We start from the raw sequence: 57,671 nt of genomic DNA, 5'->3' as shown, positions 1-57,671 counted from the left end.
CCGGCGGTCTCCGACCAGATCGCTCCCTCACACAGCAGTCCATATGTCTGCCTGACCTCTGCGGGAGTCAGCCATCTCACACCCAGCTGATGCTTCTCCCGAATCTCAAACTCATCCTTCAGCCAACCTGCAGCCTTCTTGCTATGGGCAAGAAAGAGGCTGCTTTTCATCTCAAACCCACAGTCGATCTGAAGCGCTTCAACCAGATCCTTCAACTCATGGATCGCATCGATACCAGCGCGATAGCATTGCACGGCAGCCTCCTCACCGATCATTTCAGTCAATTGAACTAAGGGCACATCGATCTCATATTGTAGCATACTCGTCGTAGCAGCGGTACTTCCCTGCCCGATATCCCGTCTGTCGATCAGCATCACTTCGTAGCCTGCGTCCATCAGCGCGTGGCTGATCAGAGCGCCGGTGATCCCCCCGCCCATCACGAGGACTTGCGTCTTCATATTATGCTGCAACGAAGGATAGCTATACAGCAAGCCGTTTTTTACCAGCCAAAAGGATTCGAATGTTCTCAGTCTCATTTGATTTTTTTCTGTTAGTAAGGTATTGATTGGTAAACGACGAGTTACGGACAAGCAGGGAAGTAAAGGTTTGAGATTGGGCTCGAGAGCTTTAAAAACACCCAGCAACTTGAAAACTGGCTAAATTCCAAATCCTTTGAAGGGCTGCAACGTCCACTGTTTTGAAGCTGCTTCAAACGCCGGAAAATCTCAATCGAGGAAACAAAAAAACCTCCAGACAGCTCATTATCTCCGGAGGTTATACACCGGATCCTTATATCAAGTTCCGGTATTAGGGGCAAAACTCTGAGAAAACCAAACCCTTAAGAGAAAAGCAAGATTTTCCCAAATAATCAAAGAGTCACATCCCCTGTAATTGTGCAGCAATTGTCACACGGAATAAAAGGTATTCCTACTATTCCAAGGTGCAACGACAAAGAATGATCGTGCCTAAAACCAACTCCTTTCAGCAACACTATCCTCAGCTTTGGCCTCAGTGACTCTCTCTAAAAAGTCTTTCAGGTGTTGATTGAAGATGTCAGGTTGCTCCAGATTGGAGACATGACCAGCCTTCTCAATCACTCTAAAGAACGACCCGTCGGTGGCACGATGCATGTATTCTGATTGGTCCAAGGGAGTCACCTTATCTTCCCTACCGCAAATAATCAGCATCGGCACGCGAATCTCCGAAAGCGTCGTGCAGGTCTCCGCGCGGGATGAAAGTGCCCGCAATCCTTCGGCGATGATATGAGTGGAATTGGCGTCAACAACCCGCTTCAAGTCCGAAACCAAATCCTTTTTGGTCATTAGAGATTCCTCAGAAAAAACCTTTTTAACGAACTTGTCATTGAACTTTGCTGGCCCAAATTCCTCGATTTCCTGAATCTCTTTCAGTCGGCCTTGCTTAACTTCGTTTGCATCACTGATGCATTGAGTGTCGCAGAGGATTAGTGCCTCTACGAGTTCCGGATATTTTTTTTGAAAGTTGAGTGCTATATAGCCACCCATAGAGAGGCCGCATATGATGGCCTTTTTGACACCTATTCCATTCATAAATCGCGCGAGATCCATAGAAAACAGGTCGATGCTGAAGGAAGTGACTTCATCTATCGATTTGCCAAACCCTCGGATATCACAAGCGATCACTCGGTAGTTCGGAGCTAAAGCCTCGAGCTGTGCGCTCCACATCGACTTGTCAAACGGAAAGCCATGCAAGAAAATAACGGGAACTTCACCCTCCCCCAAGTCATCATAGGACAAGTTGAAGTAGTTGATCGGGATGGACAAATCATGTCCTTTGGCTATAGTTTTCATGGTAATTTGGTTTTTGTAATTGTTAAAAAGATATGTAAGTGGCAGGGTGCACGTTCGCATAGCGCGTGCAATTCCTAAGTCTAAAGCCAAACCCTAACTCAACTTGACTTCCGTAAAGTGATCAATGGTCGTTTGCGCTCGTTGCTGTCCCAATTTCGGCATCACGCCTTCAGATTTCTTAGCTTCGAACGTGCAGGAGCAATCAGTATTTGGGGCTAGTTTCAGAATAGATTTGAAAGTAAAAATTTGCATTTTCCAAGTCATTGAGTTGCGAAACAGATTAAATCGGCAGCGTGCCAAAATGGTGTCTAAATTCCAAGGCCCGCTTTCGTCGGTTTTGCAGAAAGTAGGCCAATGCGCGTCAAGTCTTAACCTTTCAGTCAAAATGCACTCTTGCTTTTGCCAGAAAATCTATTCAGAAGATTGTCTGTGATTTGAGAGGAGAGTGTACGTCGTTTGGAAAAAATGCCCTATGGAGAATTGTGCCGCTATTTCTTACTGTTTTTCTTGGTCTTTAATACGTCAAAGCTCTTGGTTTTTGGCAAAGCAACCGGGATCCCAATCTCGATTAAATTCTCTCCTTACACGACATCAAAGTGCAGAACGCAGTGTCCAGTCGGCTTCTATTTTGTAGAAAAATCTACCCAATTTGACTTAGAGTTTCCTGGCAATGCCCCGCTAAAGGACTTTTAGTCTCAGCAGGTTCAGACACCGAGTCGACTTAGCTTCTCTTGCTGAAAAAGTGTGCGTCAGCATACCCAAAAGCTGACATGAAGATCAAGCAGTTCAGTTCAAAATCTTCATCAGAAAAATCTACCGTCAAACCCAACATCAAGCTCTCAATATCGTCTTTAAAATAATTACCGGCAGAATTTAAAGCCTTTATTTGCTCCGAAACAAAATCTTTTTGAAATTCCTCATCTAACCCCACTAATAAACTATGAAAAAATTATCCTTACTCCCAGTAGCTGCGATAGTTGGCCTCCTCTTCTTTCAGGGAACAACAAAACCTGAAGTAGAAAACTATCCTATTCACCCTGTAGCCGGTCCAGATATGCCAGCGGACGTCAAAGCGATCGTGGAGCAGAAATGCTACGGTTGCCACAATGCCGAGTCAAAAAATGACAAAGGCAAGGAGAAGCTGGACTGGGATGCTTTCGAAGCTTCCAAAAAGTCGAAGCAGATGGCCACTAAAGGCAAGATCTCAGAGGTATTGGCGGAAGGCGAAATGCCACCGGAAAAATTCCTCGCGCAGAAACCTGAAGGCAAATTGACGGAAGCGGAATTGGCAACCTTAGTTGAATGGAGTGCCGGCAAAAAGAAAGGTGAGAATTGATGCAACGTCGGTATTGGCTTTTGGGCGGGTCAGCCCTGCTATTTTTAGCCATTCAGTTTGTACCCAACGAGTTACCTCCCGTGGTGATGAACAACCCCGATGATCTCATTCAAAGTGGTATTGTCAGGGAGGAAATCTCTTCTTTGTTGAAGGTTTCCTGCTACAATTGCCACAGCAATGAAACCGAATATCCTTGGTATTCCTATGTCGCCCCTTCTTCTTGGCTTGTGGCCAAGGATGTAAGAGAAGCGCGGGAGGAACTGAATTTTTCCAATTGGCAGACCTATGACATGATGGAAAAGTTGGAAAAACTGGACGATATCTCCATTGAAGTCGATGCAGAAAAGATGCCTTTAGGGATCTATACCTTGATTCACACTTGGGCAAAACTCGACGAAACTCAGCGCCAACTTATCGTAGACTGGGCTGAAGAAACCATGGATGTGGTGGTCGAGGAAGGAGAGGAAGACGTCGGAGAAAACGAATAAGCTATTTTACAACAAAAAATTAACTGAGGAAGTAGCGATTGCTACTTCCTCTTTTTGTTCCTTACAACGCCTAAAAATCGACCAACCCCTATCTAACCTATCGTATAAAAAGCAAACCAAAGTAAGCTGAACCATATTCAAATCTCCTAATTCAACATGATCCAGCTGAAATTTTAAAAAAGCCCAAACTGCTCGACTAGCCCAAATTCCTTATTTAAACAGTACTTATTTAAACAAACTTTCAATCTATGAAACTCAGAATTCTTTTAGTTCTTGTACTTTTCGCAAGTCTCGAATCAACTTTTGCCCAGAAAAAAAGTAAAGCACCCAAAAACATCATCTTCATGGTCGGCGACGGCATGGGAGTCGCACAGATCTATGCTGGCATGACTGGCAATCACGGCCACCTCAACCTGGAACAATTTCCTGTGGTAGGGTTTCACAAAAATCAGGCAAGCAACGCCTTCGTAACGGATTCGGCCGCTGGGGCCACGGCGTTTTCCTGCGGAGTGAAGACCTACAATGGCGCCATCGGTGTGGATGCGGATGGCAATCCGGTTCCGACCATCTTGGAAATCGCCGAGGAAAAAGGCCTTGCCACCGGAATGGTCGCCACCTGCTCCATCACCCACGCCACTCCAGCTAGCTTTATCTCCCACCAGGCTTCTCGTTCTCTCGATGAGAATATCGCCATGGACTTCCTCGCCACCGATATCGATGTCTTCATCGGGGGGGGTAGAAAATTCTTCGCCAACCGTTCAGATAGCGTCAATCTGGTTGATTCGCTAAAAAGCAGAAGCTATCAAATCGCCAATTCTATTGAAGAAGTACAACAGATTAAAAGCGGAAAACTGGCGGCGTTCCTGGCGGATGAACAGCAGTCAAGATTTTCGGAAGGCCGAGGAGACGAGCTGGTGAAATCAACTGAAGTGGCTTTAGATCTTTTGAAGACCAACAAAAAAGGTATGTTCTTGATGGTTGAAGGTTCGCAGATCGACTGGGGAGGTCATGCAAACAACACCCAGTACATCATCGAAGAAATGATCGATTTTGACCATGCCATCGGAAAAGTCCTGGAATTTGCCAAAGCAGATGGAAACACCCTAGTCATCGTCACTGCCGATCACGAGACTGGCGGATTCACAATCAATAAAGGCAGCACGGAGACCGGAATGGTTGAAGGCAAGTTTACCACCGGAAGCCACACAGGAGTAATGATCCCGGTTTTTGCTTACGGTCCAGGTTCGGAAGCATTCGCTGGAATCTATGAAAACAACGAGATCTTCCACAAGATGCTGAAGGCGTATAACTTCAAGTAAGGGTAATTCTGAAGGCTGAGGCCTTCTAAACCCATAAGGGTGAAATCGACGATTTCACCCTTTTTGTTTGTCTCATCTCTCCGAAAGTTTCAATTCTCCTTGGAGAGCTATGTCATCGAATGAATCGTCAAATACCCTTGAAGGTTGTTTTTTGGACTATCCTTCGGAAGCCTGGATCCTAATTTCTGCTAGTCCTTTATTTCAAAAACCAAAAAGTGCTGAATATTCATAAACTGCCCATTTTGCGACAGCTTGAAGCCATTTGCTGAAAGCTCACTCTCAATTTGACCCACAGTCATTTTGTGAAGTGCGCGGATTTGAACTTTGGGATCCTCCCCCCTGTACTCGATCAGGAGGAGCTTTCCACCCGGTTTTAGAGATTTTTTGATCGCTGCAAGCATCTCCACGGGATATTCCAGCTCATGGTAGACATCTACCATGATGACCAGATCAATTGAATTCGACGGTAAATTGGGCGTTTGGGCGCTTCCCTTGACAGTTGTGACGTTCTTATACCCTAAATCCGTTGCTCGGTCCTGAAGGTACCGGATCGCGTCATCCTGAATCTCCACCGCATAGACTTTCCCATCGGGAACTTTTGGCGCGATACGGAAGGTGTAGTACCCCGAACCCGCGCCGATATCGGCCACCACGCTTTCGGAACTGACCGGTAGGTTTTCTATCGCCAGCACTGTGTTTTCTTCCTGTGGACGGCTTTGACGTTCCAGCCAGTCCTTTCCTCGAAAGTCCATTACACCTGCAATCTCACGCCCCTGATAGACCTTTCCGATGCCTCCGGAGCTTGGTGATCGGTAGCTATAAACCGAGTCATTTTTGATGGAAGAGGACTGTGAAAAGCAGATTCCACAAAGGCCAAATCCGGCTAAAATAAAGAACAAAATCTTGGCATATTTCATAACATTTCAGCTTAGGTTGAGTCAATCCTGATGAGAATAAAATGGATCTTTTCCGGTGCGTTCACCGTCCTAATTTCGACAAATAACTCCAGACGCCCATGGCTCCAGTTTCCAGCAATACCGGAGTGGTGAGTCAGGCCAATTGGCACTTTAACAATCTGCGTTTTCTCGCCTTGAGAGATCAAAATCCAAAGCAAAATCCCAAGTCAAAAAAGTCCTTAAGCACAAAAAAAAATCAGCATCTAGGTCGCGAAAAATGGAACTCAACCTCACCAAAAATCCTCGCACTGATCAGCAAAAAAATAAAGAATTTTATCTTCGACCAGCTTCCAAATATGTAAAAATACCGTTCGATATTTTGGGAGATTTAGGACGAAAAACTGAACCGAAGCTATCCTCATCTTTCTTCCAGAGCCGAAGCTACTCCCCTTGTATGACGACCTTTATCCACTGAAAAAAACTCGCATAGTAATCGTTTTTGCAACAAGCCAAACTCAAGCTTAAGCTCAAAAAAATCATCGCAAAAAAACACTCGGTCCGCTACGTATCTCCGCTCTCTTTCCAAAACCCGACAGAACGATTCGCTTGCTCCTCCTTGAGCAAACCGCCGTCACCGACTGGGATTGCATACAATACCTCCCCTAAGATTACTTGCCGTAAAAGCTGAGTGACTCACAGCATCACGGGATTTAATTCGAAACAAACTCAAGGTTTCCTGGGACTCTGAACCCAAAAAATCAGGCAAGTTTGCTGCGGCAAAATTGAAGAAAATTTACAAAAATAACATTACATAAGTATCTGATTTTATGACAATTTAAAATACTGATATCAATTTCAACTTTTATGTAAATTCATAATTTTCAAACTCGAAATATTATTTGGAATATGATATTTCACCTTGAACTCGCCCCGCTTTACAAGCCAAAATCTCGATTCCAGCTGATCTCTTTATCCCCCTAAAAACAATAGGCAACGTATCATTTTTAGGCTAGCCTAAAAATAAAGAACCGAACCAAAAGACGAAAAAAGCAAAAATCGAAACCTCTTGAAGAATACTTAGTATTGTTGAAAAAAAACTAAGTATCATCTTTTCTCCTCACTCCCCGCCCAAGAACAAACCAACCTTAGGTGCGGTCAGAAATTTTGGCTAGCTTCATCGGCTGAACTCCACTTTCTATGCTTAATTTTTTTCGCAGTTTTTCGCTCTCCCTACCCGAGTCCACCGAGGAACCCCACTTCGAAAAGACATCCTTTCGAGTCCGCAAAAAGATCTTCGCCACCTACGATCCGAAGACCCAATTAGCGAGCCTGAAGCTTTCCGAAACCGACCAAGATCTCTTCTCACTTTTCGACCCTAACCTTATATTTCCCGTCCCAAATAAATGGGGAAAGCAAGGCTGGACTTTGGCTAAAATAGAAGCTCTGAATAGAGAAGTAATTAAAGATTTACTCCTCGCTGCATTCAACCAAGTTGCTCCCGAAAAACTCAAAATATCTCCCGACAACCCCTCCCCTACTTCCCCTTGAAAATCAAATTTACCTCCACCTTCAAGTCACCCGCTGACGACCATGCCTGGTTTCAAAAATGGGTCGAGAAACTCGAACAAGCCAACGCCCGAACTTATGAAAAAATCGAGGTGGAAACCGGCCTCGGAAAGACGATGGTTTACGGGCTGCAAACCTCCGAACTTTCCCTGGAGCCTATGGTGATTTTCCCCGGTGCACGAACGACGGCATTGATCTGGGATTTTGATCGAAACCTCGATCAGCTACTCTACCGATTCCGAATTTATCTCGTCGAAACCAACGGTCTGCCCAACCTCAGCGACGGAGGCACGCCGGACATCAAGTCCAAGGACTATGGACTTTGGGCGGGGGAAGTGATGGACAAACTGGGACTCCAATCGAGCTATGTGGCCGGCGCTTCCTTTGGCGGATTGATCTGTATGAAACTTGCGATTGCCCACTCCGAAAAGATCAAGGCTGCATTCCTATTCAACCCTGGCTGTTTGCAGCCCTTTTCCTTAACGCTGAGCAATCTTTACTACAATCTGCTACCCATCCTTAGCCCGAAGCGAAAAAACGTCGAAAAGTTCCTTAAAAAAGCCATTTTCCTCCAGCCCACACATTGGATTTCGCCTACGGCCTGGAATCTACTGGTGGACTACGAGATTTTTGCACTGACACGATATCAAGACAAGACTCAAAAGCCCTATTTCATGAAAAAAGAATTGACTCAAGTTCAGTCTTCGGTTTATCTGGCTTTGGGTGATCAAGACCTGCTTTTTCCTGCGAGAAAATCCCTTACAAACGCGAAACACCTACTCCCAAATCTTGGAGGCCACCAGATCTTTCCCGCAGGTCATGGCATAGAGACGCTTTCGGCCGCTATGCTTTTTCTGAAAGAAGAAATCGAAAAACTCGAATCCTGAAACTAAGCGAATTCTGGTAAATTACCTCAAATTTCAACTATGAGCTGGATTCTATTGATTATCGCGGGTTTGTTTGAAGTCGGTTTTGCTGCTTGCTTGGGAAAGGCAAAAGAAACCAGCGGTGCAACATCCATGTATTGGTATGCCGGGTTCATAGTTTGCCTCACGATCAGCATGCTGCTGCTGGTGCGGGCGACGCGGGAGCTGCCTATCGGGACAGCCTATGCGGTGTGGACGGGCATCGGAGCAGTGGGTACCGTGTTGGTCGGTATTTTTGTATTCGAAGAGCCCGCTGACTTTTGGAGGGTGTTTTTCATCACAACTCTGATCGCCTCGATTGTCGGTCTGAAAGTAGTCTCCCATTAGGCCGGATTAGCCAACTTCTGGCTTCTCATTCAGTCGAAAATTCTTCTTTTGTCCTTCTGCGCACAAATTTGTTCGGACAAAACAGTCTGACTATCTACGAAACCGTTGCTTTGAAGCAATTTAAGGGGTTTTCAATGGCACAAAAACTGCGGTTGACTTTTGGCATCCAATCACATACTTATGAGCTACATCGCTATACCCATCCCTCGAGGTGCCGGCAAGCAGGACATTCAGATCGAAGTCACTGTCAACAACGAGAAGCAGGCCCTACACTACAAGGTCGAACTCTTCTACTGGGACGACTGCAAAAATCCCCAAGGTCATCGTGCCGACTGCATTGCGGAATTGTTGGCCAAGCACGACCCTAATTGGACCGTCTACTACATCGGAGCTCCAACGGACGATTTTGTGCCTATCACTTTCGTGGAAAAGAGACTCAAAAGCAATTTGACTGAGAGTCATTAATTCTGGTCTGCTTCCAACTCTTCAAAAAATCCCGGCTTTAGCTTCTTCTCCCGGTCAAATAGCAGCGGATAATTCCTCCTTCCTCTCACCGGCCAATTGTTCAGCCAGCTTTTGCCATCGTGTAGCCCCCAGAAAGTCACTCGACTGATCTTGTCTGAATGCTTACTGAAAAGCCGGAAAAGCGAAGCATAGCGTGCCACCAATTGACGCTCGACCGCAGGAGGAAGGCTTGCAGGGTAAGGATTCCATTCAGCTGACTGGGCATAGTTGACGTTGAGATCAGCACCCTGAGCACTTCCGGGCCGAGGCAACACATCTACATCCAATTCGGTAATCATCACCTGAAGCCCAGCAGCGTGGATCTCCAAGATTGCTTGCTCTATTTGGCCAAGACTTGGCGAGTCAACCCGATAGTGTCCCTGCATGCCGATACCATCTATGCGTATCCCTTCCTCTCGCAGCTCTTCCTCCATCGCGAGAATTGCTTTACGCTTGGCAGGGATCCAGACATTGTAGTCGTTGTAATACAGTTCCGCCCCTGGATCAATTTTATTGGCCTTGCGAAAGGCTGCTTTGATGAACTCCTTTCCGGTAGTGTTGTACCAATGGGTTTTTCGCCAAGCTCCATCGTCCTCAAATGCCTCGTTGACCACATCCCAACCGTCTATCCTGCCCTTGTATCGCCCAACTACTATTGCGATGTGTTCTTCCATTCGCTGTATCAGTTTTTCCTGCGAAAGGGCTTGCCCCTTCTCATCTTGGAAAACCCATTCCGGCGTCTGCTGATGCCAGACCAGCGTGTGCCCGACGGTAAAGGCATTCATTTTTTCGCCCAGCTTTACATAAGCATCTCCAAACTCAAACCTATACTCATCTGGTTTAGGGTGTACCGGACCCCACTTTAGCCCATTTTCGGGACTGATCGAATTGAAGTGTAAGGACAAAAGTGAATTCACTCCATCCTCAGCGCCATTGACCTGACCCGAGTTCAAGGCCGCGCCTATGTAAAAATCAGCCTGAAAATGATCTTTCAGACTGGGATCATCGGATTTTGAAAGCGGCATTACCACCAAAGCTGCGATGAGAAAAAGGGATAAATAATTCATATCGGTGAATTTAAACTTGGGTCAAGTTGGAATTCGAGGTGAAACAGGAGAAATAAAATACTGCTTGTGGAAAACTAGGACAGCTTTTAATTCAGATTCAGTCTTTACCACTTCCCTTAAACTGATCTTCCTTGTAGGCAAAGAGCACATTGAAAGTAGTCAATGAGCCATAGCAGCGTGTGATGTATTGTTGCAGGTTGACGCGATCCTCGTCGTCCAACTTAGGGTGGTTGTTGATGTTTTGTTCCAAAACCCGCAGCTTTTCACGGACCATCACGATCTTGCGAAAGAAGGTCTCCACGGGAATTTCCTTGGCTTGGAGACTTTTGTCAGACGGTTCGATGATCAGATTTCCTCCCATCCATTTGCCTCCCAAGGGTACCAGAGGTTCACGTTCTGAAGTCGCCAATAGCGCTTCCCGGATAGCTCGCTCGACATCACGTCTAGTCAATGTCGGAAAATCCGGAACTTTCGCTTCTTGGACCGTATAGCCCTCGTAGTCCCTTGCGAGCACTTTGACTTCGTCTAAAGCTGAAAAGTAGATTTTATAGAAGTCGGGATCTACCGATACGATGATTCCCGATCCAAATTTTGGGTGGCCGATCCGGCTTCCAACTCCAAGTTCACTTGCAGACATAAGACACTGATTTTTGATGGAATGATTCACGATGAATCCGAAAATACAAAAGACGAATCAACAATCACGGCGCATTGTCCTGATTTTAGTCGGTATAACGTCTTTTACTTCTTCCAATCCTTACCCCGTCAATTCCCCGGTTTTGCGATTGTGAAATAGAACGTGGTGCCTTCACCATAGACCGATTCCAGCCAAATCTTACCTCCGAGACTTTCGATGATTTTCTTCACAATTGCGAGGCCCAGGCCGGTACCGGTAAATTCGTCCTTGGAGTGTAGGCGTTGAAAAATGAAGAAAATCTTATCGTAATATTCCGGCTTCACTCCTATCCCATTGTCTTTGACGGCGATCAGCCATTGGTTTTTTTCTTCCTTGCAGGAAATAGAAATCACCGGAGGCACATTGTTTCTACTGTACTTGAGCGCATTTCCGATGAGATTTTGAAAAATCTGCAGGATAGGTGACTTGAAGCCGGTGATCTTAGGTTTACCTTCGAAGCGAATCTTCGCCTTTTTCTCCTCAATCAGCTGAGACTGTAGTCGGGTAATCTCAAAAATCACCTCCTCCAGATTGATTTGCTCCAGCACTTTCTCCTCCTTGCCTACTCTGGAATACTCCAGCAGATCGAGGATAATCTGCCTCATGCGGATCGCACCATCCACGGCGAAATGGATGTACTGCTGAGCCTTTTCGTCAAGTTGGTGCCGGTACTTCCGGTCGAGCAGTGACAGAAAGCTGGACACCATCCGGAGTGGCTCCTGGAGATCGTGCGAGGCTACGTAGGCGAACTGCTCCAGCCCGGAGTTGGATATTGCGAGTTCATTCGCCTGGCGTTTTAGCTTTCCATTGAGTTTTTTCAGCGAGTTTTCGAAATCCTTCCGCTCTGTGATGTCCGCCATAGCGCCAATAATTCTGACCGGATTTCCGCTAGCATCTCTGGTAAAGATCGCCCGATCCATGACATAGGCGTAGGTCCCATCGGCCTTTCGGAAACGGTACTCCTCATTCCAGCTTATCGCCTCAGGATTAACATTGGTTTTTTTCATGCTGCCCAAGATCCGTTCGCGGTCCTTAGGGTGAATCCTATCGATAAAAAAAGAAAAAGTCGGTCGAAATTTTTCCGTATCGTATCCAAAAAGTGTTTCAAATCCCTTTCCCCAATATAATTTGTCCTCAGTGAGCTGAGCGTCCCAAATGGCATCATTGGTAGCCTCCGAAACCCTCTCAAAACGATCATTTGATTGGCGGATTTCTTCCTGGGCATTTTTGTTTTCGGTGACATCCTTGAAGTAAACCGTCAGCCCCGAGCTTGAAGGAAATGCAGAGACAGAAAACCAGATCTTTAATTCCTCAAAATAGTCCTCGAAGTAAACTGCCTTTCCTGTATAAAGCGCTTGCACATAATTATCGAAAAACAACCTCGATTTCTGTACAGAAAAGATGTCCCAAAGGTTTTTTCCAACAATTCGCTCACGCGGTATCCCAAGTAGGCTTTCCGCTTGCTTGTTCCAATAGGTTACGGTAAAGTCCCGGTTGACCGCAAAAAAGCCATCTCCGATACTTTCCAATATGGTGTTTCGCTCGAGCAACAGACTTTTGAGATTCAGTTCGGATACCTTGCGATCATGGATATCTTGAATAGTGCCATAAGCGTGGAGGGTTTTGCCTTTCACCCACTCTGCCTGTCCTATGCATCGGATCCACTTGTGCTCAAATAGGTCTGAGGCTATTTCCAATTCGACGTCAAATCCCTCTCCATTTTGAATCAGATTTTCGAAACTCTGCCTGGCAATCGCGCCGGATTCTCCCACAAATATCCGATAGATGTCGTCGAGCGCTCCACTGGAGCCGGAATTCAGCCCCAGTATTGTCCGCGTAGTAGAAGACCAGCTGAGCTGAAACGGGACCTCGGATAGGGCGAGTTCCCAGCTTCCAATCTTCGCCATCCGAGCAGATTGCTCCAGGAGGTTTTCCATATTCTTGCGATCGGTGACATCCATGATCAGGGCATCCCAAACGATAGTCCCGTCAGCCTTCTTATTGGGAATCCCCAGTCCCTCTCTCCACCTAACCTTACCGTCCAGGCTGAGTACTCGCCATTCGCTGTTCCATCTACTCAGTGTCCTGGCGGATTCCTCCACACTGGCTTTGACCATCTCCATCTCTCCACCCTGAGCCAGTTGCGACCAAAGCCGACTGCTGTCCGCCATGCACTCTTCTGGACTTAGTCCCAATAGTGCATTTGAACCCTTGCTGACATATCGGAATGCATCCGAACCGTCTGGGTTCAGTATATATTGAAAAATCACTCCTGGGATGCTGTCCGAAACTCCCTTGAGACGCTCCTCCATGAGTTTGCGCTCATGAATATCCTGGACAGAGCCAAAAATCCGAACACATTGCCCATTTACAAACTCCGCTTCCCCCATTGACCTAACCCAGCGCTCTTTGCCTGTTGCAGTGATAATCGGAGCCTCGAAATCAAATTTCTCTCCCTTTTCAACCGCCAAAGCAACTATTGCTTCGATCTCCTTTTGATAATCCTCCCTATAAAAACGGATTCCATTAGTAACATTAATGGTAAAATCGATCGGAACCTCGTGAATCTCACAGGTGATCGGTGACCAAGCCTGTATGCCGCTAGCCACGTCCAAGTCCCAACCACCGACTCGGGCTATCTTCGACGCATTAGTCAGCAGCACTTCCATCTTTTTAAATTCGGTCCGATCCCGCAGCACTCCAATCATCCGAACCGGCAGACCTTTTTCATCGCGGATGATGTAAGCAGATTCCTCTACGAACGCATATGTTCCGTCTTTCTTCAAAAAGCGAAACTCGTTTTGCCATTTGTAAGCGGACTTGTTTTCTAAAAATCTGATCCACTCCTCAGCCTTTTCCAGGTTGTCCGAGGGGTGCATCAGGCTGGTCCATTTATCGAGATTAAACTCCTCATGACTGAATTCATGACCAAACACCCGCCGGAAACTTTCACCCCAATGGAACCTGTCTTTTTGCACCTCCCACTCAAAAATGGCCTCATTGGTCGTTTTGTTGACCAGTTCATAGCGCTCATTGCTCAGCCGGATTTTTTCCAACTGATCAAACTGCGCCATCGAAAGCGATATCAAACGATGGGCCCGCTCCAATGCCTGAAGTTCTTTTGCCTCGACCTCTCTGATGGTAGCATAATAGTTGGCAATGGTGGCCACCACTCTACCCTGAGAGTCCACGATAGGGAAGGACCAACAAGCTCCTATCCCAAAGACTCTGGCCAAGTCTCGATGATTTTCCCATCGGGGATCATGAAATACATCGGTAGCAAAAACTTTCTCATTGAGAAATGCGGCAGTACCGCAGGAACCCTGATTTGGTCCAACTACCAAGCCATCTATACTGGAAAGTAACTCCTCGGGAAGACTGGGGGAAATGGCATTACACAACCGTCCGTCCACCACCCGAGAGAGGGAAGATTTCATGCCGGGGATCAGGGATTCGAGATCAACGAGATAGTTGCGGTACTGCTCGTTTTCAGGGATATTTCCCACTAGGCTGGATTCAATAAATTCCTTTTCGATTTCCAGGAGTTTTTGAAAAAAGTTAATCTCGCTGATGTCCATCATCGCTCCGACTACCCGGATCGCCTTTCCGGAGGCGTCCAACAGCTTGATCGATCGATCTCGAACGTGGGAATAGGTTCCGTCCCCCTTCCTCAACCGATATTCCCGGGTCCAAATCGTAACCTCTGGGTCTTCGACGGCTTCTCGAAACTCCATCATTGCCCGATCCAAGTCATCAAGATGGATGCGTTCATAGATCAACCGGTACTCGCTCTTCGACTTGTTAACTTTTATTCCGAAGGTTTCCTCAAAAGTCTCGCTGAGAAAGATGGACTTGGTTACCAAGTCGTAGTCGTATATACTTTCGGAGCCTGCTTTCAGCACTAATTGAAAGCGCTCGTTACTTTTTTCCAGGGCTTTTTGCGCTTTGATGAGATCGGTCACATCGGTTGAATTGACTACAACACCCTGGATATCGGGATCATCCAATAGGTTGGTCGCCACACTCTGAACCCACCGCCATCCATCCCTCCGATGCCTATACCTAAACGGCGCTGTTCGGACGGTCTTTGTTTTTAACAAATGCTGAAAATCTGACTGAATCCGCCTGAGATCTTCCGGATGGATCAACTCAAACGCTCCCTTCCCGATAATTTCCTTCTCCGTAAAACCGAAATAGGTCAAAAAATTGGGACTGAGGTAATCATATGTTGCCTCAGGACTGAGCACGGACACCAGGTCCGCTCCTTCTTGCGCAAGCTTTCGATATTTATTCTCGGTCCGTTTCCGCTCAACCTCCGCCAAAACCTGCTCCGAGACATCTTTGAAATTATAGATCAGCCCCCTGATGATTGGATCATCCAACAGGTTGGTCAGGGTACCGGAAATGTGGCGCCAGGTGCCGTCCGAATGCCTCATTCGCGAAATTGGCCCTTTGATGGCTTTTTTGGGGCTCTGAAGTGATTTCTGAAACCAGCCCTCAAACTGCTCCAAATCCTCGGCATTTACCAGTCTACTCAATGGCGTGGTCATTCTTTCCAAGGATTGAATTCCGAGCATTTTAGCCACCGACTCTGTCGAAAAATGAGGTATTCCTGCTTCGTTCAGTATAATAATGGCATCTTCACTGTTTTCGAGCAGAATCTGGAATCGCTTTTCCCGCACATAGATTTGCTCATGAGCGACCACCTGATCGGAGGTATCCTTGATGGTGCCGACCATCCAAGTCCCCTGATATTCTGCGGTGTTGCTTACAAATTCACCCTGCGCAAGAATCCAAACCCAATAGCCCTTTTTATGCTTCATCCGCAGCTCACATTCGTAACGCGGCAGTTCGCCGGATCGGTAGCCTTCCATTGCCTTCGTGGACTCTGCAACATCAGCCGGATGAACAAAATCCACACTCTTAGCTCTTGAAATCTCCCCCAACTCCCCGGGGGCGTACCCCAGTATCTGAGCCCATCTCTCACTATATCGAAACTCGTCTGTGTCAAGACAAATTTCCCAAATACCCACTTCAGCTTCGTCAATAATCTTATGCAGGCGTTTTTTTGCATCCCGAAGCGCCTCCTCCAAGCAGTGGAGTTTGGTACCTTTCTCGACTAGTTCATGCAGACTGACTGCTTGGTGGACAAGTTTTTTCAGAGACTCGAGCTGGGAATCACTCAATTCTCGGCTAGTCTGATCTAAGATACTGAGCCGTACACACGATTGCCCGTCGTGACTGGGGAGTGATATCGCCGCATAGAAACCCAGTTCCAAGTCGCCAATCTTTACCGGATTTTCGCTCAGTAAGGTGTCTTTTCCTACAGGGGTTGATGTCGATTCGTCAGTTGAGCTGGCGAAAAATTGATCAAGACCCGCCTCATCGAGCCCTGAAGTGGTAGTACTAAAAATGGAACGAATGGAATTTTTTCCCTCAGTCTCAATAGAGATCACCGAAATGGGGACTTGACAGATTGTCGCTGCCAAAAAAGTAAGGTCGTCATATTCACCATTGCGCATCTGGGAGCGCTGTGCGTTTGCATCCATTTCCTTCATTTTACTCCAATCGCTACCTATTTTTCACCTTCGTCCTGTCGCTGCGGGCCAATATTTCCCTATCGCCGTTTTGGCCAAACTGCCGGATGATTTGCTTGAAATATAAACATTAATGATAGGTTTCATTTTAAAAAATTCCATTTCAAAGCAATCTCAATTCAGGATTTGCCCACGACTTTTTTGGTTCCAAACGAGAATTTTCACCAACTTGAATTGATCTGATTTGAACCATATCCATGTTGGATCTACTTCCATGAATCGTGTCCTCCCCAACCTGATTTCCATCTTCCTCGGCTTCACCTTTTGGACCGCCGGGATGGTCAAGCTCTACGCCGGGCATCAGTTCATTGGCTGGATCGGCCCACCCTGGTTGGTCGAGCGCCTGGCGGAGTTTGATCTTGGCCTGTATGCGAGTTTCATCGCTGTTTGCCAGATTACAATTGGCTTTATGCTGCTGACAACCCGATATAAACTACTGGGAGGAATCATGATGATTCCGATGATCCTAAACATCCTGATGGTGACGATCTCACAGCATTGGAGAGGTACCCCTTATGTACTTGCCGCATTCCTGGCAATGGACTTGTACCTGCTGTGGCAATACCGGGACTTCTTTTGGCCACTCCTCGAGGAGGGTGAAAATGGAGGTAAACTCAGACACAGAAAACCCAAATCCTTACAGGGTCACCTGACCTGGTTGGCAGGCCTGGGACTTCAATTGCTGTCCGTCCCCGCTTCCTTTCTGAATCTCCCGCTCGCCTTCTCACTCGCAGGCGCGGGGGTGATTATTGGGGTATTAAGTTTTAGAATTGATTTGATTTTACGGGGGAAAACAGCCCGACAATCCCTAAATTAGAACCAAACCCAAAACCACAAAAACTATGTTCGTAAATCCCTATCTCAATTTTGACGGCAAAGCCGAAGAAGCCATGACCTTTTACAAATCCCTCTTGGGAGGTGAATTTGAAGGTGGTGTCAGCTATTTCGGTGATGCGCCCGGCATGGAACTGCCCGAGGATGAGAAAACCCGCGTCATGCACATCTCTCTAAAAGTAAGCGACCAAGTCACTATTATGGCCAGCGACATCGCTCCGTCCATGGGACATACCTTGACCAAAGGCAATCACAACTACATTTCTCTGGCACCGGACTCCAAGGAAGAAGGTGAGCGGATTTTCAGAGGGCTCTCTGAAGGAGGTTCCATCGAAATGAACTATGAAAAAACCTTCTGGGGAGCGTATTTTGGGAGTTTTGTGGACAAATACGGCATTGGCTGGATGATCAATTATACGCTAAAGCCGGACGAAGAGTAATGATAGACGTTTGCAGTGTTCAGTCGCAGTATTCAGTCACTGCAGCCTGCGACTGAGCACCAAACGTCGCACCCTGCAAGCCGCCGGATTGGGATAAGCCTACTTCCTTTCTAACTTGCGCCATCTTTAAGTCTAAAAATCTAACGTCTAGTGTCCACACCGAAACGTCTCGCCATCCTCGCCTCCGGCAGCGGCTCCAATGCCGAGAAAATTATGGAGTACTTCCAGCACTCCGACAAAGCCGAAATCGCTTTGATCGCTTCCAATAAACCTGATGCCTTTGTGCTGGAGCGGGCCAAGAAGTTTGATGTACCGACTTTTACTTTTTCCCGCAAGGAAATGGACGCGGGAATCCTGCTGGAAAAACTCCAAGCCGAAACCATCGACTGGGTGATCCTCGCAGGCTTTCTGCTGAAAATCCCCGATCACCTCACCCAAGCCTATTCCGACAAGATGGTCAACATCCATCCCGCCCTGCTACCCAAGTATGGAGGCAAGGGCATGTACGGGAGCTTTGTCCACGAAGCAGTCAAAGCAGCCGGAGACACCGACACGGGCATCACCATCCACCTGGTCAACGAGCACTACGATGAGGGTAAGATCATCTTTCAGGCTTCGACCCCAATTTCACCACTAGACACAGCAGATACGATCGCCGACAAAGTCCACGCCTTGGAACACGAACACTTTCCAAGGGTGGTTGGAGAATTGGTGGGCGCGTAAGGTTTGTGAGAGGTAAGTGACAAAATTGGAGAAGGATTTACGGTGGATTTTACGGAGAGGCATTTCCACCCCAGTTCTCCTATTTCCACAGATTGTATTTAAAACCCTTTCTGGTGCATGGTATAGTCAAGAGGAAATTCAACGGGGGCAATGAAAATAAAATTCTATAAGCTATGAAAGACTTGATTGCGGCGCTGAGTGTAATGTTAGTACTGGTGACTGGCATGAGCTGGGCACAAAAGGTAGAAAGGCCGAATATCATCCTGATTATGGCGGATGACCTAGGCTGGGGAGATGTTGGCTTCAACGGCAATAAAGTTATCATGACCCCAGGCTTGGATAAAATGGCGTCCTCAGGAGTGGTTCTCGATCGTTTCTATGCTGCCGCCCCAGTTTGCTCACCGACTCGGGGAAGTTTTTTAACAGGTCGGCACCCATTCCGCTATGGGATCTACTTTGCCAATGTCGGTTTTCTAAAAGCACAGGAAATAACGTTGGCAGAGGAATTAAAGAAACAAGGATATACCACCGGACATTTTGGGAAATGGCATCTGGGAGCTATCTCAGATTCAATTCCTGATGGCAGACGTGGAGGCATTGGCACAACAGTTCAGGCTACACCCTGGGACAATGGTTTTGACGTGAGCTTCTCCACAGAACAGGCAGTCCCAACTTGGAACCCGATGGAAGACCAGTCGCTTCAGCAACCAACACGGTATTGGACTGGGCCTGGGGTTTATGAAACGGAAAACTTGGAAGGTGACGATTCACGGGTAATCATGGATCGCGTCATTCCCTTTATTGAGGACGCAGCAGCGAGCGACCAACCCTTTTTTACGGTGATCTGGTTCCACACGCCGCATTCACCCGTGGTTGCAGGGCCTGAATACCGCAAAATGTATCAGCAGTATGACGAGGACAAACAACACTATTACGGCTCGATAACGGCGATGGATGAGCAGATTGCGCGCCTGCAGGAGGAGTTGAATAGAATGGGAGTTGATAAAAACACCCTAATTGGTTTTTGCTCTGACAATGGGCCCGCAGGCGAAGGAGGAGGGATCGCCCAACACCCTGGAAAAAGACAACAGGGTACAAGTGGAGGCTTCAGAGGAAGAAAAGGATCCCTGTATGAGGGTGGCGTCAGAGTACCCGCCTTTATGGTATGGCCAGGACACCTAGAGGCAGCTACGCGCACTAGCCTTCCTGGCGTTACCTGCGATTATTTCTCAACAATCTTGAATGTCCTAGGAATAAAGCTGCCCGATAGCAGACCATACGACGGGATGGACCTGGTAAAGGCTCTGAAAACAAATGAAACGGAGCGGGAAGGATTTATCGGATTCCAAAGCGAAAAACAAAAATCGCTGGTAACTCAGCAATACAAGCTAATTACGATTGACGGGTTAACCTACGAGCTATATGACTTGATGCAGGACCCACACGAAACCAAGGATATCGCAGCGGCAAACCCGAAAGTTGTAGCCGAAATGAAACAACAACTGGAAGACTGGATTGCGTCCTGCACAAACAGCGATAATGGGAATGATTATTCACCCAGTCCCAACGATTGAATGACCATTGCAGCGGGCCAAGAATAAGGTTTTGGCTTTTACACCGAAGAGGATAAACGCGCTTGTGCGATAGAGGAAAAGGATCGGTTTGAATCCCTTTCTGCTTACGCGTGCCCTAGGGGATTGCATTCCCAGACTCCGACCAAGCCGAATTCACCTTGCTAGTCAGCAACAAAGCGGAGGCTTTCGTCTGGAGCGCACCAAAAAATTCAACGTACCCACCTTTACTTTTTCCCGCAAGGAAATGGACGCGGGAATCCTGCTGGAAAAACTTCGAGCCGAAACCATCGACTGGGTGATCCTCGCAGGCTTTCTGCTGAAAATCCCCGATCACCTCACCCAAGCCTATTCCGACAAGATGGTCAACATCCATCCCGCGCTACTGCCCAAGTACGGAGGAAAGGGCATGTACGGGAGCTTTGTCCACGAAGCAGTCAAGGCCGCCGGCGACACCGAAACGGACATCACCATCCACCTGGTCAACGAGCATTACGACGAGGGCAGGATCATTTTTCAGGCTTCGACCCCGCTCACCGCAGATGACACGCCCGACACGATAGCTGAGAAAGTCCATGCTTTGGAGCATCGGTACTTTCCGGAGGTGGTTGCCAGCCTGCTTTGATCTCCCGGTCTTCGATGTTCGATGTTCCTTATTCGATAGTTAGGAAGACGTACTACCGACAGCATCCACAATCAGGCAGCGCCGCACCGTCTTCGGCCGTCCCTCCGTATCTCTTCCTCACACTCAGCTTAGGATTTCATTGTCTACCAAAGACTTGCAGCTGAGCGGAAAGAAGCCTAAATTCTGCTTAGCTACAAACTTTTTTACAGCATGAAAACCATTTTTGTCAAAAACGGAGCGGTTCGAAAAAAACCCGTGATACTGTTGGAGTTTTCTTTTGATTTTGAACTCAAAGAACTGGTAAAAACCATCGAAGGAGCAGACTGGAATCCCGCACTGAAAGCCTGGACTGTCCCCTACGCTGAGTTGATCTTGCCAGAACTGCTCCGTCTTTTCAAAGGAAAAGCATGGATCGACTATTCTGGATTCAACAAATTGAAAATGGAGCCGATACCGCAGGAGCTACCAGCGATTGACCCCAAACTGGAAATGGAAATCGGCCATTTTGTTGACTGGATGCGCAACAGACGCTACTCCGAATCCACGATCAAAAACTATTCGGGCGGACTCAGCCTATTCTTCCGCTTCACTGCCAGTAAAAATCCGGCAGAAATCACCAACGAAGATTTGGAATCTTTTCATAAAGATTATATCATTAGTAGAAAATATTCTACGTCCTTTCAATCCTTAGTAATCAATGCGGTAAAGCTGTATTTCTCGAATCGACTCAAGCGCAAGCTCGAACCTATCGAGATCGAGCGCCCCAAGCAACCCAGACTTTTGCCCCATGTACTTAGCAAAGAAGACGTGAAAGCCATCCTTGATGCCCATCAAAATATAAAACATCGCGCTATGCTGAGTCTGATCTATGCCTGTGGCCTGAGACGGTCGGAGCTATTGAACCTCACCACCGACCACATAGACTCCAAGAGAGGCATGCTGCGCGTAGCGCAGGGCAAAGGCAAAAAAGATCGGATGGTACCCATCAGCGAAAAAATGCTGGAGCTCCTTCGAGAATACTATAAATACGAAAAACCAAAGATTTACCTGTTTGAAGGACAAACCCCCGGAGAAAAATACAGCGAAGGGAGCCTACAAAAAGTCCTCAAATCGGCATTACAAAAAGCTAAAATCAAAAAACCGGTGACGCTTCATTGGCTACGCCACTCGTATGCTACTCATCTGTTGGAGTCTGGTACAGACTTGCGCTTTATTCAGGAACTCTTGGGGCATAACTCCAGCAAAACGACTGAGATCTATACCCATGTCAGTCAAAAAAGTCTACAAAAGATCCGAAGTCCCTTCGATGATCTATGAAAATAAACATCACCAAAGGTACATCTACACAGCCAAATCTGGCCGATAGATGGACAAAAGGTAAAGCAATAAACAAGTTACCTGCAAGCATAGTGAGACCAGTTACAACCATATTGACAATTTTGACATTGACACTTTTCGTTGCTTGTAACGAAACGACAACTGAAAATAAAAGAAGTATGACGCCAACAGAAAAGCTTAAATCCCTTTTGACAGAAAAATATGTTTCCGAAGACGGGGACGAATACAAGATAGAACTTAAAGAAGGTTTGACCGACCAACAAATAGACGAATTAGCAAAAGGACTTCCAACAGGACAAGTTCCGACCGAAATTAGAGTGTTGCTGAAATTTGCAAGTGGTTTTGAATTTTTCGGACTTGAAGAAGTGACATTTGACGGTGTAGGACAATTTGGCTTTGAAGAGTTTTTTCCGAATTCAGTTCAACTTGCTGGAGACGGATTTGGAAATTTTTGGATTTTAGACGTTGACAAAAACGGAAATTGGGGTAACGCATTTTATGTGTGCCACGACCCGGCAGTAATTGTAAAACATTCAGACAACTTAACGCAATTTATAGAACACGTTAACGAATTTGGGAAAAACGGCAATAAATCAAACCTTGACATAATCCATGAAAAAGTGGTTATGGACATTTGGAGCAAAGACAATAGATTTATTGAACTTGAAACGGCAAGACATTCAAGCGACACCATTTTGAAAAACTTTGCTTTAGCACTTCCTGACAATTTTGTAATAGCCGACTTGAGAAACAAACAAAATCAAAGCGGATTTGCTTGGGGAAAATTCGGACCTAACATTGACAAAGCAAAACGACACGAAACCGAATTGATTTGGGGAATTGAAAAGCCAGTAAAGAAAGGACTTATATCAAAACTATTTGGACGATAATAACAAACGAACATAGAATGCCAGCAGGTAACAGCACATTTGCAATAGGCGGGGTTTCTTGCTCCGCAGACAGTTTTGCGGTAACAGAAAATTCAGTTCTCCGAATGAACATTTGTGCTGTAAATCCCGCCCATCGCAAATCTGCAAAACGTTGTGTGTAATTTGAAGAAACCTAAATAACTAGCAATTCAATCAAAGACAAAGTGAGTATATTCTCTTATCATTTAATCGAACTTCCATTTTTTGAAGCAGTAAGGAGAATATTCTCAAGTCCGATTGCCAAAGACACTAAAGGACTTATCCATTCCGAATACATGACTGCAATGACCTTAGGGTCTCCCATCTTTTCGACTTCTCGAGTTTTGATAGGAAAAGTAGCGGTCTTTATGCAATGGGAAAATGAACATGCACTTGAAAGCTATTTGGAACAGGACAGTTTTGGAAGAACTTTAGCAAAAGGTTGGCATGTGCGTTTGTCGTTTGTCAGAGAATGGGGAAAGTTTAGCGGATTTAAAATTCCAAATGACAAAGACCAATTAGAAAGTCCAAATTCTCCTGTTGTTGCCGTTACAATAGCAAGAATGAAACCTTTGGCAGTTCCTAGATTTATACATTGGGGAAGGCCTGTTGAGAAGCTTGTTAGAGACCACCCAGGAACAACTTTATCGTTAGCCTCAGTTAAATTCCCAAACACAGTCTCTACCTTTTCAATTTGGAAATCTGAAAAAGAAATGACCGATATGGTGCATGGTCATAGTAAAGTGGAAAAACCGAAAAGGCATTCAAACGCAATGCAAGAAAGAGAAAGAAAAGACTTTCATTTTGAGTTTACCACACTTCGATTTAAGCCTTTAGCGGAATTTGGAAAATGGAAAGGTCAATCGAATTTTATTCCCACTAATTAAACCTTGTCTGTGTAGATGGGAATAGCTAGGAAAAATCAAAGCATTCAGGATTGGATTACTCAACAATGGGTTATACTGTTTGGACAAAGAATTGACAATAAAAATTATCAATGGCTTTTAGGACCATTTGGTGGAACAAAAGGAATAGGGATAAAATTCGTTGAGCAGTTAGCTAAAGATGAGAGTTTAGTAATTGATAGCCAAAGAAAAGGCAAAGGACTACTTGATTCAATTCTGAATCTAGGACTGTCACAAACTGAACTAAAAAGGCTATCTCCAAACGTAATTGACTTCTATGAAAACACATCAAATTATGACCTGCTTCTAAAGGCAAAATGGAACCCATTTTTCAAAATTTTCGGTACTTTAATAAAAAGTGTCTTCAGTAGGAGAATTGAACAACTGAATGTTCCCATTGAAAACATAGAAGATGCATCAGGCCTAACGAATGAAATAACTAAACTAGTCGATACAAATACAAATGAAGTTAAAAGGACTATTTGGCTCAGGACTTTCAAATCAACAGGTCGAGTTGTGTACTCAGGAGTTTATGAGACATGCTCTTTGCCAAACAAACAGATTTGTATCAAGGCTATTTTTCCTTTACCAAACGGAAACGCAACGGTGATATTAACTCCTAGTGTTGGCAAAAATGGAGAACTCATTTTAGATTCTTCGGGACAAAAAATTGGAGATAGTGGATTTTACTTTTTGCTTGTGGATTCCAAAGGACGATTATGGAGTAAATTTATCAAGTCCTTCAAAGACAAATTAGTCGTAAAAAGCATAAATGATAGAATTACCGCGACACAGACTTTGACTTTGTGGAATTTTAAAGTTCTTGAATTTGAATATGAAATAAAAAAAACTACACACAACAACTAGGTTTTCGTGCGGCTTGCAAAGCCAAGCATGAAACCGCTGTTGCACGAAACCGGTGAGGTTCCTATGGGGATTGAGTCGGGATTTTCTGGGGGGATTTAGGTTTCCAATTGGATAAAAAAGTAAACTCCCGCTCCGGCAGGCAGCGTCCACAACTAAATTTCGATGCTGCCAGGATTGCGAATGTGCAGGTTTCTCTATATTCGACACGAAGGTATATTCGCATCGCTTTTGATTGCCCAGACGTTTACCTCACCACGTCCCATCCGCGAGTAAGAGCAATAGGCAAGTGGATCTTATTCGTCCAAACGTTCAAAAAAATGAGTGATTACGGAAGAAGGAAATTTATCAAACTTTCCGCCGCAGGTCTGGCGAGCACGCTTTGGGCACCCTTGATCCAAAAGGCTTTGGCTGTGGAGGCACACAACGCAACGAGGTCGATCCAGGACGTAAAACACGTCGTCATCCTCATGCAGGAAAACAGATCCTTTGACCATTACTTCGGAGCTAAAAAAGGAGTTCGGGGCTTTGGAGATCGGTTTCCGATACCCTTGGCCAGCGGACAGCGGGCCTTTCACCAATCGGATGGAGAGCAGATCGTCCCTCCCTATCGTGCGCATGGAAAGACTTCCAACGCCGCCATGATCAAAGGCACGCCCCACGATTTTTCAGATATGCAGGCCGCTTGGAACCAGGGCAAATACGGGTTTTGGCCCCAGTTTAAAACGCCCTACTCCATGGCCTATTACACACGGGAAGAGATTCCCTTCCAATATGCCTTGGCAGAAGCATTTACAATCTCCGATGCCCATCACTGCTCGGTAGCCACAGGCACTGATCCCAATCGGATCGTCTTCTGGTCCGGCTCCAACTTTGATCCCGAAAAGCGCGCCGCAGGAATCAACTGCACCGACCTGGACTCAGAGCCCTGCAATGTCCGCTGCTGGATAACCGGTGCAGAGCCCGACCCCGGCTACACCTACAACCTCAATGGGTTCAAATGGCCGACCATCCCGGATGTCCTGGAGGAAGGCGGAGTCAGCTGGCGGATCTATCAGGATCCAAATGATAACTGGACGGGTGCTATGCACGGGTGTTTGGCCTTCGATTCCTTCAGAAACGCCAAACAAGGATCTCCGGTCTACGAAAAGGGCATGCGGCACTTTTCCATCAAAGACCTGCAAATGGATGTCGAAAACAACCAGCTTCCGGAGGTCAGCTGGATACTCCCTTCAAAAGCCGACTCCGAGCATCCGGGCGCTCCTTCGAGCCCGTACCGCGCGGGATACTTTACCCAGCAGGTTTTGGAAGCGCTGACGAGCAATCCCGAGGTTTGGAGCAAGACTGTTTTTTTTCTGTCATTCGACGAAAACGACGGCCTGTTCGACCACGTGCCTGCCCCGGCAGTTCCATCGTACAACAACGACAATTCACTCGCAGGAAAATCGACGCTTCCGGTGGAGGGCATGTATTTCCACAACGACAAGGGAACAGAGGAATTTCTCCTCCATGACGGAAAAAGCAAACGGATCTATCAAGATAAGCGGGACACCATTTCAGGCCCAATTCGCCCTTGGGGCATGGGGCCTCGCGTGCCGCTTTACGTTATTTCGCCTTGGAGCAAAGGGGGTTGGGTTCATTCCGAAGTCGCCGACCATACCTCTGTGGCACAGTTTATCGAGAAGCGATTTGGTGTGACTGTGCCGGCGATCTCGCCATGGCATCGAGCCGTCAGCAGTGACCTGATCTCAGCGTTCGACTTTCAGTCGCCCAACGATCCCACCTTCCCCACCCTGCCCGACATGTCAGACTTTCAGCAGCGGGACGAGGCTTCCAAATTGCTTCCCCGAGCCGAAGCACCGGAACAACCCACTCAGCTCTTTCAGGAAAAAGGCTCCGTCTTCTCCAGATCGCTGTCGTACGCGCTGTATTGCCATGCCCTGCCCTTGCCTGACAAGCAGCAAATTCAACTCAGTTTTGACAACCAGGGAAAGAAAGGAGCGGTCTATCACGTGTACGACATGAACAACCTGGAGCGTATTCCCAGAAGATATACCGTCGAAGCTGGCAAACAGATTCGGGACGAATGGGATCTGAGGGAAAAATCGGGAAGTTATCATTTGGAGGTCTTTGGACCCAATGGCTATTTCCATTCGTTCAGGGGATCAGTTCATGCCGCAGAACCTCTCGTTCGCATCGAGCATGATCGTAGGAAAGGAGGGCTTCACATTCACTGCGAAAATCCGGGGAAAGACCCGATCCAGGTAAGAGTCCTAGACAAAACCTACGGATACGGACAGCCGGAAGTACTTTCGATTTCTCCCGGGAAAAGTAAAAAAATGTATCAGCAGCTGTCGAAAAGCGGCAATTGGTATGACTATTCCATTACTACTTCAAACGGGATGGAGTATCGATTGGCAGGAAGGGTCGAAACCTTCAAACCCGGCATCACCGACCCTGCGATGGCGCAGCATTTGGGATGAGCATGGAGTGAATACACCCATGAAAATTGGGTAGAAGCCTCTGTTGCTTTGAATATCGTTGACAATTGAGCTAAACCAAACTGCTATGAGAAAGATACTTGCAGCCATCAACATGACACTTGACGGATTTTGCGACCACATGGCAATAGCTCCAGACGAGGAAATACATCAACATTACCAGGAATTGTTGGGTGATGCAGATGCGATTCTGTACGGCAGAGTCACCTATCAATTGATGCAGTTTTGGCAAACACTCGCCGAAAATCCTTCCGGTGAAAAATCAATGGACGACTTTGCTACGGCTATGGACAAAATTCCAAAAATTGTCTTTTCACATACGCTGAAAGATACAGACCCCATGATCACGGGTTGGGAAAGTGCCGAATTGTCAGCTCAATCCCTTGAAGAAAAAGCTTTAGAACTCAAGCAAAAATCGGGTAAGGACATTTTTGTAGGTAGTCGTAGTTTAATCATACAACTGATGAACCTTAAACTGATCGACGAGCTCCAACTTTGTGTTCATCCTGTTGTCGCAGGAGGCGATTTGCCTTTATTCGAAAAAATCAGCGACAGGACTAGCCTCAAGCTCATTAAGACCAAAACCTTTGGTGGCGGCGCAGTAGTGCTTTACTACGAACCGGCAAAAGAATGAGGTGTCGTCCTAGAAAAGATCCGAGGTCTTTGAAAGACCGAAAATTCCCAGCTCTCAACAACTGATCGCATGGAAGCTATATTTCACTATTTTCAAATAAAAGCCCCACTTACCAAAGTATTTGAGGGGATTTCAACACCCAAAGGTCTGGACCTCTGGTGGAGCAAGGTCGCTACAGGAAAACCTGCGCTGGGAGAACTTTACATGCTCTCCTTCGGACCAGGATACGATTGGTCGGCGGTCGTTTCAAAATACGTCCTTGAAAAAGAATTTGAACTCACCATCACGGATGCTGATCCCGACTGGACAGACACCAAAGTTGGGTTTACGTTGACTTCCAAGAATCATACGACAGATGTACACTTCTACCATACCGGCTGGAAAGAAAGCAATGAACACTACAGAATTTCCAATTACTGCTGGGCAATGTATCTGAGAATATTGAAACGCAACTTGGAGTTTGGAGAAGAAGTCGCCTACGAGGACAGGCTCCATGCATAATCAACGCATAAAAGGAACCTGTGCAGTTCCGGTCTATCCCTAGTTACAGCACCTATTTATCGCATTCGCATTCATCACTACAGAGACACGGTCAGACCTACCCTTTCCTACATTTTTTTTTAACTTGGCTCAATCCAGAACATCGCCGCAAGCCAATGCTCAAACTTTTCAGATCCATCCGGAAGGGACTGCTATCAGAAAATAAGCTCAGCAAGTACCTGGTTTATGCCCTTGGGGAAATCATCCTCTTGGTGATCGGCATCTTGATCGCCCTTGCGATCAACAACCTAAACCAGGATCGAATCAAAGAAAAAAACGAACAAATCTACCTGCTGGGACTGAGGGAAGAATTTCAATTCAGTAAAGCAAAGCTGGAGGAGCTGATCGCTGTAAACAAGGCAAATTTTGAAGGCGCGAAACAAATCCTGGAACATAGCTCCAGCCCAACAAATGATCTTGACGAAAGGGACTTTTCCCGGCTGATGTACGCCTCACTTTCCATGGACATTGCTTTCAATCCCAACAATTCCCTGCTGACCGAAATGATCAACTCGGGGAATCTGAAGAACATCTCCAATCCCGTTCTGAGAATCTTGTTGACCAATTGGATCGCCACGCTGGAAGACATCGAGAGGCAGGAGCGGGATTTGGGAATCCAGCGGGAGCGCGTGCTTGACCTCTTTCGCAGGAATGAATACAGCCTAAAAACCATCCTACTCCATACTGGCTTGTACGAAGAATTCGGATTTCCGGACAGCGGATCCCATCACAGCAATTTGAGCCTCATGGAATCCAGGGAATTTGAAAACAATATGCTGATGTTCATCCTAACGAGTGCGGCAACAGAAACAGCACACTACGAGCCGTTGATGCAAGACCTGGAGGACATCCAGGCCTTGATCGACGCGGAAATAGAGTAGGCGGTGACTTATACCAGTGTCACCAGCTCCTCTTTTGGCGTTCGGACTTTTTTCATGGTTACGAGCCAGTCTTTGGTTTCGTCCCGATAGCCCAGAGGCAGAACGATGGCGCTTCGAAGCCCTTTTTCGCTCAAGTTGAGGATTTGGTCGACCTCGGCATTGTCAAAGCCTTCCATGGGTGTAGAATCCACTTCCTGTTCCGCAGCAGCGACCAGCGCACTGCCTAGGGCAATGTAGGCTTGCTTGGCGGCATGGTGAAAATTTTCCTCGGCCGATTTGGCTGACATCATACCGATCAGGCGAGTTCGATAGGCGTCCGTCGCACTGTTTGGCAATCCTCTTTCTTGGTTATTTCTTTCAAAAACCCGGTTGATGCGCTCTTCGGTGTACTGATCCCAGGCAGCAAACACGAGCACGTGGGAGGCATCGGTTACCTGGCTTTGGTCAAAAGCAGCGGCGCGGATCTTTTGCTTGACTTCGGGATTGGTGACGACCAACACTTCATAGGGTTGGAGTCCCGAGGAGGAGGCGCTCAGCCGGATGGCTTCGAGGATGTAGTCGACTTTTTCTTGCGGCACCGCTTGCCCATTCATGGCTTTGGTCGCGTAGCGCCATTTCAGGTTTTGGATTACGTTCATAACAGTTGGTTGAATGTTTGTACTTTTTATGTATATACATTATTAAACCACTCCCCACTTTAGAATAGTTCCAATGGACATAAGAATGTGCTTTGGCTTCATTGACAAACCAAAATGGCAAGGGAGCAGCAGAGGCAATGCTCATTTCAAGAAGGAACCCGCGCTAGCTCTCGGCTGTTCTTTGGCTGGTTCAAATGCCATTTTCGCTTAGAAAGGCTATCTTTCTTTTTGATGCTCCCCCTATGAGTTCGGAATCCATCTCCCCGCAGGTCAAAAAAGTCCTCCCCGGCATCCTGGCCACTTCCATTTTTATGCAGATGCTGGATTCGACAATCCTAAACACATCTCTGCCGGCCATAGCCAAAGACCTCAACGAATCTCCGCTGAACATGCAGAATGCCATCATCAGCTACGTGTTGACCTTAGCCTTGCTGATGCCGGTAAGTGGTTTTTTGGCGGATAAATTCGGCACCAGAAAAATCTTCATCATGTCTTTGGTGCTTTTCGCCTTGGGTTCGCTAGCCTGTTCGCTTTCTCAAAACCTGAACCAGCTTGTCTTGTCCCGGGTTTTGCAGGGAATCGGAGGCAGCATGATGACTCCGGTCGGCCGACTCACTCTGATCAAAACCTACCCAAAAAACGAGCTCGTTCAGGCAATGAATTTTGCCATCATCCCTGCGCTGATCGGTCCCGTCTTGGGCCCACTCGTGGGCGGGTATATGGTGGATTATCTGAGTTGGCATTGGATATTTCTGATCAACATTCCCATAGCCCTGGTCGGAATCGCGCTGAGTTTGAAATTCATGCCCGACTTTCGCTCCACGCTCCTGAACTTTGATCTGAAAGGCTTTTTGATCTTTGGTGCTGCCTCGTTTTCGCTTTCAGTTTCGCTGGAATTGCTTGGAAATACGATCCAACTGACGCCGATTTTGATGGGCTTGACATTAGGATTCTTGATGCTGTACTTCTATTACCGGCACGCGAAAAGAGAGGGAAACCCGATCTTTCCACTGAATCTTTTCCAGGTCCGTACTTTCCGTGTCGGCATCGTGGGCAATCTGGCGACAAGGCTCGGAATCAGTTCCGTCCCCTTGCTTTTACCCCTCATGATCCAAATCGCCTACGGTGAATCCGCAGTCACCTCAGGATGGATCGTGGCACCAATGGCACTTACAGCAATGTTTGGCAAGTCAGTTGTAATCGGTATTCTCGATAGATTCGGCTACAGAAATACGCTGATGACCAACACCTTTGTAATAGGGCTACTGATTTGCGCTTTTGCATTGCCTGGAATTAATACGTCGATTTATTGGCATTTGCCGATCATCGCCCTGCTCGGATTTTTCAACTCCATCCAATTCACCTCGATGAATTCGATCACACTCGCTAACCTGCGGAATTACCACACGAGCAGCGGCAATTCCCTGATTTCTGTCAATCAACAACTCGCAATTGGATTCGGGGTGGCCTTTGGATTGATCATTCTGAAGCTTTTTGAGGGAGATGTGAAGCTGATCCAAAACGAAATCCACAATGCCTTCCGCTATACTTTTCTGGTGATCGGCAGCTTAACAGTACTTTCTGGCCTGGTATTCCGACGCTTACATTTCAGGGACGGAGACAATCTGAAGGCTTGATTTTTAAGTATTTCCCAGTGGAAAAAGCGATTACTCCGAAATTCCGGGAAGGTCAGAATGCAGCCTGAGACTTGACACCAGTTAAATTCCAAAAACCACTTTTCCATCGCCCGGATTTTCTAATTCCCCTTCCAGCGTTTTTTTCTACCTTTGCCCACTTATCAGAAACCCTCCAAATCCATTCTCAAATGGCGACAAAGAAAATTCAATCTGCCCTCATCTCGGTTTACTACAAGGACAACCTCGAACCCATCATCGCACTGCTTAAACAGCATGGCGTAAAAATCTACTCCACCGGTGGGACTCAGAAGTTTATCGAAGAACAAGGTGCAGAAGTGATTCCTGTCGAAGATCTGACCAGCTATCCATCAATCTTTGGAGGTCGCGTGAAGACCCTACACCCGAAGATTTTCGGCGGAATTCTGCAGAGAAGAGACCACGAGGGTGATCTTGGACAGGCAATCGAATACGACATTCCTGCGATCGACCTGGTGATAGTGGACTTATATCCATTTGAAGAAACCGTGGCTTCAGGAGCTTCCGAGGCCGACATCATCGAAAAAATCGACATTGGGGGAATTTCCCTCATTCGCGCCGCTGCCAAAAACTTCAAGGATGTGATCATCATCGCATCCAAAAACCAATACACCGAGCTTGAAGCCAAACTTGCCGCAAAGGACGGGGGAACCACTGTCGAAGACCGCCGCTACTTCGCCGCACAGGCTTTCCAGGTCTCTTCCAACTACGACACGCATATCTTCAATTACTTCAACCAGGCCGAAAGCATCCCGGCTTTGAAAGTATCAGAGACGAAAGCAAAAGCACTCCGATATGGAGAAAACCCGCACCAAGCCGCTCATTTCTATGGCGACATGGAGGCCCTTTTTGACCAGTTGAATGGCAAGGAGCTTTCCTACAACAACCTGGTGGACGTGGACGCTGCGGTGAACCTGATCGCAGAATTCGAGGGAGAAACAGCCTTTGCCATCCTGAAACATACCAATGCCTGTGGCGTGGCGTTGGCTCCAACGGTGCAGGAAGCCTACAAGAAGGCTTTCGAAGCCGACACCACTTCCGCCTTTGGCGGAGTGCTGGTAACCAACCAGACGGTAGACAAAGCTGCCGCTGAGGAGATGCATTCGCTTTTCTTCGAAGTGCTGATCGCTCCTGACTTTACCGAGGAAGCTTTGGAAGTATTGAAAGGAAAGAAAAACAGAATTCTACTTCGTCAGAAGATGGCCTTGCCAGGAACCAAGATGATCAAAACCCTCCTGAACGGCGTGATCGAGCAGGACAAGGATTTGGCTACAGAAACCAAAGCAGACTTCAAAACCGTCACCAAAGTTGCTCCAACAGAGCAGGAACTGGACGCGCTGGTATTTGCTGCGAAGGTCTGCAAGCACACCAAGTCCAACACCATCATACTGAGCAACGACACCCAGTTGTTTTCCTCAGGCGTAGGCCAGACTTCCCGTGTGGACGCGCTTCGTCAGGCGATCATCAAGGCCAAGGAATTTGGTTTTGAGCTGAAAGGTGCCGTGATGGCTTCCGATGCTTTCTTCCCATTCCCGGACTGCGTGGAGATTGCGCACGAGGCAGGAATCACCGCTGTAGTTCAGCCAGGCGGATCGATCAAAGATCAGGACAGCATTGCCTTCTGCGACGCGCATGGCATGGCCATGGTGATGACCGGTGTGAGACATTTCAAACATTAAGTATCTAGTATCTAGACGTTAGTATCAAGATTTTAGAATCAAGATGCTAGAGCCGAGAGCCAAGAAAGCCCTTCTGAAAGCAATTTCGGAAGGGCTTTTTGTATATTGGAGTATGGGGAAGTATGAAAAGCTTTTACTCAAAATTCTGTTAATCCCATTACTCCATGGCCACAAAAATTGGCTGGATTACGAAGAAAAACTGTTCATTCTTACCGGAAACCCAAACAAATAATTTTGTATTTATGAACAAAGGCAAGTAATCATGACCGTTATCATCAACAAATCGAATTCGAAACACACCCTTGAGATCCTTAGCAAAAAGCTCAAAAAGTCGCCAAAAAAAGGAAATCTGATCAAGCATTTCGGAAAACTGAAGAGAGATATCGACGGGCTAGATTATCAAATTTCCGTGAGAGAAAATGAAGATTGACTTCATCGCTGACACAAACTTCCAGATGCAATCATCGCTTCCACAGCTTTGGTTTATGAACGTCCTCTGGTAACATCCGACAAAGGCTTCTCAAAAATCAAAGAATTAGATCTAATCACTAACGAGGTCTAAATCCACACTGGGTGGAATCGGCAATTCCACTCTAATATCCCTCCCAATTTTCAATGGGCAAAATATCCAATTCTAGTACCTCACCCCAAACTCCCCAAAGCTTCCTTCCCCTCCCGTCGCCGAAACTCCCGCCTTTATCCCCCAGGACCACCAAGCCAGATGGTCTCCAGCAAGCTCGCTGCCGATTTCTTCCCAGTTTTGGCCGTCAATGCTGAAGGAGAATCGGAACATCTTTCCGTCGGTCATCTTCGCCTTGAGCTGCACACCGGCAAAAGCGTCTATGGCTTTGCTCTCCAAAACATTAAAATCCCCTCCCTGCAGCTTCCAGAGTTTTAGCGAATCTCCTTGAACTCCCAACCCGAGGCTATTGTCCCGAGTCACGTAAAAGATCAGGCTTCGCAGCGCATCGCTTTTTCCCAGCACCTGAGTTTGAAACTCGGCATTGGCTTTCTCGGGATTGATCCCCAAAAAGGCTGGAGTCGCTGAGGAATCGGCAGTCAGGATCAGGTTACCACCTTCGATTTTCGCCTCTACATTTCCAGCCTCCACGTCAAATCTCCAATTTGCTTTTAAGACATTTCCATCAAACTGGTCCGTAAAGTCAGTTGCCAAAATAGCAGCGCTGCCCACTTGGGAATTAGCGGCAAATTTTGGCCAGCCAGTCGCTTCATCCCAATCTACTTGGCTCAACAAAGCCGACCTTCCCAAATTCGGAAAGCCTTGGGCGGGATAGGCATGGTAGAGGTAGTACCACTCCCCGTCGCTTTGCACCGCCGTGCCGTGGCCGGGACATTTCCAGTTTTCGTTGCCGACTAGGATTGGGTTTCCTTCAAATTTCTCCCAAGGCCCTTCCATGGTTTTCGCTCGCGCCACACCGACCTGATAGTCACAGTTGGCTCCGCAGCAGGCATTTCCCGAATAAAGCATATACAAATAGCCGTCTCTTTCCATGATGGTTTGCCCTTCGATGCCACCTCTTTCCCAGGAATCCGCTTCGGCCACGAGAACTTCGAAACTTTCCCCCTCGAGAGAAAGTCCACCCTTGCTCAGCTTGGAGCCCAAGAGCGTAATGGGCTTGTCCTTGGTCAGCCCGTAAGCTTTCCAAGTGATGTACAAATCCTCTCCCTGTTGGTTGACAAAGGCGTCGATAGCTTCCTCGCCCCACTCGATGATCACCCCATGATCCTGAAAGCCCTGCTTTATATTCTTGGTCGTAGCGACTCCGATCATAGAAACTCCGTCTTTTCGCCTGGCGGTGTAGTAGCAATAGAATGTCCCGTTCTTGTAGAAAAGCTCTGGTGCCCAGTAGCTGTTGATCGTCCACTCGGGTTTTTCCCGAAAAACATAATCCACAAAAGTCCAATTCTTCAGATCCTTGGATTCATAAATCGGAAAATAAGGCCCCCAGGCATTGGAAGAGCCAGAAGCATAATAGGTCCCGTCTACCTCAATCAAAGTCGGATCGGGCAGCTCGCCGGGAATGACCTGCTCTTGAATGATTTCGGCTTTTTCGGGCTGAGAGCAAGAAAAGGCGAGGAAAAGCAAAACGGAAAACAGCCAACGGCGCTGACTAAACGATCTTCTCATAAAAATTACCGAGGTTTTTCAAACCGATGAATATATAGGTTTAGATGAAGAAGGCATCTAGCAATCATAGATTCTCCAAACTCCATTACTCCTTTTTTGAGTCAAAAAACGCAATTTGTCAACACCAAAACTTCCAGAACATCGACACTGGCGAACAAATTAAGGAGAGTCTCATAGCCAAAATAAGAAAATCAAACGACTTGAATTTCCTTCAGGCGCTTCAATCAATCATGGATTCATCAGAGCAGGATTTATTTGAACTTTCAGAGGAGCAGGCTGCAGCAATTGAAATTGGAAGAAGTCAAATCAAAACTGGCCAAACTTTCACCCACAGCAGGATTATCTCCGAAATGAAAGAATGGCTATCAAAAAGATAGTCTGGTCTGAGCTTGCCAAGAACGAACTCTTCAATGTCTTGGAATTTTACATGCTCCGAAACGGGTCATCGAATTATAGCCAAAAACTACTGAATGAAATCGACCGTCTTTTGGCTTCGTTAGCGAAAACCGATCCCTCGAGAGGTTGATTTCAAACCGTGGCACCAGAGCCCTTCCGCTAAAATATTAATTGATTTTTTACGTGGTAACCATTTCCCAAATAGAAATCATTTCCTTCTGGAACAGCCGCCAAAACCCCAAAAAACGAAAAGTCAAATGAGATATTTTGGGCTTTTGGAGACGGCGCTTTCTATTCCGTAGCGGATTCCCCTATTTTGCATCCTGAATCAAAACCGGACTATTCCCGTACTTGGTACTTTGTACTTTGTACTTCGTACTCCTTATGAAATCGCATCAACTCAAGCTATACAACACTCTTTCCCGCCAGAAGGAGGACTTCGCACCCATCAGCCCGCCCTTTGTGGGCATGTATGTCTGCGGTCCAACCGTCTATGGCGACGCCCACCTGGGACACGGCCGCCCGGCGGTCACCTTTGACACGGTCAATCGATACCTCACCCACCTTGGCTACCGCGTGCGCTATGTGCGCAACATCACCGACGTGGGCCACCTGCAGGGCGATGCCGACGAGGGAGAAGACAAGATCGCCAAAAAGGCCAAGCTCGAGCAGTTGGAACCCATGGAGGTCGCCCAGCAGTACACGGACAACTACCATCGGGATATGGCTTTGCTCAATACCTGGAAACCAAGCATTGAGCCCCGCGCTACCGGACATATCCCGGAGCAGATTGCGCTGACTGAGGCAATATTGAAAGAAGGACTGGCCTACGTAGTCGATGGCTCGGTGTACTTCGACGTGCTCAAATACAACGAAACCTACCAATACGGTAAGCTTTCCGGCCGGGTCTTGGACGACCTGATGAGCGGAAGCCGGGCTTTGGACGGACAGGACGAAAAGCGGAATGCCGCTGACTTTGCCCTTTGGAAAAACGCCTCCCCCGAGCATCTCATGAAGTGGGAGTCTCCTTGGGGCATGGGCTTTCCGGGCTGGCATGTAGAATGTACAGCCATGAGCTCCAAGTACTTGGGAACCAACTTTGATATTCACGGCGGCGGGATGGACTTGCTTTTCCCCCATCACGAAGCCGAGATCGCGCAGGGAAATGCCTGCAATCACCACGATCCGGCCAAGTACTGGATGCACAACAACATGATCACCATCAACGGACAGAAGATGGGCAAGTCCCTGGGCAACTTTATCAACCTGCAGGAGCTCTTCACCGGCAACCACAAGCTGCTGGAGCAGGCCTATAGCCCGATGACGATCCGGTATTTCATGCTGACGGCGCACTATCGATCCACGCTGGACTTCTCCAATGAGGCGCTGAAAGCTGCCCAAAAGGGTTACAAGAAACTGATCAACGGGCTACGCATCGCTCGCATGCTGGAATTTACTCCAGATGACTCGGTGGCTTTGGACGAAAACCAAATCCAGCAGATCGAATCCAGCATCGCCGCCGCCTATCGCGCGATGGACGACGACTTCAATACGGCTCAGGCGATCGGACACTTGTTCAACCTGTTAAAGAAGATCAACTCCATCTTCACCGGACAGCTCGCTGCGGCGGCCTTGGGCGAGGACATTTTTGCGAAGCTGAAAGACACCTTCATCACCTTTGTGGTGGACATCTTGGGCTTGATCGAGGAAAAGGGCGATGTGCAGAACGACATGCTGAGCCTGCTTCTGAAGCTTTATTCCGAAGCAAAAACCGCCCGCGACTACGCCAAAGTGGACGAAATCCGCACGGGTTTGAAAGCCATGGGTTTTGTAGTCAAAGACATGAAAGAAAAAATTGATTGGGCTTATGAAGAATAGATTTTGGCTGATTGGATTGCTGGTTTTCGCTTGGGCATGTTCGGGCGAAAAAACCACCGAAACCGTCGTCGAGGAAGTCGTAGTCAAGCCCTACCCCGCTTTCAATGCGGATTCCGCATATGCCTTTGTGCAAAAGCAGGTAGACTTCGGCCCCCGGGTGCCCGGTACCAAAGGACATAGCGAGGCAAAAAACTGGATGATCTCCAAGTTGGAAGGCTACGGTTGGAGCGTGCAGACGCAGGATTTCCAAGCAAAAACCTACGATGGCCTGACCTGGGACCTAAGCAATATCATTGCCTCCTACAATCCCCAGGCGACCAAAAGAATTCTTTTGGCTGCGCACTGGGACTCCCGTAGGATAGCTGACAAGGACACCCAGCGAATCGACCAACCCATCGACGGAGCCAATGACGGAGCTTCCGGCGTCAGCGTATTGATGGAAATCGCCCGAGTGATCGCATCCCAAGAGCTCAAACCGGAAGTAGGCATCGACATCATTCTCTTCGACGGAGAGGACGACGGCGAGCCAGAACATGCAAAAACACGAAACAACGCCCAGGAATTCTGGTGGTGTCTCGGTTCCCAGTACTGGTCCAAAAACAAACACATTCCAAACTACTCCGCGTACTATGGGATCTTGGTCGATATGGTAGGAGGAAAAAACGCCAAATTTTATCGAGAAGGTAACTCCAGACAGTATGCCAGCGGTATCGTTTCGAAGGTTTGGGCTCATGGTGCCAAACTCGGGTTTTCTGACTTTTTCATCCAAAAAGACGCCCCGGAAATACTTGACGATCACGCTTTCATCAATGCTCATGCAGGAATCCCGACGATTGATATCATTGAGTTCTCCCCCGACTTTGGTTTTAGCCACTATCACCACACGCACCAAGACAATATGGAATTGATCGATCCCCGCACCCTGAAGGCGGTGGGAGAGACTGTATTGTACACAGTATATCAGGAATAGTGAAAATTATAAAGTTTTTTGCAATTTGAGCCTGTGCACTCGATTGCAAACTTTAGCTTAGGACACCCGCTATCATGAAAAAAGGTCATCAGATTACGATGAAGGAAATCGCCAAGAAGCTCGGCGTGTCGGTTTCTACTATCTCCCGGGCATTGAAAGATTCCCCCGAACTCCATCCAGAAACCAAGCGAAAGATCGTGGAGATGGCCAAGGAGATGAACTATCAGCCAAATCTTTTGGCGCAAAGTCTCCGGATCAGCCGATCAAAGACACTTGGTGTAATCGTGCCGGAGATTACCTCCCACTTTTTTGCCTCTTGTATCAGCGGCATCCAGGATACTGCCAACACGCGTGGGTACAACGTGATGATCTGCCAGTCCAATGAGTCTCTCGAACTGGAAAAAGCCAATATCCGAACCCTCGTTTCAAGTCAGGTGGATGGACTGCTGATCTCGCTCAGCCGCGAGACCAATCAATTTGACCATCTCTATGACCTCTACAACCGAGAGATCAATTTTGTGCTTTTTGACCGGGTGAATGAAGAAATCCCCGTATCCAAGGTCACTTTCAACGATGTCGGCGGAGCCTATCAGGTAGTAAAGCATTTGCTTGAGGGAGAGAACAGACGCATCGTCTATGTGTCCGGACCGGAGGATCTATATATTTCCAAAAAAAGAAAAGAGGGCTATCTCAAAGCGCTGAAAGAGTTTGGGATTGACATTGACCCAACACTCATATTTAAATCTGATCTCACCACAGAAGGAAATATCGAAGTTGCCAAAGCAATTGCAGAGATGCAACCCAGACCTGATGCAGTGTTTTGTATGATCGATCCCGTGGCTGTAGATGTCCTGACCCAATGGAAATCCGTCGGGATTAAAATCCCCCAAGACATGGCCTTGGCCGGTTTTACCAACAACCCCACCGCTGCTGTCGTGGAGCCTCCATTGACCACAGTTGCGCAACCCGGCTATGAGATGGGCAAGTTGGCTGTTAGCCACCTGCTCGATCAGCTCGATGGCATCGCTTCCGATGACCCGATCTCCATTGTGCTCGAAACTACGCTAGTGCCACGCAAGTCTTCCCAACATTTTGACCTGAAAAAGTGATTAGTTATTGAATTATTGATATCTCATTGATGCTAGACTTGTAACTCCTACCCGATACCAACCAATCAATCCATGACCTCTCAGATTACCGAAAGCTTCCTATCCCACTTTTCAACCTCTCCTCTCATTGCTTTTGCTCCAGGCCGTATCAATCTGATCGGAGAACATACCGACTATCAGGAAGGATTCGTCTTTCCCGCCGCCGTAGAACAGGGAATCTGGGCCGCGATTCAGAAAAACCAAACCAATGTTTGCCGGCTATTTTCGATGGATTTTGACGAGCAATACACCTTTGAACTGGAAGCATTTTCTCCGAAAAAAGGCCATTGGGCAACGTATGTCATGGGAATGGTTGCTCTGCTGAAGCAGGCTGGCTATCCCGTCGTGGGTTTTGACATGGTCATTGGAGGAAACATTCCCGTAGGGTCGGGGCTATCTTCGTCAGCGGCTCTTTCTGTTGCCATCGGGACAGGGATCTCCGCTCTTTTCGGATTTCAGATCCCCAAAAAATCCATCGCCCTATACGGACAAAAGTCGGAGCATCTTTTTGCCGGTGTCAAATGCGGCATAATGGATCCCTATGCCTCAGCTTTTGGAGAAAAAGGCAAAGCCCTCCTCCTAGACTGCCGCGGCAACACACATGAGGAAATTCCTGCGGAGTTTGGAGAATACGCTCTTGTCTTGGTCAATTCAAAAGTGAAGCATTCCTTGGCCGACTCGGCTTACAACAAACGCCGCGAAGCCTGCGAAGAAAGCGTGCGGATTCTCTCGGCTTCTTTTCCGGGGATCATCACGATGAGAGATATTGCCCTGTCTGAGTTGGATCAGGTGGAGAAACTGTTGCCGGTTGAGCTTTTCCCGAAAGCCAAACATCAGATCACCGAAAACGCCCGAGTTCATCAGGCTGGCAAAGCGCTGAAATCCGGCGAATTACAATTGTTTGGGGCGCTTCTCAAAGCTTCCCATGAAAGTCTTAGTAAAGACTACGAAGTCAGCTGCGCTGAACTGGATTTTTTGGCAGAGGCTTCTTGGGAAATGGACGGGGTTTTAGGGTCGCGAATGATGGGCGGTGGCTTTGGCGGCTGCACGATCAACTTGGTGAAAAACTCCGAAATCGTCCATTTTGAAAAGTCGATGGAGCAGGCTTACCAGAAAAAATTCGGCATCAGTCCGGATTTTATCCGGGTAAAGATCAGCGCCGGAGCTTCGATCTTGGAGTAAAAGACAGGGGTACCGTCACCTTGAGCGGAGTCGAAAGGTCGATGTCAGGCTGAGCGGAGTCAAAGCCTTAAAAACTTATTTTCAGAATCCGATATGAACATACTATTATCGGTCATGCCTACGGCATTTTTTTTAAAATTCACTGGATCTTTGATTCCAGCCATTGAAATGGCTGGCTAGTCAATCAACCATGCCTACGGCATTTTGGCTATTAACTAATCGACTGCTTCCCTCCCGCCTCACCCGCCGTGACGAATCCGCCATTGGTAGGGGCTGTCAATCGACGCTAGAACTGGATTGGGATTTCCCGCCCTGAGCCAATCTCATCATTTAGAAGCCTGATTTGTCAATTGATGTGTCAGGCTGAGCGGAGTCGAAGCCTTAAAAATTTATTTTCAGAACCCGACATGAACACACCATTATCGGTCATGCCTACGGCATTTTTTTTAAAATTCACTGGATCTTTGATTCCAGCCATTGAAATAGCTGGCTAGTCAATCAACCATGCCTACGGCATTTTGGCTATTAACTAATCGACTGCTTCCCTCCCGCCTCACCCGCCGTGACCAATCCGTCATTGGTAGGGGCTGTCAATCGAGGCTAGAACTGGCTTATAGCTTCCTGCCCCGAAATAATATCTTCATTTAGAAGCCTGATTTGAAAAAAATTAAAAGTAAAACCAGGCGATTCCCTCACGCTTCTTCCAGTATCTATATTTTTCCCTAATTTCCCCAAAAAAACTTACCTATATGTATTTACCCAAAAACCTACGTAGCCTTATTCTGTTGCTCTTGGCTGTGGGACTTGGATTTTCGGCTTGTACCAAAAAGCGCGAAGGAAACCCAAAAGTCCTGATTTTCAGCAAAACAGCAGGATTTTACCATGAATCCATCCCTTCCGGTATCGCTGCGATCCAGAAGTTGGGAGCCGAAAATGGCTTTCAGGTGGACACCACTAAAAATGCGGAGTACATCACCGAGGACAACCTGGCGCAATATGCCGCCGTCATCTTCCTCAGCACCACAGGAGATGTGCTTAACAGCTTCCAAGAAGCTGACCTTGAACGATACATCCAGTCTGGTGGAGGATTTGTCGGCATCCACGCCGCAGCCGACACAGAGTATGAGTGGGGCTGGTATGGCAAAATGGTCGGCGGTTACTTTGCAGATCATCCCGGCATCAACGATCCTCACCCTAATGTGCAGGCAGGCAAAATCACCAAAACAGGGGAAAAACACCCCTCAGTCGACTTTCTTCCAGAATCATGGGAAAGAACCGACGAATGGTACAGCTACAAAAACATCAATCCTGACACTAAGAAACTCTTGATGCTGGACGAAGCCTCCTATCAAGGGGGACTAGATATGGGCGAACATCCGATCGCATGGTATCATGACTACGACGGAGGCCGCGCCTACTACACAGGAGGTGGCCACACCGAGGAGTCGTATCAAGAAGCTGAATTCCTGAAGCACTTGCAGGCAGGTATAGCGTATGCCATTGGAGACAATCTGGCCTTGGATTACTCCAAAGCAAAATCCAAGCGAGTTCCAGAAGAAAACCGCTTCACCAAAACCGCGCTTTCTACAGGCCAGTTTACTGAACCAACCGAGATGACCATCTTACCCAACCTCGACATCTTGGTAGCCCAAAGGAGAGGAGAAATCCTGCACTACAACCCCGCAACCGGTGAGCTCAAGGAAGTCGCCAAGCTAGACGTATACTGGAAAACTGACGTAAAAGGCGTCAATGCAGAAGAAGGGCTTTTGGGAATTCAAAAAGACCCGAACTATGCGCAAAACAACTTTGTATTTGCGTACTATGCGCCGACCGGCGAAGAAGAAATCAACCGACTTTCCCGCTTCGTCTTCAAAGATGGCGTATGGGACATGGCGTCCGAAAAAGTCATCTTGGAGCTTTACTCCCAACGGGGAATCTGCTGCCATACTGGCGGTTCTATAGCTTTCGATGCGGACGGAAATCTCTTTCTATCCACAGGCGACAACTCAACGCCTTTCAACCAACCTGGAACGCCGACTACATTAAATTCCTATGCACCCCTGGATGGACGTGAAGGCAATAAGCAATGGGACGCCCGTAGAAGCTCCGGAAACTCCAACGATTTGAGAGGGAAAATTCTGAAGATCAAAGTGGCGGAGGATGGAAGCTACACAGTACCGGACGGCAACCTATACGCAAAAGGCACTGAGGGCACACGTCCTGAGATCTTTGTGCAGGGCCTAAGAAATCCATATAGAATCTCTGTCGATCAGAAAACCGGCTTCCTCTACTGGGGTGAAGTTGGCCCAGATGCCAACAATGATTCACTCGCTGTCAAAGGTCCAAGAGGATATGATGAAATCAATCAGGCAAGAAAAGCCGGACATTTCGGCTGGCCTTACACAATTGGAAATAATTACGCCTATCGTGAATTCAACTACGAAACTGGAGAAACCGGCCCTGCGTTTGACTTGGCTGGACCGGCGAACAATTCTCCGAATAACACCGGACTGAAAATCCTTCCTCCGGTAGAGCCAGCCTTCATTTGGTATCCGTATGCCGTTTCTCCCGAGTTCCCTTCCTTGGGCACAGGCGGCAGAAATGCGATGGCAGGTCCGGTCTATTATTCCGATATGTATCCTTCAGAAACCCGCATGCCTGACTATTTCGACGGTAAACTGTTCATCTACGAGTGGATCAGAGGCTGGATCAAAGTAGTCACGATGAATGAAAACGGAGACTTAGAAAAGATCGAACCATTCATGCCAGGCACCAAGTTCAATGCAATGATCGATATGGAGATGGGCCCTGACGGGAAAATTTACATCCTGGAGTACGGCAACGGCTGGTTCAGCAAAAACCCGGATGCGGGACTTTTCCGAATCGATTACAATGGCGGCAACCGTGCACCGGTCGTAGCTGCTTTGAATGTGGACAAAACTTCCGGAAGCAATCCATTGACGGTAACGTTCACAGCCACGGCATCCGATCCTGAAAATGACGTCTTGTCCTACACTTGGGATCTTGGAAATGGCGAGACCAAATCCACCACGGAGCCTACTTTGACTCATACTTTCAACACCGTGGGAGACTATGAAGTCAAAGTGACCGCCAACGATCCGGCGGGCCTTTCCGGTGCAAGCATGCCTGTCGCTGTTTATTCCGGCAACTTTGCCCCGGAGATCCAGATCACCATCGACGGCAACCAGTCCTTCTATTTCCCCGGAAAAAAAGTAGCCTATTCAGTCTCTGTCACCGATCAGGACGACGCTACTGCAGGTTCGGATCTGAGCACCTTGTTCGTATCTGCGGATTACATTTCGGGTGTTGACTTGGCGGAAGCAGACATGGGCCACAAGATCATGAGTGAGGCCATGAACGGCAAAGCGCTTGTGCAGTCGCTAACCTGTAAGACCTGTCACAATGAAACTGAAAAATCCATCGGCCCCGCCTACGCGGATGTCGCCAAAAAATACCGTGAAAGAGACCGCGACTACCTGCTTAACAAAATCAAAACCGGCGGCAGCGGAGTATGGGGAGAGACCGCCATGCCTGCAAATCCTGACTTGAAAGCCGCAGATGCCAATGCTTTGGTGAGCTATGTATTATCGCTGCGAGCGGACTCCAAGCCTAACCTTGGTGCCAAAGGAACTTTGGATGCGACTATGGGCAAGACTCCATCTCCAACCGGCGCATTAATCATTTCCGCATCGTTTACCGACAAAGGCGGAGAGAACATCAAGCCATTGACTGGTTCTAACTCCTTGATCTTGACCTCCAACACGGTGGCAATCTCAAACATAAACGAGTTCGATGGAATCACCAAGATGGTGTATGACGGGCAACACTTGCTGATCGTCCCTGCAGAAAAAGGACACTTCGCTCTTCCTCCCACAGATCTAAGTGGTGTCGGTTCGATCACGCTTTCGAACGCATCTCGCGAAGCACTCACTGCTCCGGTACACTTCGAAGTAAGACTCGACAGCCCAACAGGCACAGTGATCGCGGAAGGTGTGCAGCAGCCAGGCCCGGGATTTGCGCCTCCCGGCGTGCCGGTCCTGATGCATCAGACCTCGCTTCCGATCACCGGTACGACTGACGGACAGAAGCACAAACTCTACTTCGTCACGGATGCCAAAGGTGGCGATATCGGAACCTTCATCGTGATGGGAATCACCTTCAACGCGAAGTAATCCCTAGCTGATTTTCATTGAAAAAGCCATCCTGAGGAATCGGGATGGCTTTTTTGATTCTCCAAAACGCTAAGTCAATCGTATTCAACAGGAAAAATCCTCCGAGAACTTCGCGTTACGTGAGATCAAATTACTTCTCGCAGAGCTAGAAAGTCTCAAAAATTTTGGGAGGCTAACCCTGAAAATTTTGAATTACTAGGCTCCCCCGAAGCCTCCGCTTTTTTTCTCTGCGTCTTTAAGAAACGCTAATAACTCCTTCAAACTTAGAGGTTCAATACCACGTTCTTTGGACATCTCCAATAAAATCCTTTACAGAACTTTGTGGCAAAAAATCTATGTCCCGATTTCAACTGGCCTTTTTTGGTTTTCTTCCAGTATCCTAATGGATAAACAACACCTGGACATGATTTCTTCTTTTCGGTTTAAAACCATTCTGACATTCGTTTTCCCACTTTTTCTTCTGAGCAATTTCACCTTGGCCCAAAGTACTTTTCCGGAGCACGTGATACTGACTTGGAGCGGTGATCCTGCGACTTCGCAAAGTGTTACCTGGAGAACCAAAAATCCGGTGGCAGCGCCTTTGGCACAAATCGGGCTGGCGACGGATTCTCCAACTACACTCCCTTTGCAAAGCATCACTCCTACCGTCCAAAAACTGGAGAGCGACTCGAATCAAACTCATTACTATTATTCGGCAACTTTCCAGAACTTGATCCCCGGCCAAACTTACCTCTATCGTGTCGGTGACCAAACAGGCGGATGGACTGGCTGGAATGATTTTTCAACACCGAAAAATGATGCCTCTCCTTATTCCTTCCTTTATCTGGGAGATATCCAAAACGACATCTTGGAATGGGGCACCCGGGCAGTACGAGCGGCCTATGCTCATAGGCCGGAGGCGGCGTTCATGCTTTTCGCCGGGGACTGCGTCAACAACGGGCACGATGCATCTCAATGGCAGGAATGGTTTCGGGCGCTGGGTCATATCCCTTCGGTAATGCACATTGTACCCGTGACCGGAAACCATGAGTACGACATGTTGCCCGGAGCCGAGGAGTCGTCCCTCAGTGTCTTCTGGAATGCGCAATTTGAACTGCCTAAAAACGGCCCGAAGGGACTGGAAGAAAGTGCTTATTACATCGACTACAATTCCATGCGGCTAATCGTCCTCAATAGCCTGATTGCTTTGAATTCGGAGGAAGATCTCCGCATCCAAACGGAATGGCTGGAAACGGTTTTAAAAGACAATCCACAAACTTGGACGGTCATTTCCTATCACCATCCGCTCTTCTCAGCCAGAGATGGGCGCCACGGCGACTATCCGGAACTCAGAAATGCTTGGCAACCTATTTTTGAAAAACACCAGGTGGATCTCGTGCTGCAAGGCCATGATCACATGTATGGACGCGGAAATAGACAGTATAAAACCATCGAAGTATCAAAAGGTCAAGCTGGCCCGGTCTATCTGATCTCTGTCGCAGGGCCAAAACAATACGGCATTTTGGAAGAAAAACGCTGGATGGATCGGGTTGGTCTTAACACGCAGTTTTATCAAGAAATAACCATCGAGGGTGATCTACTCCAGTTCCGCGCCTACACCGTGCTGGGCGACTTGTATGATTCTTTTGATCTGCGAAAGCAAGAGAAAGGCTTCAATCAGTTTGTCGAGCACATTTCCTCTGAGAGCCATCCTGAAAAGCTTTTTCCGGGAGGACTTTATTCGCCAAAGAAGTAAAAGTCGGAAAGGGGAAAGGAATTCATTCCGCGGAACATCCTTTGCAACTCCTAAATATTGTTTGTTTCAAAAGGCTCATCCGTTGGCTTCATCCATAGCTTGCAGTTCTATTTCATGGGAAAATCGAAAGTCGGTACTCAAGAAGTATTTGCTTGGACTTATCGACGACGCTTCCAATTTCAGCCTATCTGGAAGCGATTCACCAAATTCGGACACAATTTCCTGGGTAGTTGTAATCCTGCCGTAAAGTTTCTGCAGAAGTCCAAGTTCTCCAATGTTGGTTAAAACAATGAAGCAACTCGTGTCGGAAATGATGACACTAGGCATTGGTCCCGTCACTAGCTAGATCTGCAGCGGGGTAGTTAAAAATTGAAACCTCGTAGGTGCCTAATAATTCAGCGAACGTCCGTTTAGACAAACCAGTCATTTCAGCTGCCTGTCCGAGCGAAAGTTTGCCCTGCTCATAGAGCCTGCTTGCCACAATCATGGCCACTTGCAAATCGTCCAAGTCCAAACTGTCAGGAATATTGAGTGTCAATACTTTCATAGTCTCTAATTTATCTGATTTCAATGGAACATCAAATATTGAGACAGAGTGCAATTGCTTGCACCAGAAGTTCAAATTTCCATACATCGAAGTTACTGAACAAAGCTTTTCAAAGTTCGGCCTTTTGGAAATGTTGGCAGGTCGTTGATTCAGACTCTTTCATAAGAAATAAACTATATCACTCAGATTAGCCCTATCGGGTAAATTGTCAGTATTAGAAGTATGCCCTGTTTGCCGAGGAAAATTCCTCCCTCATCGAGTCAAAAACACAACTCATAACCACCTTCAGATGAAATTTTTCATAGCAGCTTTTATAATCCTGTTGTGCGCCGGATTTATCCCCCACATACAGGAAAAGACCTTTTACCAGGATGTCGCCACGATACACGAAGGGGGTAGTGGACTGCCCGCCGGAGCGATAGATCGGATTCAGGTCATCGGCGGGATTCCCATCGCTCAGTCCAAGGGAGCTTTCTATGAATTCAAAGAAGGTAAATGGACTGCTTCCAAAAATAAAATCGCTGTAAAAACCAACCCGGAGAAAAACCTTCCGGCAGGTTCCGGCAAAGTCCTCTCGGCAGTTGATCACCTCGGCAGCCAGTGGATCGGCACCGAAAACGGCCTATATCAAAAGTCGTCATCGGGAGCTTGGGAAGCTGTCCTACCCGCCGACAGCAGCTATAGCTGGTCGCCGCGGGAAGTCGCCGCATTGGTGGTGGACAGCAAGGGCAATCTTTGGTTTGGCGCAGAGCAAGGTGTCGGAAGATTGGAGGGAAATCAATGGAAACTTTTCACCGGAGCAGAAGGCCTTCCCTACAACCACTTCACCAATGCAGCCGCCGGTCCGAATGGTGAGGTTTGGTTTGGCACCGAAAAAGGCGCAATACGCGTAGCAGACGACTATTTCTACTACCGCTTCAGCCGCCGCTGGTTGCCGGACGACCAGGTAAATGACCTTGCAGTCGACGCATCCGGAACCGTCTGGATTGCAACTGCCAAGGGGATCAGCCAGATCGAGTCCGTGGAGATGACTTACGAGGAAAAGGCCAAATACTTCACCAAGATGACCGAAGACCGCCATGTGCGGATGGGCTTTGTAGCTCCCAACAACCTCAAGGTTCCCTTTGACAAAGATTCTTACGAACTCGGAATCTCGGACAATGACGGCATGTACACATCGATGTATGGTGCCGCACAGGCTTTCCGATATGCAGTAACCGGCGATGCAGAAGCCAAAGCCTTGGCAGACCGTAGCTTGGAAGCCTGCAAATGGCTGGTGGACATCACCCACGAACCCGGCTTTCCGGCACGGGTGATCATCCCGATAGACTACCGCGAACCCGTCAACGAGCAGTACAGCAGGGAGTACAACAAGCGGCATCAGCAATCGGACCCTTTCTGGAAGGACATCTATCCCCGCTTCCCGACCAGCGAAGACGGCAAGTATATGTGGAAATGCGATACCAGTTCGGATGAACTGGCCGGGCACTACTTCTTCTATGCGATCTACTATGATCTGGTCGCCAAGACAGAGGAGGAAAAGGCGATGGTTCGCGAGGTGGTGGCAGACATCACCGATCACCTGATCCGCAACGGCTTTATGCTCATGGATCATGACGGCAAGCCGACCCGCTGGGGCAATTTCTCACCGGAGTACATGGCCTCCTTCTGGGGCTGGGATCAGCGCGGCCTCAACTCAATGATGATGCTGTCCTTCCTGAATGTGGCCAGTCACGTGACCGGCGATGCCAAGTATGAAGAGACGGCCAAGATGCTTCGCGACAAATACAACTACCATATCAATGCCATGCATGCCAAGGAGTTTTTCCCACCGGACAATGTCGTGCCCTGGGACAATAACCTCTCGCTGATGAGCTTCTATGGCTTGATCAACTACGAAAAAGATCCCGAGCTCCTACTCATGTACCGCGAATCACTGGAGTATGCCTGGCTGCATATCAGCAAGCAAAAGAACGCGTTTTGGAATACCCTCTATGGTGCCTTGGCGCAGAAGTTTACCGAGAAAGCAGCCGAAGGAGTCTTCGATCCGGCGGTGGTATTCCCGGAAAACAAGCTCTATGCTCCTGCCCGCACGAAGTTGTATAGTTCGTGGGATGCCAAGACCGGCGACATCATCGAGACGCTTGAGCGCATCCCCCTGGATATGATCGGCTACGAGATGGACAACACACATCGCCTGGATGTGGCCTTTGATCCTACGCCGGGACAAAGCCCAGGCAAGGGCTGGCGGTACGACACCTACGCCGTGCCGGTGGATGAGCGTGGCCATGTGCGCCAAGACCGTGACGGTTTCGCTTTAGAATTTCGCGAAGTCGGTGGAGGCGATGCCGAGCAGGAAGGCACCTTCTATCTCCTCCCCTACTACATGGCGAGATACCATCAGCTGATCGAGAATTGACCGATCATGCAAACGGCCCAGGGTGAGAACCTTGGGCTTTTTCAACTGTAAATTTACAAATGATATTTTTTAGGATTTCAAAAGCAAATTGAAGGAAAAACGGAATGAAACTGTATATTTCGCCCATCACAAGGTATAGGAATCCAAAAACTAAATGGAAGTTTGCTCCCGTCTCGATGATCCACAAAATAAAAAGGGAGAAAACTCGCTTTAAGGAAATATAGCTCGCTAAGATGCCTTTCGGCGGGAGAAAAACTGAGTGATTAGGCGGAATTGAAATTTTTTCTGCAAAATCGATTGCGAAATTCAAACAAACACACGACCGCTTTTCAAATGATCTGACTATGCAAAAAATATTAGATTTTATTGCCAAAGAAACGGACGGCAAAAACTACAAATCTTACAAATACTGCTTTGAATCCGTAGACATTCCGAAAATGGACTATGAAGATAAAAGAGGAATCCAAGTAAAGAAAAAAGGAGAGACAGATAAGAGCTTGACAACTACAAAATCAGTCAAAAACTTAGCGGATAAAATAGGCGAAAACGGGTCCCCGCTTTTTAAGTACTTTTTGGACGGATCTCGACGAACATATAAGGTCGACGACATAGCTTATGGAAAAAGGCTTTACCCCATCATTGCGGGACAAATTGGTGTGGCTGTTTGTGAGCGGAAAGATAAACACACCTTCAAGCCTGTAAACTTAAAAAACCCACTTGTTATTTCAATTCCTGAGAATGCCAACGCCCAAACAACAATTGGTAACAATGACCAGTTTTTCACGAACCTCATTAAGAAATTAAACGGACAAGAAATCCTAAAAACACAAAAACTAAATTTTAGCAAAATCCTTCCATATAAGAACACCGCACTAAAGGAGAATGACAAATATGAAGATCGAGGAATAGCCAGGATACAAGATGAGATGATTGCACTGGAGCAAAGAGTCGTTTTTGAGCTTGTAAAGGCAAGGAAACTTAATTCTGACTCCTTTTTGATAAAAGACGGATCCTTAGAATACATGAAAAGTAGTGAAGCTAGAGAACTCTCTCAGATAAAGTCAAATTATGATTGTGTAATCGGAGTTTCAAAAGCATTTAACCCCGAAGCTCTATCGAATGATGTTAGAGATATTTCTCGAAGCATAGCTGAACTCAAAATATATCATAGAACACCAGCTTTTATGTACCAAACAGAAAGGATTCCAGATGTAAAATTCGCTGTTTGGTATTTAAGGATTCGGGAAACTCTAAGCCCATTTGACGGGGTGTTAAAAATCGAAAAAATACTTGTAAGGGATATTCAGGAAGAAGAGGGCTTGGATTCTGATGAAATAGATTTAATAAGTGCAAATATAATTAACGAACGCAATCCTGTTTGTTATGGAAAAGACGATAGATGGGCAAAGCATCTTTATCCCATTCATTTGACGGAAAGTTATATTAAAAGTAAATATCTAAGCGATATTCATTTTATCAACCTATTTTAAATTATGACAAAAACTATTGGCAAAGTTGCGGCAACAGAAAAAAATCCTACAACAATAGACGAATTCTATTTTTGGACTAACAAGCAACGGATACTAAATCCTTTTGATGTTGTAAAAGTAGAGCATATTGAAGGTTCAATATCTTTTGGAGTCATTGAGGAGATTTCTCATATCACAGACTCAGCCAGTTATTTGAGCAACTTTATTTCTAGCGACTTTGGTGATGTCGATAATGAACCAAATATGCATAGGATTGGGATGAATTTTGTAAAAGCTAAAGTACTAGGTAATGATAAAAGCATTTACACCCCTGTTCTGGACGGAAGTAAAGTCGGACTCGCTGAACAAGCAGAAGTCTTACAAGCACTTGGTCTCAATAACATTAAAAACCCACTGGTATGTGGATATATGGAAATGTATCGAGCCGAGGATAAAATTACTCTCCCTGTCCATCTAAACTCACAATTCTTGATTGGGCCAGAAGGAGCTCATTTAAATATATCTGGTATTTCTGGACTTGCGGCAAAAACTTCTTATACAATGTTCTTGATGAAGGCCATTCAAGAACAATATTTGAAAACCGATGGTAGCGACGATTCAATTGCTTTTGTCATGTTTAATGTAAAAGGGAGAGATCTGTTGGCGATTGATGAACCAAATGAAGAATTGACAGTAGAAGAGAAAATTAGGTACACAAATATGCTGGGACTTTCAACTGAGCCTTTTAAAAATGCAAAGTATCACTATCCATATTCAGACCAATCAACTTCCAAGACATATAGCTACGGGCAAAACTCTGACATTGAGGCTCAAATTGACGCAAATAAGGGTTTTAAATACAAATATGTATTTGAAGATGATAAGTTGAATTTAGATTTACTGTTTTCCAATATCGAAGATTCCACCGGCACTATGGAATCAATCATTAATTTTATTGTAACAGACCAAGGGGGATTTGGGGAAGTTACAAGTTGGGCACAGTTCATCAACAAGGTTGGAGACTTTACTAAAGCAGGACAGCAGGGTAGTGACAAGGAAATCTCTGTAATGAGCTGGCGTAAATTCAAAAGAGTAATTTCCAAAGCACTAAACAATTCAATTTTTAGCCAACGGGTTGTTCCAGAGAAAAATGAGATACGATTAAGGGATTCAATCAAGGATATCAAAAAGAATGATATTCATGTAATCGATATAGCAAAGTTGGATCAAGACACCCAGGCCTTTGTTTTTGGAGATGTCATCCGGGCAATTTATGATCTAAAACTTGGGCAGGAAGATAGAAACGAAAATGAAATACCTTCAAAAATTGTCATCTTTATCGATGAGTTAAACAAATATGCGTCAAAGGATATTCCAAAAGACTCACCTATTCTCAGACAAATTATTGACATATCAGAAAGAGGTCGCTCTCTCGGCATTATACTGTTTTCAGTTGAGCAATTCAAGAGCGCAATACATGATAGGGTAAAAGGAAACTGTGCTACTCATGCCTATGGTCGAACAAATGCAATCGAAATTTCAAAAGGAGATTACAGATTTGTTCCACCCGTCTATAAAAATATGATGACCAGATTAGATCCTGGTGAATACATTATTGAACATCCTGTTTTCCGTTCGCTACTGAATATAAAATTCCCAAGACCCCTTTATAAACAATTCCCGAATGGTTAACACTGTAGAAACGAAAATAGGCAAAGATGTCATAGAGTCATTGACATTAGGAATGTATGAGGACTCCCGTTTTATTTTTAGAGAGTATATCCAAAATAGTGCTGATCAGATTGACAAAGCGGTAGAGGATGGCATCTTTACAAACTTAGGAGAAGGGAAAATTGAAATAAATATTGACGCTACAGCAAAGACAATTTCGATCTTTGACAATGCGACAGGTATTGAAAGCAATAAAGTACAAGAAATCCTTAAAAACATTGCCCAATCAACTAAAGACCGTACTAAGAACAAAGGGTTTAGAGGAATTGGGCGACTCGGCGGCTTGGCTTATTGTGATAAACTAATTTTCGAAACCAGCTTAAAAGGAGAAGAGGCAAAATCTATTCTTATCTGGGATTCCCAAAAACTAAAGGCCATCATCAATAACAGAGCCACCAAGGAAGAGGCAACCGTTGTAATTGACGAGGTAACAGATTTTCAAACTGAAAAGGAATCAAAAGACTCTCACTATTTCAGAGTCACCATGAAAGGTGTTAGCAATACCTCATTGTTGGACAAAGAGGACGTTTACCAGTACCTGACTATGGTTGCACCCGTCCCATATTCAAAAGGGTTTATTTTTAAAAGAAAAATCTCCGATAAGGCGGAAGAATTAGATTTTAAAATCGATGAATATTCAATTTCTGTAAATAATGATCAAGTATTCAAAGCTTACACCACAAGCATTTATGAGGGAGATCAGGGGAATAAGAAAAAGATAGATGAAATTCATGATATTGAACTTTTTGAAATCAGAAGCTCAAAAAATAGGCTCTTGGCTTGGGGTTGGCATAGTATTTCAAATTTCACCAAAGTTATTCCTAGCGTGAATACAGCAAGAAGCTTACGATTAAGAAAGGGAAATATTCAAATTGGACTAGACGAAACCTTGACAAAACTATTTAAAGAAGCACGAGGAACTAAATATTTTTTTGGTGAGATACACACGATTAGCCCCGAACTTATACCCAATGCCAGACGAGACTACTTTCTTGAAAATTCAGATTTAAGTGAGTTTGAAAAGCTTGTTAGAGCAAAATTTGAGGAGTTACATAAACTCTATTATTTCTCTTCGAATGTCAGGAACCAGATAAAGAAAATTGACGATTACAATTCATTCTCAAAAGAGTTCGAGGAAAAATCAACCTTAAGTGGCTTTACCAATATTAAGGAACAAAGGGAATACCTCCAGAAACTTGAATTAAAGAAGGAAATAGCGGAAATAGCAAGTAAAGAGCTGGAAAAAGCTCAGGCAAAAGCTATTAGCAGCTCTTCATCACAGCAAAAAGTATTTGAAAAGGTGGTAGGTGAAAAGGAACCGGTGATTGAAACTTTGACTATCTCAAATAATAAGGGAAAACCCAAATACATGACCGACGATATTACCAGTTTGAGTCGTAAAGACAGAAAGTTAGTCTCCCAGATATATGCGGTAATAGACAATGTGCTACCAAAGGATATAGCAAACATTTTGAAAGAAAAAATTAAGGAAGATTTATGCAAGTAAGATGAGTAAGGAAATAAGAAAAATACTCCTGATAGAGCCGGGATACAAAAACAAGTACCCACCAATTGGCTTGATGAAAATTGCAACTTATCACCGGATGCTAGGGGATCATGTGGTGTTTTATAAAGGTGACTTAAAGGAGTTTGTTTTTAGTCAAGTATTAAACGACTGCCTAGATAAATTAAATGAAATAAACAACACGATTGATTGGCGGAGGAAGTCGGATGAAATTGTTGGTTATTTAAAATCTGGTCATTCAACAAAATTGAAAACTTTTCTTGATGAGCTCGACCAGAGTTCAACGAATCAAATCCCTCTTTTTGAGATTTGGCTCAAACATTTCTCTGATTACTATAAAAACAGGAAGTACGAAGAAGACCCCAAATGGGATAGAGTGTATATCACGACGTTATTTACATTTTATTGGGACATTACAATTAAGACAATCGAGGATGCCAAGTGCCTTGTAAAGGATCAGAAAGAACTCAAGATCGGCGGTGTTTTAGCTTCATTATTGGCGAAGGAAGTGGAGGCAGAAACGGGTATCAAACCATTTGAGGGAATTTTGGATAGACCTGGGATGCTCGACCCTCATATCGCTAAAGCAAAACATTTGGTCATTGACGATTTGCCGTTGGATTATTCGATTTTGGATGAGATAGATTACAACTACCCCACTGGAAGCGCTTATTTTACTTTTATGACAAAAGGCTGCACAAGGACTTGTGCCTTTTGTTCAGTCCCCATTCTGGAGCCCACGTATAAAGAAAAAATACCTACTAAGAACAAATTCGCCTTAATAGATGAACGCTATGGTGAACAACAGAATTTGCTTCTGATGGACAACAATGTCCTTGCATCTCCAAAGTTCCCTGAAATCATTCAAGAGATTAAGGAGATGGGATTCGTGAAAGGCGCAAAATACGTTGAACCCAATCAATTAGAAATTGCCATTCGAAACCTCAAAAAGGGAGTCAATGATGCTGCATACATAAAACGGAGTTATTCAATTTTGAAGGACTTTATTGAGAAGAGAGTGAAGGGAGAGATTGCCCAAAGTGTATATGACATATATGATCAATATCAACTCATCAAATTTGAAACCGTTACCAAAGAAAATATACTTAGTGCCAGTGAAGAATTGAAGGATATCTTTGAAAAATACCGCAACAAGGCACCAAGAAATCGGTATGTAGATTTCAACCAAGGGACAGATGCCCGATATGTCACTGATGAAATAATGAAGATGATTAGTGAGATCCCCATTAATCCGTTGAGAATAGCTTTCGACTATTGGGGAATTAGGAAACAATATGAACATGCAGTACGTCTGGCAGCTAAATATGACATCAATCGGCTTTCGAACTACCTACTCTTCAACTTTAAGGACAAGCCGGAAGAGCTTTACTTGAGGATGCAAATAAATATGGAGTTGTCTGAGGAATTGAATATCCATATTTATTCGTTCCCAATGAAGTACATCCCTCTATTTGGCGAAGAGGCAAAGCACAGACATCATACAGGTAAGCTCTGGAATAAAAAATTTATACGTGCAATTCAATCGATAAGTAATGCGACGAGGGGAATTGTCCCTCCTGAGCGATCGTTTTTCCAAAAAGCTTACGGTTCAGATGTAAATGAGTATATGATTCTACTTTATATGCCCGAAACGTTCATCATTTATCGCCAATTGTTTGAAGAAGAATTAGGCTTAACAAAAAAATGGAAAGCTCAATTTCATTCAATTAAGTCAAATATGGAGCTTTGGCCTGAAGCAAAAGCTATTATCGAAAATAACGATTTCTCAAATTTGTCGGACAAAACCAAGAATGCTGAAATTTTGAGCGTTTTGGAGTTTTATACAGTAACTCGCGAGGATGTAAAGAAAAGCGATGATGAATATTTGGAACTCAGAAAAAAATTTGACCACCTGATCGAAAGTGATCAATTTATGGATTTGACATTAACATACGATTATGAGGAACGAGAACCAAGCCCTATCATAGGTGAACACTAATTTACAAACTTGAAAGTCAAAATATAATATGGCAGCAATCGATTAGAACCAAAGTAAATTTCAATATTGAGATTAACAACCGAAAAACAGCTTGCTAAAAATAAGCCTTACGCAAAGTGGTCTTGGAGAAGAAAGTAAACCGATGCTTCCTTCCCTTTAGAAGGTTTGGAACCTTCTATTCTGAATATGAAAAGCCCCCCGAAAGACTCGGAATCTTTATATCGAACGTCAAACGTCAAATATCGAAGAGGTCCAGCTTCCAACTTTAGGCTTCGACTCCGCTCAGCCTGACAGACTTCCAACTCCTACTTAATCGGAGAAAAAGGCAAAGTCTTGAAGAACACCACATCGACTTTCTCGAAAATCTTGCGAGACTCTTCGGGAGGATCCCTTTGGCTCATTCTCAAAGCTCCACATCAAGCACAACTCAATTTCAAATATTTGCCAGTATTCTAATTTACTGGCGTTTTTTTTTGATTTATAATACCAAATCCCACGTGCTCTCCCCATGAAAATCATCTCCACCAATATCGCCCAACCCACTACCTTTCTCTGGAACGGGAAGGAGGAAAAGACAGGCATCTACAAGGTTCCTACAGACCAGCCCCTCTACCTGACCAAGAATGATGTGATGGGCGATGAGGTCTCCAATCGCCTAAACCATGGAGGCTATTACAAGGCCTGCTACATCTTCTCCGCCGAGCAGTATCCGTATTGGAAAGGCTTATACCCCGACCTGGACTGGACTTGGGGGATGTTTGGTGAGAACCTCACCCTTTCCGGATTTGATGAGAATGAGGCCTATCTGGGCGATATCTATCAAGTGGGTGAGGCCGTGGTGCAAGTATCGCAGTATCGTGAACCCTGCTACAAGTTAGGTCACAAGTTTGGCACCCAGCAGGTGATCCGAGAGTTTATCGCGCATGGATATGGAGGCAGCTATTTGAGCATCCTGGAGGAAGGGCATGTGGCGGTCGGACAGGAATTCACGCTTCTCGAGCGGCCAGAGAACACCTTGTCGGTTGCCGATCTTTTCCAGCTAGTT

At 46.3% G+C, this 57,671-nt stretch carries 45 protein-coding genes (2 of these 45 only partly in view); 35 read left to right on the top strand and 10 right to left on the bottom strand.

What is annotated here, in order from left to right; genetic code table 11:
* Positions 1 to 536, bottom strand: the start of a protein-coding gene (locus ABD031_RS10915; RefSeq protein WP_343851301.1) for an NAD(P)/FAD-dependent oxidoreductase. The gene continues 667 nt to the left of window position 1, outside the view; 536 of the gene's 1,203 nt are visible here — the first part of the coding sequence; its start codon is at positions 534 to 536; its stop codon lies off the left edge, out of view.
* Positions 537 to 965: 429 nt separating this feature from the next.
* Positions 966 to 1,829: an alpha/beta fold hydrolase gene (locus tag ABD031_RS10910; protein WP_343851299.1), complete on the bottom strand. Its 864-nt coding sequence runs from the start codon at positions 1,827 to 1,829 to the stop codon at positions 966 to 968.
* Between the two features lie 940 nt (positions 1,830 to 2,769).
* On the opposite strand from ABD031_RS10910, the gene ABD031_RS10905 reads away from it, so the two are divergent.
* The 3 genes from ABD031_RS10905 (at position 2,770) to ABD031_RS10895 (ending at position 4,972) form a co-directional block, all read left to right on the top strand.
* Positions 2,770 to 3,165, top strand: coding sequence for a heme-binding domain-containing protein (locus ABD031_RS10905; RefSeq protein ID WP_343851297.1), 396 nt, complete (start codon positions 2,770 to 2,772; stop codon positions 3,163 to 3,165).
* The gene (locus ABD031_RS10900) at positions 3,165 to 3,653 is read left to right on the top strand and encodes a heme-binding domain-containing protein (protein WP_343851295.1); all 489 of its coding nucleotides are present in this window, start codon (positions 3,165 to 3,167) and stop codon (positions 3,651 to 3,653) included. The genes ABD031_RS10905 and ABD031_RS10900 overlap by 1 nt, the downstream gene beginning before the upstream one ends.
* Before the next feature lie 248 nt (positions 3,654 to 3,901).
* Positions 3,902 to 4,972: an alkaline phosphatase gene (locus ABD031_RS10895; protein ID WP_343851293.1), complete on the top strand. Its 1,071-nt coding sequence runs from the start codon at positions 3,902 to 3,904 to the stop codon at positions 4,970 to 4,972.
* Between the two features lie 188 nt (positions 4,973 to 5,160).
* On the opposite strand, the gene ABD031_RS10890 is transcribed toward ABD031_RS10895, so the two are convergent.
* Complete coding sequence (locus ABD031_RS10890; protein WP_343851291.1) at positions 5,161 to 5,889, bottom strand: class I SAM-dependent methyltransferase; 729 nt, start codon at positions 5,887 to 5,889, stop codon at positions 5,161 to 5,163.
* 1,176 nt (positions 5,890 to 7,065) lie between these two features.
* On the opposite strand from ABD031_RS10890, the gene ABD031_RS10885 reads away from it, so the two are divergent.
* From ABD031_RS10885 to ABD031_RS10870, 4 genes are all read left to right on the top strand, one after another.
* Entirely contained in the window at positions 7,066 to 7,416 is a 351-nt protein-coding gene (locus ABD031_RS10885) for an MmcQ/YjbR family DNA-binding protein (protein ID WP_343851290.1), read from the top strand.
* Positions 7,413 to 8,321 (top strand): alpha/beta hydrolase, encoded by a 909-nt coding sequence (locus ABD031_RS10880; RefSeq protein WP_343851289.1) that lies wholly within the window; start codon positions 7,413 to 7,415, stop codon positions 8,319 to 8,321. The genes ABD031_RS10885 and ABD031_RS10880 overlap by 4 nt, the downstream gene beginning before the upstream one ends.
* A 39-nt stretch (positions 8,322 to 8,360) precedes the next feature.
* Positions 8,361 to 8,687, top strand: coding sequence for a DMT family transporter (locus ABD031_RS10875; protein ID WP_343851287.1), 327 nt, complete (start codon positions 8,361 to 8,363; stop codon positions 8,685 to 8,687).
* Positions 8,688 to 8,867: 180 nt separating this feature from the next.
* On the top strand, positions 8,868 to 9,152 hold the full coding sequence (locus tag ABD031_RS10870) for a hypothetical protein (RefSeq protein WP_343851285.1): 285 nt from the start codon (positions 8,868 to 8,870) through the stop codon (positions 9,150 to 9,152).
* On the opposite strand, the gene ABD031_RS10865 is transcribed toward ABD031_RS10870, so the two are convergent.
* The 3 genes from ABD031_RS10865 to ABD031_RS10855 form a co-directional block, all read right to left on the bottom strand.
* A complete protein-coding gene (locus ABD031_RS10865; RefSeq protein WP_343851283.1) occupies positions 9,149 to 10,258 on the bottom strand; it encodes an endo-1,4-beta-xylanase in 1,110 nt (369 codons plus the stop codon). The genes ABD031_RS10870 and ABD031_RS10865 overlap by 4 nt on opposite strands.
* A 97-nt stretch (positions 10,259 to 10,355) precedes the next feature.
* Entirely contained in the window at positions 10,356 to 10,895 is a 540-nt protein-coding gene (locus ABD031_RS10860; protein WP_343851281.1) for a hypothetical protein, read from the bottom strand.
* Between the two features lie 128 nt (positions 10,896 to 11,023).
* A complete protein-coding gene (locus ABD031_RS10855) occupies positions 11,024 to 16,483 on the bottom strand; it encodes a PAS domain-containing protein (RefSeq protein ID WP_343851279.1) in 5,460 nt (1,819 codons plus the stop codon).
* 262 nt (positions 16,484 to 16,745) lie between these two features.
* Between ABD031_RS10855 and ABD031_RS10850 the strand changes: the two genes are divergently transcribed.
* The 13 genes from ABD031_RS10850 to ABD031_RS10790 all read left to right on the top strand — a co-directional run bounded on the left by ABD031_RS10850 (position 16,746) and on the right by ABD031_RS10790 (position 29,295).
* Positions 16,746 to 17,348 (top strand): hypothetical protein, encoded by a 603-nt coding sequence (locus tag ABD031_RS10850; protein ID WP_343851277.1) that lies wholly within the window; start codon positions 16,746 to 16,748, stop codon positions 17,346 to 17,348.
* Positions 17,349 to 17,373: 25 nt separating this feature from the next.
* Complete coding sequence (locus ABD031_RS10845) at positions 17,374 to 17,805, top strand: VOC family protein (protein WP_343851275.1); 432 nt, start codon at positions 17,374 to 17,376, stop codon at positions 17,803 to 17,805.
* Positions 17,806 to 17,955: 150 nt separating this feature from the next.
* A complete protein-coding gene (purN, locus tag ABD031_RS10840; protein WP_343851273.1) occupies positions 17,956 to 18,528 on the top strand; it encodes a phosphoribosylglycinamide formyltransferase in 573 nt (190 codons plus the stop codon).
* A 173-nt stretch (positions 18,529 to 18,701) separates the two neighbouring features.
* Positions 18,702 to 20,102 carry a sulfatase family protein gene (locus tag ABD031_RS10835; RefSeq protein ID WP_343851271.1) on the top strand — a complete coding sequence of 467 codons (1,401 nt, stop codon included), beginning with the start codon at positions 18,702 to 18,704 and terminating at the stop codon, positions 20,100 to 20,102.
* An 88-nt stretch (positions 20,103 to 20,190) separates the two neighbouring features.
* Positions 20,191 to 20,724 (top strand): formyltransferase family protein, encoded by a 534-nt coding sequence (locus ABD031_RS10830; RefSeq protein WP_343851270.1) that lies wholly within the window; start codon positions 20,191 to 20,193, stop codon positions 20,722 to 20,724.
* A 210-nt stretch (positions 20,725 to 20,934) separates the two neighbouring features.
* Positions 20,935 to 22,041 (top strand): site-specific tyrosine recombinase/integron integrase, encoded by a 1,107-nt coding sequence (xerA, locus tag ABD031_RS10825; protein ID WP_343851268.1) that lies wholly within the window; start codon positions 20,935 to 20,937, stop codon positions 22,039 to 22,041.
* Positions 22,038 to 22,952 carry an SMI1/KNR4 family protein gene (locus ABD031_RS10820; RefSeq protein WP_343851266.1) on the top strand — a complete coding sequence of 305 codons (915 nt, stop codon included), beginning with the start codon at positions 22,038 to 22,040 and terminating at the stop codon, positions 22,950 to 22,952. The genes xerA and ABD031_RS10820 overlap by 4 nt, the downstream gene beginning before the upstream one ends.
* A 203-nt stretch (positions 22,953 to 23,155) precedes the next feature.
* The gene (locus tag ABD031_RS10815; RefSeq protein WP_343851264.1) at positions 23,156 to 23,857 is read left to right on the top strand and encodes a hypothetical protein; all 702 of its coding nucleotides are present in this window, start codon (positions 23,156 to 23,158) and stop codon (positions 23,855 to 23,857) included.
* A gap of 15 nt (positions 23,858 to 23,872) precedes the next feature.
* Complete coding sequence (locus ABD031_RS10810; RefSeq protein WP_343851262.1) at positions 23,873 to 24,742, top strand: hypothetical protein; 870 nt, start codon at positions 23,873 to 23,875, stop codon at positions 24,740 to 24,742.
* Between the two features lie 317 nt (positions 24,743 to 25,059).
* The gene (locus tag ABD031_RS10805) at positions 25,060 to 27,222 is read left to right on the top strand and encodes a phosphocholine-specific phospholipase C (protein ID WP_343851260.1); all 2,163 of its coding nucleotides are present in this window, start codon (positions 25,060 to 25,062) and stop codon (positions 27,220 to 27,222) included.
* 85 nt (positions 27,223 to 27,307) lie between these two features.
* The gene (locus tag ABD031_RS10800) at positions 27,308 to 27,874 is read left to right on the top strand and encodes a dihydrofolate reductase family protein (protein WP_343851258.1); all 567 of its coding nucleotides are present in this window, start codon (positions 27,308 to 27,310) and stop codon (positions 27,872 to 27,874) included.
* Between the two features lie 69 nt (positions 27,875 to 27,943).
* Positions 27,944 to 28,375 carry an SRPBCC family protein gene (locus ABD031_RS10795; RefSeq protein WP_343851256.1) on the top strand — a complete coding sequence of 144 codons (432 nt, stop codon included), beginning with the start codon at positions 27,944 to 27,946 and terminating at the stop codon, positions 28,373 to 28,375.
* Positions 28,376 to 28,530: 155 nt separating this feature from the next.
* A complete protein-coding gene (locus tag ABD031_RS10790) occupies positions 28,531 to 29,295 on the top strand; it encodes a DUF6090 family protein (RefSeq protein ID WP_343851254.1) in 765 nt (254 codons plus the stop codon).
* A gap of 8 nt (positions 29,296 to 29,303) precedes the next feature.
* On the opposite strand, the gene ABD031_RS10785 is transcribed toward ABD031_RS10790, so the two are convergent.
* Entirely contained in the window at positions 29,304 to 29,933 is a 630-nt protein-coding gene (locus ABD031_RS10785; RefSeq protein WP_343851252.1) for an NAD(P)H-dependent oxidoreductase, read from the bottom strand.
* Between the two features lie 242 nt (positions 29,934 to 30,175).
* Here ABD031_RS10785 and ABD031_RS10780 point away from each other — a divergent pair, with 242 nt between their 5' ends.
* Entirely contained in the window at positions 30,176 to 31,570 is a 1,395-nt protein-coding gene (locus ABD031_RS10780; RefSeq protein WP_343851250.1) for an MFS transporter, read from the top strand.
* A gap of 188 nt (positions 31,571 to 31,758) precedes the next feature.
* On the top strand, positions 31,759 to 33,285 hold the full coding sequence (gene purH / locus ABD031_RS10775; protein ID WP_343851248.1) for a bifunctional phosphoribosylaminoimidazolecarboxamide formyltransferase/IMP cyclohydrolase: 1,527 nt from the start codon (positions 31,759 to 31,761) through the stop codon (positions 33,283 to 33,285).
* A gap of 634 nt (positions 33,286 to 33,919) precedes the next feature.
* Here purH and ABD031_RS10770 read toward each other — a convergent pair.
* Complete coding sequence (locus ABD031_RS10770; protein WP_343851245.1) at positions 33,920 to 35,434, bottom strand: glycoside hydrolase family 43 protein; 1,515 nt, start codon at positions 35,432 to 35,434, stop codon at positions 33,920 to 33,922.
* A 230-nt stretch (positions 35,435 to 35,664) separates the two neighbouring features.
* Here ABD031_RS10770 and ABD031_RS10765 point away from each other — a divergent pair, with 230 nt between their 5' ends.
* The 7 genes from ABD031_RS10765 (at position 35,665) to ABD031_RS10735 (ending at position 46,936) form a co-directional block, all read left to right on the top strand.
* Complete coding sequence (locus tag ABD031_RS10765) at positions 35,665 to 35,811, top strand: hypothetical protein (protein WP_343851243.1); 147 nt, start codon at positions 35,665 to 35,667, stop codon at positions 35,809 to 35,811.
* A 403-nt stretch (positions 35,812 to 36,214) separates the two neighbouring features.
* A complete protein-coding gene (cysS, locus tag ABD031_RS10760) occupies positions 36,215 to 37,708 on the top strand; it encodes a cysteine--tRNA ligase (RefSeq protein WP_343851241.1) in 1,494 nt (497 codons plus the stop codon).
* Positions 37,698 to 38,678: a M28 family peptidase gene (locus ABD031_RS10755; protein WP_343851238.1), complete on the top strand. Its 981-nt coding sequence runs from the start codon at positions 37,698 to 37,700 to the stop codon at positions 38,676 to 38,678. The genes cysS and ABD031_RS10755 overlap by 11 nt, the downstream gene beginning before the upstream one ends.
* 74 nt (positions 38,679 to 38,752) lie before the next feature.
* Positions 38,753 to 39,787: a LacI family DNA-binding transcriptional regulator gene (locus tag ABD031_RS10750; protein ID WP_343851236.1), complete on the top strand. Its 1,035-nt coding sequence runs from the start codon at positions 38,753 to 38,755 to the stop codon at positions 39,785 to 39,787.
* 72 nt (positions 39,788 to 39,859) lie between these two features.
* Positions 39,860 to 41,008, top strand: a complete 1,149-nt coding sequence (gene galK, locus ABD031_RS10745) for a galactokinase (RefSeq protein ID WP_343851234.1) — start codon at positions 39,860 to 39,862, stop codon at positions 41,006 to 41,008.
* Positions 41,009 to 41,757: 749 nt separating this feature from the next.
* Positions 41,758 to 45,201: a ThuA domain-containing protein gene (locus tag ABD031_RS10740; protein WP_343851232.1), complete on the top strand. Its 3,444-nt coding sequence runs from the start codon at positions 41,758 to 41,760 to the stop codon at positions 45,199 to 45,201.
* A 382-nt stretch (positions 45,202 to 45,583) separates the two neighbouring features.
* On the top strand, positions 45,584 to 46,936 hold the full coding sequence (locus ABD031_RS10735; RefSeq protein WP_343851230.1) for a purple acid phosphatase family protein: 1,353 nt from the start codon (positions 45,584 to 45,586) through the stop codon (positions 46,934 to 46,936).
* A gap of 75 nt (positions 46,937 to 47,011) precedes the next feature.
* Here ABD031_RS10735 and ABD031_RS22455 read toward each other — a convergent pair whose 3' ends face one another.
* The gene (locus tag ABD031_RS22455) at positions 47,012 to 47,263 is read right to left on the bottom strand and encodes a PIN domain-containing protein (protein WP_486276903.1); all 252 of its coding nucleotides are present in this window, start codon (positions 47,261 to 47,263) and stop codon (positions 47,012 to 47,014) included.
* Positions 47,256 to 47,483 (bottom strand): UPF0175 family protein, encoded by a 228-nt coding sequence (locus tag ABD031_RS10730; RefSeq protein WP_343851228.1) that lies wholly within the window; start codon positions 47,481 to 47,483, stop codon positions 47,256 to 47,258. Before ABD031_RS10730 ends, ABD031_RS22455 begins: the two co-directional genes overlap by 8 nt.
* Before the next feature lie 289 nt (positions 47,484 to 47,772).
* Here ABD031_RS10730 and ABD031_RS10725 point away from each other — a divergent pair, with 289 nt between their 5' ends.
* The 6 genes from ABD031_RS10725 to ABD031_RS10700 form a co-directional block, all read left to right on the top strand.
* Positions 47,773 to 49,902: an SMP-30/gluconolactonase/LRE family protein gene (locus ABD031_RS10725; protein ID WP_343851226.1), complete on the top strand. Its 2,130-nt coding sequence runs from the start codon at positions 47,773 to 47,775 to the stop codon at positions 49,900 to 49,902.
* 344 nt (positions 49,903 to 50,246) lie between these two features.
* The gene (locus ABD031_RS10720; protein ID WP_343851224.1) at positions 50,247 to 51,392 is read left to right on the top strand and encodes a hypothetical protein; all 1,146 of its coding nucleotides are present in this window, start codon (positions 50,247 to 50,249) and stop codon (positions 51,390 to 51,392) included.
* Positions 51,393 to 51,395: 3 nt separating this feature from the next.
* Complete coding sequence (locus ABD031_RS10715; protein ID WP_343851222.1) at positions 51,396 to 53,063, top strand: ATP-binding protein; 1,668 nt, start codon at positions 51,396 to 51,398, stop codon at positions 53,061 to 53,063.
* Positions 53,056 to 54,609: an ATP-binding protein gene (locus tag ABD031_RS10710; protein ID WP_343851220.1), complete on the top strand. Its 1,554-nt coding sequence runs from the start codon at positions 53,056 to 53,058 to the stop codon at positions 54,607 to 54,609. Before ABD031_RS10715 ends, ABD031_RS10710 begins: the two co-directional genes overlap by 8 nt.
* Position 54,610: 1 nt before the next feature.
* Positions 54,611 to 56,626 (top strand): radical SAM protein, encoded by a 2,016-nt coding sequence (locus ABD031_RS10705; RefSeq protein ID WP_343851218.1) that lies wholly within the window; start codon positions 54,611 to 54,613, stop codon positions 56,624 to 56,626.
* A gap of 508 nt (positions 56,627 to 57,134) precedes the next feature.
* Positions 57,135 to 57,671, top strand: the 5' portion of a protein-coding gene (locus ABD031_RS10700; protein ID WP_343851216.1) for an MOSC domain-containing protein. Its footprint extends 99 nt past the window's final position; 537 of the gene's 636 nt are visible here — the first part of the coding sequence; it begins with the start codon at positions 57,135 to 57,137; its stop codon lies beyond the right edge, outside the window.

Source organism: Algoriphagus jejuensis, assembly GCF_039523455.1.
GTDB lineage: Bacteria > Bacteroidota > Bacteroidia > Cytophagales > Cyclobacteriaceae > Algoriphagus > Algoriphagus jejuensis.
Note: the sequence above shows the minus strand (reverse complement) of the source record. Positions and strands in the feature narration are given on the sequence as shown.

What these genes read in the sequence shown, in the direction of transcription:
- ABD031_RS10715 (WP_343851222.1), top strand. Translation starts at nt 51,396, where the DNA reads ATGACAAAAACTATTGGCAAAGTTGCGGCAACAGAAAAAAATCCTACA.
- ABD031_RS22455 (WP_486276903.1), bottom strand. Translation starts at nt 47,263, where the DNA reads ATGCCTAGTGTCATCATTTCCGACACGAGTTGCTTCATTGTTTTAACC.
- ABD031_RS10740 (WP_343851232.1), top strand. Translation starts at nt 41,758, where the DNA reads ATGTATTTACCCAAAAACCTACGTAGCCTTATTCTGTTGCTCTTGGCT.
- ABD031_RS10720 (WP_343851224.1), top strand. Translation starts at nt 50,247, where the DNA reads ATGCAAAAAATATTAGATTTTATTGCCAAAGAAACGGACGGCAAAAAC.
- ABD031_RS10800 (WP_343851258.1), top strand. Translation starts at nt 27,308, where the DNA reads ATGAGAAAGATACTTGCAGCCATCAACATGACACTTGACGGATTTTGC.
- ABD031_RS10860 (WP_343851281.1), bottom strand. Translation starts at nt 10,895, where the DNA reads ATGTCTGCAAGTGAACTTGGAGTTGGAAGCCGGATCGGCCACCCAAAA.
- ABD031_RS10835 (WP_343851271.1), top strand. Translation starts at nt 18,702, where the DNA reads ATGAAAGACTTGATTGCGGCGCTGAGTGTAATGTTAGTACTGGTGACT.
- ABD031_RS10780 (WP_343851250.1), top strand. Translation starts at nt 30,176, where the DNA reads ATGAGTTCGGAATCCATCTCCCCGCAGGTCAAAAAAGTCCTCCCCGGC.
- ABD031_RS10705 (WP_343851218.1), top strand. Translation starts at nt 54,611, where the DNA reads ATGAGTAAGGAAATAAGAAAAATACTCCTGATAGAGCCGGGATACAAA.
- ABD031_RS10885 (WP_343851290.1), top strand. Translation starts at nt 7,066, where the DNA reads ATGCTTAATTTTTTTCGCAGTTTTTCGCTCTCCCTACCCGAGTCCACC.
- cysS (WP_343851241.1), top strand. Translation starts at nt 36,215, where the DNA reads ATGAAATCGCATCAACTCAAGCTATACAACACTCTTTCCCGCCAGAAG.
- ABD031_RS10910 (WP_343851299.1), bottom strand. Translation starts at nt 1,829, where the DNA reads ATGAAAACTATAGCCAAAGGACATGATTTGTCCATCCCGATCAACTAC.
- ABD031_RS10735 (WP_343851230.1), top strand. Translation starts at nt 45,584, where the DNA reads ATGGATAAACAACACCTGGACATGATTTCTTCTTTTCGGTTTAAAACC.
- galK (WP_343851234.1), top strand. Translation starts at nt 39,860, where the DNA reads ATGACCTCTCAGATTACCGAAAGCTTCCTATCCCACTTTTCAACCTCT.
- ABD031_RS10865 (WP_343851283.1), bottom strand. Translation starts at nt 10,258, where the DNA reads ATGAATTATTTATCCCTTTTTCTCATCGCAGCTTTGGTGGTAATGCCG.
- ABD031_RS10750 (WP_343851236.1), top strand. Translation starts at nt 38,753, where the DNA reads ATGAAAAAAGGTCATCAGATTACGATGAAGGAAATCGCCAAGAAGCTC.
- ABD031_RS10890 (WP_343851291.1), bottom strand. Translation starts at nt 5,889, where the DNA reads ATGAAATATGCCAAGATTTTGTTCTTTATTTTAGCCGGATTTGGCCTT.
- ABD031_RS10855 (WP_343851279.1), bottom strand. Translation starts at nt 16,483, where the DNA reads ATGGATGCAAACGCACAGCGCTCCCAGATGCGCAATGGTGAATATGAC.
- ABD031_RS10710 (WP_343851220.1), top strand. Translation starts at nt 53,056, where the DNA reads ATGGTTAACACTGTAGAAACGAAAATAGGCAAAGATGTCATAGAGTCA.
- ABD031_RS10765 (WP_343851243.1), top strand. Translation starts at nt 35,665, where the DNA reads ATGGATTCATCAGAGCAGGATTTATTTGAACTTTCAGAGGAGCAGGCT.
- ABD031_RS10810 (WP_343851262.1), top strand. Translation starts at nt 23,873, where the DNA reads ATGGGAATAGCTAGGAAAAATCAAAGCATTCAGGATTGGATTACTCAA.
- ABD031_RS10725 (WP_343851226.1), top strand. Translation starts at nt 47,773, where the DNA reads ATGAAATTTTTCATAGCAGCTTTTATAATCCTGTTGTGCGCCGGATTT.
- ABD031_RS10820 (WP_343851266.1), top strand. Translation starts at nt 22,038, where the DNA reads ATGAAAATAAACATCACCAAAGGTACATCTACACAGCCAAATCTGGCC.
- ABD031_RS10755 (WP_343851238.1), top strand. Translation starts at nt 37,698, where the DNA reads ATGAAGAATAGATTTTGGCTGATTGGATTGCTGGTTTTCGCTTGGGCA.
- ABD031_RS10790 (WP_343851254.1), top strand. Translation starts at nt 28,531, where the DNA reads ATGCTCAAACTTTTCAGATCCATCCGGAAGGGACTGCTATCAGAAAAT.
- xerA (WP_343851268.1), top strand. Translation starts at nt 20,935, where the DNA reads ATGAAAACCATTTTTGTCAAAAACGGAGCGGTTCGAAAAAAACCCGTG.
- ABD031_RS10895 (WP_343851293.1), top strand. Translation starts at nt 3,902, where the DNA reads ATGAAACTCAGAATTCTTTTAGTTCTTGTACTTTTCGCAAGTCTCGAA.
- ABD031_RS10900 (WP_343851295.1), top strand. Translation starts at nt 3,165, where the DNA reads ATGCAACGTCGGTATTGGCTTTTGGGCGGGTCAGCCCTGCTATTTTTA.
- ABD031_RS10770 (WP_343851245.1), bottom strand. Translation starts at nt 35,434, where the DNA reads ATGAGAAGATCGTTTAGTCAGCGCCGTTGGCTGTTTTCCGTTTTGCTT.
- ABD031_RS10875 (WP_343851287.1), top strand. Translation starts at nt 8,361, where the DNA reads ATGAGCTGGATTCTATTGATTATCGCGGGTTTGTTTGAAGTCGGTTTT.
- ABD031_RS10795 (WP_343851256.1), top strand. Translation starts at nt 27,944, where the DNA reads ATGGAAGCTATATTTCACTATTTTCAAATAAAAGCCCCACTTACCAAA.
- ABD031_RS10785 (WP_343851252.1), bottom strand. Translation starts at nt 29,933, where the DNA reads ATGAACGTAATCCAAAACCTGAAATGGCGCTACGCGACCAAAGCCATG.
- ABD031_RS10805 (WP_343851260.1), top strand. Translation starts at nt 25,060, where the DNA reads ATGAGTGATTACGGAAGAAGGAAATTTATCAAACTTTCCGCCGCAGGT.
- ABD031_RS10845 (WP_343851275.1), top strand. Translation starts at nt 17,374, where the DNA reads ATGTTCGTAAATCCCTATCTCAATTTTGACGGCAAAGCCGAAGAAGCC.
- ABD031_RS10850 (WP_343851277.1), top strand. Translation starts at nt 16,746, where the DNA reads ATGAATCGTGTCCTCCCCAACCTGATTTCCATCTTCCTCGGCTTCACC.
- ABD031_RS10905 (WP_343851297.1), top strand. Translation starts at nt 2,770, where the DNA reads ATGAAAAAATTATCCTTACTCCCAGTAGCTGCGATAGTTGGCCTCCTC.
- purH (WP_343851248.1), top strand. Translation starts at nt 31,759, where the DNA reads ATGGCGACAAAGAAAATTCAATCTGCCCTCATCTCGGTTTACTACAAG.
- ABD031_RS10730 (WP_343851228.1), bottom strand. Translation starts at nt 47,483, where the DNA reads ATGAAAGTATTGACACTCAATATTCCTGACAGTTTGGACTTGGACGAT.
- ABD031_RS10870 (WP_343851285.1), top strand. Translation starts at nt 8,868, where the DNA reads ATGAGCTACATCGCTATACCCATCCCTCGAGGTGCCGGCAAGCAGGAC.